This window comes from Halomonas faecis, assembly GCF_010993975.1.
GTDB lineage: Bacteria > Pseudomonadota > Gammaproteobacteria > Pseudomonadales > Halomonadaceae > Halomonas > Halomonas faecis.
In genome coordinates this window covers 1-49,860 of the sequence record NZ_JAACZO010000014.1, presented here as the reverse complement: position 1 = coordinate 49,860, position 49,860 = coordinate 1, and the positions used below count along the sequence as shown (strand labels likewise).

General features: G+C 57.0%; 49 protein-coding genes and 1 pseudogene. 24 read left to right on the top strand and 26 right to left on the bottom strand.

The window, feature by feature from the left end; translation table 11 throughout:
• On the top strand, positions 1-741 hold a 741-nt coding region (locus tag GFD32_RS09070), incomplete at its 5' end, for a LysR substrate-binding domain-containing protein (RefSeq protein ID WP_240455591.1).
• 212 nt (positions 742-953) lie between these two features.
• On the opposite strand, the gene GFD32_RS09065 is transcribed toward GFD32_RS09070, so the two are convergent.
• The 5 genes from GFD32_RS09065 to GFD32_RS09045 form a co-directional block, all read right to left on the bottom strand.
• Complete coding sequence (locus GFD32_RS09065) at positions 954-1,640, bottom strand: hypothetical protein (RefSeq protein WP_163576232.1); 687 nt, start codon at positions 1,638-1,640, stop codon at positions 954-956.
• Between the two features lie 65 nt (positions 1,641-1,705).
• Entirely contained in the window at positions 1,706-2,713 is a 1,008-nt protein-coding gene (locus GFD32_RS09060; RefSeq protein WP_163576231.1) for a PIN domain-containing protein, read from the bottom strand.
• Positions 2,714-2,838: 125 nt separating this feature from the next.
• Positions 2,839-3,174 carry a hypothetical protein gene (locus GFD32_RS09055; protein WP_163576230.1) on the bottom strand — a complete coding sequence of 112 codons (336 nt, stop codon included), beginning with the start codon at positions 3,172-3,174 and terminating at the stop codon, positions 2,839-2,841.
• A 110-nt stretch (positions 3,175-3,284) separates the two neighbouring features.
• Positions 3,285-4,493, bottom strand: coding sequence for a hypothetical protein (locus GFD32_RS09050; protein ID WP_163576229.1), 1,209 nt, complete (start codon positions 4,491-4,493; stop codon positions 3,285-3,287).
• 599 nt (positions 4,494-5,092) lie between these two features.
• A complete protein-coding gene (locus GFD32_RS09045) occupies positions 5,093-5,425 on the bottom strand; it encodes a DUF427 domain-containing protein (protein WP_163576228.1) in 333 nt (110 codons plus the stop codon).
• Between the two features lie 216 nt (positions 5,426-5,641).
• Between GFD32_RS09045 and GFD32_RS09040 the strand changes: the two genes are divergently transcribed.
• On the top strand, positions 5,642-6,286 hold the full coding sequence (locus GFD32_RS09040) for a DsbA family oxidoreductase (RefSeq protein WP_163576227.1): 645 nt from the start codon (positions 5,642-5,644) through the stop codon (positions 6,284-6,286).
• Between the two features lie 52 nt (positions 6,287-6,338).
• On the opposite strand, the gene GFD32_RS09035 is transcribed toward GFD32_RS09040, so the two are convergent.
• Entirely contained in the window at positions 6,339-6,743 is a 405-nt protein-coding gene (locus tag GFD32_RS09035; protein ID WP_163576226.1) for a GFA family protein, read from the bottom strand.
• Between the two features lie 174 nt (positions 6,744-6,917).
• Here GFD32_RS09035 and GFD32_RS09030 point away from each other — a divergent pair, with 174 nt between their 5' ends.
• The gene (locus tag GFD32_RS09030; RefSeq protein ID WP_163576225.1) at positions 6,918-8,543 is read left to right on the top strand and encodes an ABC-F family ATP-binding cassette domain-containing protein; all 1,626 of its coding nucleotides are present in this window, start codon (positions 6,918-6,920) and stop codon (positions 8,541-8,543) included.
• Here the strand turns inward: GFD32_RS09030 and GFD32_RS09025 are convergent.
• Both GFD32_RS09025 and GFD32_RS09020 read right to left on the bottom strand, forming a co-directional pair.
• The gene (locus tag GFD32_RS09025) at positions 8,479-9,114 is read right to left on the bottom strand and encodes a virulence RhuM family protein (RefSeq protein ID WP_205599078.1); all 636 of its coding nucleotides are present in this window, start codon (positions 9,112-9,114) and stop codon (positions 8,479-8,481) included. The two genes, GFD32_RS09030 and GFD32_RS09025, sit on opposite strands and share 65 nt — an antisense overlap.
• 227 nt (positions 9,115-9,341) lie before the next feature.
• The gene (locus GFD32_RS09020) at positions 9,342-9,968 is read right to left on the bottom strand and encodes a TetR/AcrR family transcriptional regulator (protein ID WP_205599077.1); all 627 of its coding nucleotides are present in this window, start codon (positions 9,966-9,968) and stop codon (positions 9,342-9,344) included.
• A 108-nt stretch (positions 9,969-10,076) separates the two neighbouring features.
• Between GFD32_RS09020 and GFD32_RS09015 the strand changes: the two genes are divergently transcribed.
• The gene (locus GFD32_RS09015) at positions 10,077-11,093 is read left to right on the top strand and encodes a Rossmann-fold NAD(P)-binding domain-containing protein (RefSeq protein WP_163576224.1); all 1,017 of its coding nucleotides are present in this window, start codon (positions 10,077-10,079) and stop codon (positions 11,091-11,093) included.
• A gap of 155 nt (positions 11,094-11,248) precedes the next feature.
• On the opposite strand, the gene GFD32_RS09010 is transcribed toward GFD32_RS09015, so the two are convergent.
• Entirely contained in the window at positions 11,249-12,223 is a 975-nt protein-coding gene (locus tag GFD32_RS09010) for a quinone oxidoreductase family protein (protein WP_240455590.1), read from the bottom strand.
• 338 nt (positions 12,224-12,561) lie between these two features.
• Entirely contained in the window at positions 12,562-14,001 is a 1,440-nt protein-coding gene (locus GFD32_RS09000) for an aminotransferase-like domain-containing protein (RefSeq protein WP_163576223.1), read from the bottom strand.
• A 244-nt stretch (positions 14,002-14,245) separates the two neighbouring features.
• Here GFD32_RS09000 and GFD32_RS08995 point away from each other — a divergent pair, with 244 nt between their 5' ends.
• Genes GFD32_RS08995 through GFD32_RS08970 form a run of 6 tightly spaced genes read left to right on the top strand, consistent with a single transcriptional unit; the run spans position 14,246 to position 21,383 of the window.
• Positions 14,246-16,855 (top strand): ATP-grasp domain-containing protein, encoded by a 2,610-nt coding sequence (locus tag GFD32_RS08995; RefSeq protein WP_163576222.1) that lies wholly within the window; start codon positions 14,246-14,248, stop codon positions 16,853-16,855.
• A 38-nt stretch (positions 16,856-16,893) separates the two neighbouring features.
• Positions 16,894-18,081 (top strand): hypothetical protein, encoded by a 1,188-nt coding sequence (locus tag GFD32_RS08990; RefSeq protein ID WP_163576221.1) that lies wholly within the window; start codon positions 16,894-16,896, stop codon positions 18,079-18,081.
• Positions 18,078-18,992, top strand: coding sequence for an EamA family transporter (locus GFD32_RS08985; RefSeq protein ID WP_163576220.1), 915 nt, complete (start codon positions 18,078-18,080; stop codon positions 18,990-18,992). The genes GFD32_RS08990 and GFD32_RS08985 overlap by 4 nt, the downstream gene beginning before the upstream one ends.
• Before the next feature lie 30 nt (positions 18,993-19,022).
• On the top strand, positions 19,023-19,331 hold the full coding sequence (locus GFD32_RS20120) for a 2Fe-2S iron-sulfur cluster-binding protein (protein WP_163576219.1): 309 nt from the start codon (positions 19,023-19,025) through the stop codon (positions 19,329-19,331).
• 53 nt (positions 19,332-19,384) lie between these two features.
• Entirely contained in the window at positions 19,385-20,188 is an 804-nt protein-coding gene (locus GFD32_RS08975) for a heme oxygenase-like domain-containing protein (protein WP_205599076.1), read from the top strand.
• Complete coding sequence (locus GFD32_RS08970; RefSeq protein WP_163576218.1) at positions 20,142-21,383, top strand: ATP-grasp domain-containing protein; 1,242 nt, start codon at positions 20,142-20,144, stop codon at positions 21,381-21,383. Before GFD32_RS08975 ends, GFD32_RS08970 begins: the two co-directional genes overlap by 47 nt.
• A 175-nt stretch (positions 21,384-21,558) precedes the next feature.
• On the opposite strand, the gene GFD32_RS08965 is transcribed toward GFD32_RS08970, so the two are convergent.
• The gene (locus tag GFD32_RS08965; RefSeq protein WP_163576217.1) at positions 21,559-22,788 is read right to left on the bottom strand and encodes an O-succinylhomoserine sulfhydrylase; all 1,230 of its coding nucleotides are present in this window, start codon (positions 22,786-22,788) and stop codon (positions 21,559-21,561) included.
• A gap of 371 nt (positions 22,789-23,159) precedes the next feature.
• Between GFD32_RS08965 and GFD32_RS08960 the strand changes: the two are divergent.
• Positions 23,160-23,889, top strand: a pseudogene (locus GFD32_RS08960) (transposase).
• Between the two features lie 417 nt (positions 23,890-24,306).
• On the opposite strand, the gene GFD32_RS19810 reads toward GFD32_RS08960, so the two are convergent.
• The 3 genes from GFD32_RS19810 to GFD32_RS08945 form a co-directional block, all read right to left on the bottom strand.
• Positions 24,307-24,936 (bottom strand): LysR substrate-binding domain-containing protein, encoded by a 630-nt coding sequence (locus GFD32_RS19810; RefSeq protein ID WP_205599075.1) that lies wholly within the window; start codon positions 24,934-24,936, stop codon positions 24,307-24,309.
• Between the two features lie 321 nt (positions 24,937-25,257).
• Positions 25,258-25,638, bottom strand: coding sequence for a hypothetical protein (locus GFD32_RS08950; RefSeq protein ID WP_163576216.1), 381 nt, complete (start codon positions 25,636-25,638; stop codon positions 25,258-25,260).
• A 239-nt stretch (positions 25,639-25,877) separates the two neighbouring features.
• Positions 25,878-26,369 carry an Lrp/AsnC family transcriptional regulator gene (locus tag GFD32_RS08945; protein WP_163576215.1) on the bottom strand — a complete coding sequence of 164 codons (492 nt, stop codon included), beginning with the start codon at positions 26,367-26,369 and terminating at the stop codon, positions 25,878-25,880.
• A gap of 145 nt (positions 26,370-26,514) precedes the next feature.
• Between GFD32_RS08945 and GFD32_RS08940 the strand changes: the two genes are divergently transcribed.
• From GFD32_RS08940 to GFD32_RS08930, 3 genes are all read left to right on the top strand, one after another.
• Positions 26,515-27,132: a LysE family translocator gene (locus GFD32_RS08940; RefSeq protein ID WP_163576214.1), complete on the top strand. Its 618-nt coding sequence runs from the start codon at positions 26,515-26,517 to the stop codon at positions 27,130-27,132.
• Positions 27,133-27,378: 246 nt separating this feature from the next.
• Complete coding sequence (locus GFD32_RS08935; protein ID WP_240455589.1) at positions 27,379-27,987, top strand: 5'-methylthioadenosine/S-adenosylhomocysteine nucleosidase; 609 nt, start codon at positions 27,379-27,381, stop codon at positions 27,985-27,987.
• A 121-nt stretch (positions 27,988-28,108) separates the two neighbouring features.
• The gene (locus tag GFD32_RS08930; protein WP_240455588.1) at positions 28,109-29,242 is read left to right on the top strand and encodes a GGDEF domain-containing protein; all 1,134 of its coding nucleotides are present in this window, start codon (positions 28,109-28,111) and stop codon (positions 29,240-29,242) included.
• A gap of 168 nt (positions 29,243-29,410) precedes the next feature.
• Here GFD32_RS08930 and GFD32_RS08925 read toward each other — a convergent pair whose 3' ends face one another.
• The 3 genes from GFD32_RS08925 to GFD32_RS08915 all read right to left on the bottom strand — a co-directional run bounded on the left by GFD32_RS08925 (position 29,411) and on the right by GFD32_RS08915 (position 31,322).
• On the bottom strand, positions 29,411-29,719 hold the full coding sequence (locus GFD32_RS08925) for an AzlD family protein (protein ID WP_163576211.1): 309 nt from the start codon (positions 29,717-29,719) through the stop codon (positions 29,411-29,413).
• Positions 29,709-30,425, bottom strand: a complete 717-nt coding sequence (locus GFD32_RS08920) for an AzlC family ABC transporter permease (protein ID WP_163576210.1) — start codon at positions 30,423-30,425, stop codon at positions 29,709-29,711. The genes GFD32_RS08925 and GFD32_RS08920 overlap by 11 nt, the downstream gene beginning before the upstream one ends.
• A 192-nt stretch (positions 30,426-30,617) precedes the next feature.
• Positions 30,618-31,322: an FMN-dependent NADH-azoreductase gene (locus GFD32_RS08915; RefSeq protein ID WP_163576209.1), complete on the bottom strand. Its 705-nt coding sequence runs from the start codon at positions 31,320-31,322 to the stop codon at positions 30,618-30,620.
• A 122-nt stretch (positions 31,323-31,444) separates the two neighbouring features.
• On the opposite strand from GFD32_RS08915, the gene GFD32_RS08910 reads away from it, so the two are divergent.
• Positions 31,445-32,356 (top strand): LysR substrate-binding domain-containing protein, encoded by a 912-nt coding sequence (locus tag GFD32_RS08910; RefSeq protein WP_163576208.1) that lies wholly within the window; start codon positions 31,445-31,447, stop codon positions 32,354-32,356.
• Positions 32,357-32,434: 78 nt separating this feature from the next.
• Here the strand turns inward: GFD32_RS08910 and GFD32_RS08905 are convergent, their stop codons facing one another.
• Positions 32,435-33,328, bottom strand: coding sequence for a LysR family transcriptional regulator (locus GFD32_RS08905; protein ID WP_163559867.1), 894 nt, complete (start codon positions 33,326-33,328; stop codon positions 32,435-32,437).
• Positions 33,329-33,441: 113 nt separating this feature from the next.
• Between GFD32_RS08905 and GFD32_RS08900 the strand changes: the two genes are divergently transcribed.
• The 7 genes from GFD32_RS08900 to GFD32_RS08870 all read left to right on the top strand — a co-directional run bounded on the left by GFD32_RS08900 (position 33,442) and on the right by GFD32_RS08870 (position 41,633).
• Positions 33,442-34,224, top strand: coding sequence for an HAD-IIA family hydrolase (locus tag GFD32_RS08900; RefSeq protein ID WP_205599073.1), 783 nt, complete (start codon positions 33,442-33,444; stop codon positions 34,222-34,224).
• Positions 34,218-35,150 carry an ABC transporter permease gene (locus GFD32_RS08895; RefSeq protein WP_163576207.1) on the top strand — a complete coding sequence of 311 codons (933 nt, stop codon included), beginning with the start codon at positions 34,218-34,220 and terminating at the stop codon, positions 35,148-35,150. Before GFD32_RS08900 ends, GFD32_RS08895 begins: the two co-directional genes overlap by 7 nt.
• Entirely contained in the window at positions 35,147-36,022 is an 876-nt protein-coding gene (locus GFD32_RS08890) for an ABC transporter permease (protein WP_163576206.1), read from the top strand. Before GFD32_RS08895 ends, GFD32_RS08890 begins: the two co-directional genes overlap by 4 nt.
• Positions 36,023-36,097: 75 nt before the next feature.
• The gene (locus GFD32_RS08885; protein WP_163576205.1) at positions 36,098-37,648 is read left to right on the top strand and encodes an ABC transporter substrate-binding protein; all 1,551 of its coding nucleotides are present in this window, start codon (positions 36,098-36,100) and stop codon (positions 37,646-37,648) included.
• A gap of 54 nt (positions 37,649-37,702) precedes the next feature.
• Positions 37,703-38,557 (top strand): metallophosphoesterase family protein, encoded by an 855-nt coding sequence (locus GFD32_RS08880; RefSeq protein WP_163576204.1) that lies wholly within the window; start codon positions 37,703-37,705, stop codon positions 38,555-38,557.
• The gene (locus GFD32_RS08875) at positions 38,554-40,215 is read left to right on the top strand and encodes an ABC transporter ATP-binding protein (RefSeq protein WP_163576203.1); all 1,662 of its coding nucleotides are present in this window, start codon (positions 38,554-38,556) and stop codon (positions 40,213-40,215) included. Before GFD32_RS08880 ends, GFD32_RS08875 begins: the two co-directional genes overlap by 4 nt.
• An 89-nt stretch (positions 40,216-40,304) precedes the next feature.
• A complete protein-coding gene (locus GFD32_RS08870) occupies positions 40,305-41,633 on the top strand; it encodes a glycosyltransferase (RefSeq protein ID WP_163576202.1) in 1,329 nt (442 codons plus the stop codon).
• A 40-nt stretch (positions 41,634-41,673) separates the two neighbouring features.
• On the opposite strand, the gene GFD32_RS08865 is transcribed toward GFD32_RS08870, so the two are convergent.
• The 3 genes from GFD32_RS08865 to GFD32_RS08855 all read right to left on the bottom strand — a co-directional run bounded on the left by GFD32_RS08865 (position 41,674) and on the right by GFD32_RS08855 (position 43,307).
• Entirely contained in the window at positions 41,674-41,961 is a 288-nt protein-coding gene (locus GFD32_RS08865) for a HigA family addiction module antitoxin (protein ID WP_036148342.1), read from the bottom strand.
• 9 nt (positions 41,962-41,970) lie between these two features.
• A complete protein-coding gene (locus tag GFD32_RS08860) occupies positions 41,971-42,249 on the bottom strand; it encodes a type II toxin-antitoxin system RelE/ParE family toxin (protein ID WP_163576201.1) in 279 nt (92 codons plus the stop codon).
• Between the two features lie 260 nt (positions 42,250-42,509).
• Positions 42,510-43,307, bottom strand: a complete 798-nt coding sequence (locus GFD32_RS08855; protein WP_163576200.1) for an inositol monophosphatase family protein — start codon at positions 43,305-43,307, stop codon at positions 42,510-42,512.
• Between the two features lie 688 nt (positions 43,308-43,995).
• On the opposite strand from GFD32_RS08855, the gene GFD32_RS08850 reads away from it, so the two are divergent.
• The gene (locus tag GFD32_RS08850; RefSeq protein WP_163576199.1) at positions 43,996-44,604 is read left to right on the top strand and encodes a LysE family translocator; all 609 of its coding nucleotides are present in this window, start codon (positions 43,996-43,998) and stop codon (positions 44,602-44,604) included.
• A gap of 25 nt (positions 44,605-44,629) precedes the next feature.
• Positions 44,630-45,598, top strand: coding sequence for a TauD/TfdA family dioxygenase (locus tag GFD32_RS08845; RefSeq protein ID WP_163576198.1), 969 nt, complete (start codon positions 44,630-44,632; stop codon positions 45,596-45,598).
• Positions 45,599-45,802: 204 nt separating this feature from the next.
• Here the strand turns inward: GFD32_RS08845 and GFD32_RS08840 are convergent, their stop codons facing one another.
• From GFD32_RS08840 to GFD32_RS08820, 5 genes are all read right to left on the bottom strand, one after another.
• Positions 45,803-46,261, bottom strand: a complete 459-nt coding sequence (locus GFD32_RS08840; RefSeq protein ID WP_163576197.1) for a hypothetical protein — start codon at positions 46,259-46,261, stop codon at positions 45,803-45,805.
• A 409-nt stretch (positions 46,262-46,670) separates the two neighbouring features.
• Positions 46,671-47,312, bottom strand: coding sequence for a hypothetical protein (locus tag GFD32_RS08835; protein ID WP_240455587.1), 642 nt, complete (start codon positions 47,310-47,312; stop codon positions 46,671-46,673).
• 373 nt (positions 47,313-47,685) lie between these two features.
• Positions 47,686-47,970: a hypothetical protein gene (locus GFD32_RS08830; RefSeq protein WP_163576196.1), complete on the bottom strand. Its 285-nt coding sequence runs from the start codon at positions 47,968-47,970 to the stop codon at positions 47,686-47,688.
• A gap of 243 nt (positions 47,971-48,213) precedes the next feature.
• On the bottom strand, positions 48,214-48,972 hold the full coding sequence (locus GFD32_RS08825) for a hypothetical protein (RefSeq protein WP_163576195.1): 759 nt from the start codon (positions 48,970-48,972) through the stop codon (positions 48,214-48,216).
• 195 nt (positions 48,973-49,167) lie between these two features.
• A partial coding sequence (locus GFD32_RS08820; protein WP_163576194.1) for a transposase occupies positions 49,168-49,860 on the bottom strand: 693 nt, incomplete at its 5' end.

Below are 49,860 nucleotides of genomic sequence, written 5' to 3'. Positions count from 1 at the left end.
CAGATGGCCAAGCCAGAAGGCCTGCGTCGAGGTCAGTTCGTTCATGGTGTCCTCCCGTCTATCAGAGGTCACCAGTGTGATCAGTGGCGATCAACTGCGGTAGATGTGGTTGCTGGAGCGTTTACGTTGTTCGATACCGCCGAGGCCTCGGCAGGCCCCCTGCGTATCGGCCTTCCCGAGGAGTATTCCGGCAGCGAGTTGCCCGACCTGCTGAGCCGCTTCCAGCGCAGCCAGCCAGACGTCGAGTTGTTCGTGCAGTGTGCCAGCAGCGAGCGACTCGAAGCGTCACTGGAGGACGGTACGCTGGATCTAGGCATCCTGGTGGCCGATCAGGAACATCGACGTGGCGAACTGCTGGGTTACGACCCCACCTGGTGGGTGATGTCGGAAACGCTCGACCTAGACATGCCCTCGTCAGGCCCGCTGCCCTTGGTGCTCTTCGATCAGGCCTGCTGGTGGCGGCAATGGGCACTCGATCAGTTGAATGTCGCCGGGCGCGAATGGCGCATCGCCTACACCAGTGACAGCATTGCCGGCGTGGCAGCGGCGATACGGGTCGGCCTTGGCATCGGTGTACTGGGTCGCAGCACGCTACCAACGGGGGTGAAGCGCGTCCCGGACCGGCTGGGATTGCCGGACTTGCCGGGCTCACACCTCATGTTGCGGCAAGTGAATGCCGATGCGCCCGGTGCAGATGCGATGGTGAGACTGATTCAGAGACACTTCCGGATCGAGGAATGAAGTGTCATTTCAGGATAGGGTAATGAACAGCAAGTTTCGGCCAGAAGCGGCCAGAAGCGGTCGTTCAGCAAGGCCTGATGTGACATTGAACTCACCGGTGGCAATGGAGCGTGAGCGGAATTGGCATCCGGTGCAGTGAATGGTTATGAGCTAGCCTAGCACACACGCCTTGAATAATCCCTTTCGGTCAAATGCCTGCCCCGAATCACTCGCTATATTTTTTTTAAAATATTTTCAAACGTATCGCTATCACTGTAACCGTCGACCGTATAGCCAGACAACATTTCCCATAAAAGCCTTAAAAAACCATTGCAACCTAGATAGTCACCTTCTCGCACACCCTTTAAGGTAATCGACATTGTCTTTAACCTATGTAGAAACGAAACTACCTCAGCGTCTTTAATATCAATATTTACCAGCAACAAAATCACTGATTCTTTTAGGGATTCAAATTCTAGCAATATTTCTTCTAGCGCCTTACCATCTAAGTTATTTGAAAAAACATACCATCTGTTCTTGTTATCGCCGACTTTAGTATGAAAATACCTTTTAAACGCTCTGACATCTGCAAGCTCATCTATAAGCCCTGCCGAATATGGCTCTGAACTATTGTGCAAAATATGCCGTACAATTTGTTTTCTGAATTCTCTATACTCAGAAATGAAGTTTTCCTTAATTCTTTTCTTCTTGAAATATTCTGGCAGAAAAACCACTAAGAAGTAAAACCAAATACTAACCAGCATTCCAGATGAAAGGTTGAATACAATATCATTTCCGACGACAAACCGGCCAAAAAAAGTACCATATCCATTTGACAAAAGCACGTCATTACTAGATTTAACTACAAGAAAAACACTTAACCCGCCAACAACTAGCAATAGGTGATTAATGTACTTCACTTAACCTCCATTTGAGAGCATAACACCGTATTCAACGGCTTGTCCGTTGTAATGCCTTGTTAACTTTAGGTGTCTAACATATCCCATTCGTCACCTAATACCCAACGCAGTGCCGATAACTTACCATTGATCATCCCCCACTCAAAGTCACTCCATGGACCTGTGTCTTCATATTTTCCTTCCACGCGTTCGGCTGACTTGATAGCACCTTCGAGGATATGCTCATGAATTACATCTGAGCCATAGCGCTCGGTCCCTTCCGGTATGACTTCAATTTCACCATGTTCGATACCCCACATACGATTTTGGTGGCGGTTGTACCAGACTTTATCAACCAGCTCATCCATAGCATCCAACATTTCTCTCAAACCCCGAGTTTCTTCTGTAAAATCATGCTCAAACTCGAATTCAGCGAGCGAGCCTGGATCAATATGACCGATAGCTGAGGCTAGATTATTGAAGTATAAAGAGTTCGATATTGAGAATATCTCGTCAAAATCTGCATGCGGATTTCGATGATCTTTCGAGGAAAAGTCGTTGTGATTATGGGTAACAAAAATGCAAGTATCATGGTTACTGTTGAGGCTGCTCACAAATTCAAAAAACTGCTCAATGATGACAGCATCCGCGACAGAGTTTTTGCTGATATGAAACGGAGCTCTTTTTTCAAGCCCACGGTGAACGGCGGCGATTTTAGAACGGTCACTAATTGGAATGATCTTTGCGGATTCAATTAACCTTTCAACTCTATGGATAGTTGCGTAGTTCGCCTCAGTCAAAAGCGGCAACCTTGCATTGATATCATTTAGAACCTCCATGGTCTCGGCTTGCTTTTCACCAGCAAACTCATTTACCACAGCTTTGACCTGTTTAAACTCTTGAGACAATCGTTGAGCAGTTTTCTTCGCCACACTCTCTTTATTTCGCTCATACTCTTCAATAACCAGATCGGCTAAGACCAGCTTCACACTGTTTGAGCGCACCAGTTCCTCTAGTGCAGATACGAGGGGGAGATCACTCCTCTTCGTGGAAACATCCAGCAAGACACATGTATCGAGGAAGATGTAGTTCATATAGCCCTTATTCTGGTTTATCTCTCGTCACTACAGCCGACTCAAGTTAACGCCAAGCACAGCGGTGCGAGCTTGCGAGCGTCCGGCGGCCCAGGCCGCGAACTGCCGCGATTGGTTAGGCGGGCTCAAAGTACACCCGTTAACAGTGCCACTACCACACCGCCAACAATAGTAATAAATAGTCCAATACCAATCATACCTACAGGCCGCTGATACCATGGATGCAAACCGGTATTAGGTTTAGGAGATTCAGGCTCCCCATTATCAGAGATATTTGCGTCTCTTGCTGTAACCATGCTTTCCTTGGAATGGATTGCCCCTTCAGTGTTGCCTCGCAAATCAGCGCCATCGACGTCTATAAAACTGCCACTATCCGCGCTAGCACCGTAACCTTTGTTCCCGGTGATTTTTGCACCAGTAGCAATGATAGTAGAGTTTCCCTCAGCTTTGATTCCGCCCATTTAACTCTCCCAATTTATACGCCTAACATTCAGCGCAACCGGCCGGTTTTGGAGCGCCAGCAGAAAAACCGGTCCGCGTTTACGCTGTTGTTAGCACATCTCATACCGACTCACCGTGACTTCTCACTTTCGTGCTTCTTCTTTACTTCGTCAAGAAAACTCCCGCCTTGAAGATCTTCTCTCGCAAACAAACGATCTGCTACTGCTGCTTTTATTTTATTTTTTTCGTCATCTGGAAGTTCGGCAAGAAAAGGGTCAATGGACGCGAGCTCAAGCTCAACGCGTCTATTCCTTCTCTCCACTTTGTGATGCTTATCTGCCTGTCTTGCTCCATAACCAGCAAGCGCAGCAAATGTTAAAACAACACCAAACCGCGCCAAAAACGCCCCTAGATTAAAGTCATCGAATGTTCCATGAAATGCATAAATTGCAAATCCAACCATTCCGGCTAACGAGAGTAAGGAAACGCCATCCCAAAAACGCCCAACTCTACGCTCCTCATTAGCAACGCGTTGGTAACCGCCGACCATTCCTGTGTTTGCGATTACGTGTACCAGACGCTCTGCTTTTTCCTTTAAATTTTCAAGCCCTGATATAACGCCATCCGCCTTGACACTTAATTCCCCTGAGACACTATTGAGTTTTGTTTTGGAGCCTTCTATCGACGCGTCAAAATTTTCCTCATAACTGGAGCGAAGCTGCTCCATTTTTTCCTCCTCAGCCTTAAGTACGCTAGCAGCTTCACTGCGTCGAGCCTCTTCCGCTTTAGAAAACTGTGATTGAAATTCATTCACAACTGAATCTAAGCGTGACTTTTGCTCCTTGATCGAGACTTTTAGAGCATTAGCTTCCTCTCGCAGGCTCTCTATAGCTTTACGAGTCTCTCCCAGTTCTTGTTCTGCGTATCTGGCATTCTGACCCACGGATTTTCGAAACGAGCTTATTGCGTCTCGCACTTGGTCAAGGTCAAGGTCAATAGCGGGGACCCACAATGCTTTCGCAGAGGAAAGAATGCTATCGGCTGCGGTAGACGCATTAGTTATATGGTTGACATTTTTATTTGACTTATACTGCGCCAGCTCCTGCTTGATTTTCGAAAACTGCTGATCTGCACTCTTAAGTGCTTGGAAGGAAGTGAGTTCTGGGTCCGCGGATGATACTTGACTTAGAAAGAGGTCAATGACGCGTCTCAACCGATGCAATGACTCCCTAACTTCTGTGCTCAGACCCAACTCATCAAGCACATCAATAAGCGAACGTACTTCCTCAGCCCTGGAAAGGGACGGGTGTTCATTGATTTTTTCTTCTATATAGGACAACACACCCTCCATTTTTTAGTGATAACGCCGCCAGCACGCGCGGCTTTGTAGTGTAGGCGAAGTCGCAACGAATAATCCGTCGCTGCACCTGGCCTTGTTAAGTATTACTGGCCTACCTCTTGAAATGATCTAAATGACCTGAAAGGTTCGTATTAAAGACCCTCAAAAATTCTTTCTTATCGTTGAAATTGTAAATGTGACCTCGAAAGCTATAGAGCTCCATAAGGGCTTCCTTGTGGGAAAATTGATCTAAGTCTAAACCAAACGTCACGACGTACCTATTGCCAAGGTAGGTGTCAGTTCCAAGATCATAGCCATACAGCCATACAGCCATACACCATCTTCTTTCGAATAAACCTTTTTAACGAAGAGAGGCACTTTTATTTCCCCCTAGGAAGTCTTGGTTCTTAACTGTTAAGCATCTATTCGGCGCGCTCTATGATTGGGTGAACGTGCCGGCACGTTTGTCCGGAAAATGCAGCCTGCCAAGGCTCCTGAAAGCCTTTGATTCTTAAGGATATTGATCAACATTAGGCCATATATCCAAGGTTCGCACGCCTGCCGCATTTTCCTGAACGGCCGCTTTGGGTCGATAGCCGTCATTCCACTATCTCCTTATAAAATGCCAACCTTCCTTCGATCACTTCAATCCCCTCCTTCGGCAACTCATAACTCCACGCCACATCCTTGTGCTGGCCAAACGAGAAATACGCGGCATCGCCCTTGAATGGGCAGTGGGTCACCGTCTTGGAGGGCGTCAGCAGCTCCATGCGTACGTCGTCGCGGGGAATGTACTGGCGTGGCGGATAGCCGCGTTCACGGAGCTCGATGGCGCGGGTGGTATCGGCAAGCGGGGTGCCGTCGATGACGACACGCACCCGGCGGTCGTGCGGGTGCAGGGTGATGCGGGGCTCGGAGGAAGCCGGTGCCATGGTGCCATCCCTTGCGTACGGGTTGTGTCGTTATCGTGTCATTGGATTCAGCCTAGCACCGAAGGATGTTTTGCCCCATGCGCTGGATCAACGGAATGGCCGGGGCAGTACACTCAACGCGGTGGCCCATGGCCAGGCAAGCCGCGTCGATGCACCACACCACGGCTCCTGGAGATGCTAGGGTTCGAGAGAATCCTACCCAATGGCTCAGCGACCATGTCCCACGTCGACATCACCGTGATCTCCGATGCCATCTGCCCATGGTGCTTCATCGGCAAGCGCCACCTCGATCTCGCCCTGGCCGAGCTGCCCGAGGAAGTCGGCGTATCGGTGGCCTGGCACCCTTTCGAGCTCAACCCCGACATGCCCGCCGAGGGGTTATCGCGGCGCGACTATCGCACCGCCAAGTTCGGCTCGTGGGAGCGCTCCCAGGCGCTCGACGCCCAGGTAGAGGCCGCTGCCGCCCAGGCCGGTCTCGAGATTCACCATGAACGCATGACACGAACGCCCAACACCTTCGATGCCCACCGGCTGATCTGGCTCGCCGGGAAACATGGCGTCCAGTCGGCCGTGGTCGACGCGCTCTTCCGGTGCTACTTCGTCGAGGGGCAGGACATCGGCGACAGCGCAGTACTGGCCAACGCTGCCCGAGACGGCGGGCTGGCGGATATCGACCTCCCCGCCTTCCTGGCGGGCGACCAGGGCCGGCGCGAGGTAAGAGCCGCCCTCGACGAGGCGCGGCGCCTGGGTGTGAGCGGTGTACCCACCTTCATCATCGACGATACCGTCGGTCTGGCGGGCGCCCAACCACCCGAGACACTGCGCCAGGCGATTCTCGAGCGTTGTGGAGGAACCGTCTGAGCGTTCCAATCCCTCCGGTGACCGATAGCCGACGCTAGGCTAGCGCCGGGAATCAGCGCTTCGGCGCGGCTTCTGGGTACCTGGGCAGCTCGTCATCGAACTCGAACCATTCGGCCTGGGACGAGACCCAGGCGTGGTAGCGCTTGCTGGGCGCTATCGGCGTATCCAGGGTGCCCAGCCGCAGCCGTTTGGCTTCGGGCAGGTCGTCGCGGGCGCTGTAGAGCGGGCTGCCGCATTCGGCGCAGAACACCCGCGCCTTGCCCGGCGTGGCGCGGTACTCCTTGAGGTATTCCGCGCCCTGGGTGATGCGAAAATCGGCCGAACGTATGGGCGCCACGGCAACGAAGGCCGAGCCCTGGGCCTTCCGGCACTGCTGGCAGTGACATAGCGAGACTTCATCGATCTCACCGCTGATTTCGTAGCGAACCTTGCCACACAGACAGCTTCCCTTGTGCATCGGCATTTCTCCCGGTCGGGTTTTCGGGCAGATGGCCGGTGCAGTATAGTCGGCAGTCAATCCCTTCCCTAAGAGGTGTTCGTCCAATGCGCCATTGATGCCGCCGTCGTTATGACGGCCAGTCTCCACCGGCCCCTGCCGCAGGGGGAGTGCTTGGCATCGCAGGAATGACGCATGACGAACATCCATCTCGTACTTCAAGACGTGTCCCTCGTTCTGCCGGATGGCAGAGTGCTTTTCTCCGGCCTTCAAGAGCGGTTCGACAGGCGCTCGACGGGGCTGGTGGGACGCAATGGCGTGGGCAAGACTTTGCTGGCACGCATCCTGGCCGGCTCGTTGCAGCCCACCACCGGGCACTGTCGGCGTGCCGGCAGCGTGCATTACCTCGCCCAGCAAGTGGTGCAGGCCGATGACGCCACAGTGGCAGACCTGGCGGGAGTCAAGCATACGCTGGATGCGCTGGCGCGCATCGAGTCGGGCAGTACGGCACCGCAGGATTTCGATGCCGTAGGCGATGACTGGGACATTCCCACGCGCCTCCGCCTGGAGCTGGAGCACAATGGGTTGGGTCACCTTGACGCCGAGACGCCTGCGAGCGTGCTTAGCGGCGGCGAGGCGATGCGAATCTCCCTGATTGGCGCCATGCTCTCGGGGGCGGACTTCCTGATTCTCGATGAGCCGAGCAACCATCTCGACCGGCCGAACCGGCAGGCGTTGATCGAACAACTGCGACGCTGGCCGCGTGGGCTGATAGTGGTCAGTCATGACCGGCAATTGCTGGAATCCATGGAGCGTATCGTGGAGTTGTCTTCCCTGGGGCTGCGCGGCTACGGGGGCAATTACTCGTTCTATGCCGCGGCCAAGGCACACGAGCGACAGAGCGCCCTGGAGACGCTGGCTGAGCGCAAACTCGAACGTCAGCGCCAGGCACGAGCGATGCGCAAGCAGATGGAACGCCAGGAGCGGCGTCAGGCGCGCGGCAATCGACAAGGCAAGGAGGCCAATCAAGCCAAGGTGTTGCTGGATAGGCAGAAAGAGCGCAGCGAAGTCTCATCGGGCGCGCTGCGCAAGAACCAGGCTGCTAGCTTGGCACAACTCAACGAGCGCGTGAGAGACGCCGCGCAGCATGTCGAAGATGAGGCGCCAATCGCCCTACATGACATCCCCATCGCGCAGGCAGCGAAGCGTCGTGTGGCCGAGTTGGATGACGTGGAACTGCCTTACGTATCGGGAGCCACCCGCCGCATCAGCCTGATCGTCAGCGGGCAGCCGCGCATCGGGGTCGTCGGCCCCAACGGCTGTGGAAAATCCACGTTGCTGCGCGTGATGGCCGGCAGGGTCGAGCCCTTGGCCGGGGCCTGCCAGGTGACTCCCGAAAGGGCCTATCTGGACCAGAAACTGGAGAGCCTGGATCCGGAAAAGACCGTGCTCGACCAGTTACGCTCGACCAATCGCACGGCGACCGAGGCGGAACAGCGCATGCGCCTGGCGCAGTTGGGGCTCGATGCGCAGAAAATCGCAACACCCAGTGGCGCGCTGAGCGGAGGTGAACGGTTGAAGGCAGCCCTCGCTTGTCTACTCTACGCCGATACGCCCCCGCAGTTGCTGTTGCTCGACGAGCCGAACAACCACCTGGATTTGCCCTCGGCTCAGGCGCTGGAAACCCTTTTGCGTAGCTACCGGGGTACATTGATCGTGGTGTCGCATGATGACGCCTTCCTGGATAACCTCGAACTCACGGATCGCCTGCTTGCCACTGAGCAAGGCTGGCGGTTGGAGCCACTCCGATCATCCGACTGATTCTCACGGCAAGGAAAGCAGCCGCCGGAGGCACGCCCAGCGCGTTCTCGTCGTAATCCTGCAGCAGCCGCCAAGTGCGGGCGTAACCCAGGATCAGGCTCACCACCTCCTGGCCCAGGTCCGATACCAGCTCTTGCCGGGTGAGCGTCTGGCCGAGCAGCTCCACAGCCTGCTCCAGCTCGGTGAGGCCCTGCTGGGCCAGGCGGTGCTCGTTGAGGCTGTAGCCCTGAGTCAGGTGCTCGCGGAGGACGCGGGTAGCCCACTGGCGGAAGCGGGTGGCGCGCCGGGAACTGACCCGGTAGCCCACGGAGATCACCGCATCGAGGTTGTAGTGCTTGAGCCGGCGGCGGACCTGGCGGTTGCCTTCCTGTCGAACTACCGAGGATTCCTCGGTAGTTGCCGACTCATCCAGCTCCCCCTCTGAATAGATGTTCTTGAGGTGCAGCCCGATATTATCCGTCGAAGTGTCGAAAAGATCGGCCATCTGGCCCTGGGTCGCCCACAGCGTTTCGCCTTCCAGTCGGACCTCCACCGGCTGGCGGGCATCCTCGAAAATCACGATCTCACTCATACAGCCCCCTGCGGTTCATGCCGGCGCAACCGCCTCGTGCTTTCACGCCCAGGTTGCGGGTATCCACCGGGAACGGCATGCACTTGGCCCCGGCGTGCTTGAGCAGGCGGTAGATGCTGGTGAGAGCGGTGAAGGTCTTGCCCGCGCCGATTGAACGTCAGCCTAGCACCGAAGCATGACTTGGCCCATAGCCGGCTCGGTCGAGGCGCCAGCGCCGAGATGAGTCGTTAGACGGGCTCTCGAGTCGTCGCCTGAACCCCAGCACGTATCAGCGAGGCAAAGGTTGCCGCCGCTTCGGCCTCGCTGCAGTTGCCCCGCACCATCGCGGCCGAAATCGCATCCCCCGCGCCGATCAAGGCGACGCAGCGACGTTCGAGCTCCGCGTCGGTCAGTGAGGAATAGGGCTTCAGCGCCGCCGCGAACAGCTGGACATAGTTGTCGAGCAGTTCCTGATAGACCGTTTCTTTCTCTTCACTCCCCGTCAGCGCGGCCCCGATGGCATGCCACTCACCGCTGGTATCGGCATGGCAGTGCACGTGGGCTGCTGCCAGCAGCGAGGCGGTTTCCTCGAGGCTTCGCTTCTCGCTCGTCAACGTCTCGCGCAGCGCGTCCGATTGCCGACGGTCGATCAGCCTGTACAGCTCGATCAACAGCGTCGAGCGCGTGCCGAAATGATCGTAGGCGACCGGCTTGGATACCCCGGCACGTGCCGCCAGGTGACCCAGCGTGAGCCGGTCCGCCCCTTCTTCCCGCACGATGTGCTGTGCCGTATCCAGCAGCTGGCGCCGCCGTTCGGGTCCGGAAAGCCGCCGGGCCCGCGTTGCCTCTCTTGTCTCGGGTGTCGTGCGCTTCACAGCCGCCCTTTCCTTCGTGTTTTGGCATGTTGAAAACCTACCATGAGTAGGTTAGCGTTACCAAACCTACTTTTGGTAGGTTTTGTTCATTCGACACGGAGACTCCCCATGTCAGCCGCACCCATACTGCTCATCGGCGGTGCCGGCATCGTCGGCCGCCACACCGCTCGCTTGCTGCGCGATGCCCATCCGGATATCCCCTTGCTGATCGGCGGTCGCGATCTCGCCAAGGCGCAACGCGCGGCCGCCGACATCGGCAACGCCGAGGGCACGACGGTCGATCTCGCTGCCGAGGATCTCGGACTCGGCGGACGCCCCATCGGGGCCATCGCGATCTTCTTCACGGACACGACCACCGCCGCGCTACGCTTCGCCCAACGACACGGGGTGCCCTTCATCAGCATCTCCCCCGCCATGTACGAAACCGGCCCCGAGGTCGCGGCCTACATGCATCGCCCGAACGCTGCACCGGTGATCCTGGGGACCGAATGGCTGGTCGGGGCGACGACGATTCCCACGCTCGAGTTCGCCAAGACGTTTCGTCATGTCGACGCGATTCGCCTCGGCGCCGTGCTGGATGAGCAGGACGAAGGTGGCCCCGCCTCCTTCGACGACCTGGAGCGTCAGACGCAGGCCATTCCCGCCGTGCAGGTGCGCCGGCAGGGTGCCTGGGTATGGCGCCGCGGCGACGACCTCGCGGCCACTTTCCGCGCCGCTGACGGCACGGCGATGGACGCCACGGCCCTATCGCCCCATGACGTGTTTAGCCTCGCCACCGCTATCGACGCGCCGAACGTCGAGTTCGACCTGGCCATTGGGGTCAGTTCCAGCCGCCGTCGCGGCGAGCCGATGTCCACCGAGATCCTGATCGAACTCGCCGGGGAGGACCACGCCGGGCAACCGCGGCGCTCGCGCCATGCGGTGATTCATCCCGATGGACAGATGCCGCTGACGGGGCTGGGTGTCGCGCTGGTGCTCGAACGCCTCCTCGGGCTCGACGGTAAGCCGCCCACACCGGCCGGGCTCTACTTTCCGTACCAGTTGCTCGAGCCGGCGGGCTACCTGGAACGGTTTCGGCAGGCCGGTGGGCAGATAGTGGCACTCGAGGCGCGACACTATTCATGACGCCATTACCGACACCCTTGCCGAACCGTCATCGACGGTAGCAAACAGCCAGGCGTGGCCAGCGCCAGATCAAGGTTGCCGTTCCCATCTACGGCAACGATCCCCAATGCAGCAACCCGGGCACATGCCTTCGCGGCGGTCCCGGGTCTTGCCGATCAAGGGACAAGGACGACCCGGCCCAGAATGGCATTTCCCTCGGCATAGGCATGTGCCGCGGCGACCTCGCAAAGCGAAAACCGTCGATCGATGGGAACCTCCAGCTCACCGGTGGCGGCCAGGCGCAACATGTCGTCGACCGTCCTGTGGACGTCGGGCTTTTCGAGCTGGCTGCCCATGAACACGCCCAGAAGCGTCTGGTTGGCCTGCAGGGCGGGCCAGAGGTCCAGGTCCAGCGACGCGCGCCCTGCATTGCCGACGAAAACCAGACGGCCCTCGGGCCGGAGTGCGGCAAGCGATCCCGCGAGCGTGGAGCCGACGGGATCGACGACCAGATCCACGCCGCGGCCGTCGGTCAGACGCATGACGGCTGCGGTCACATCCTCAGAGCGGTGGTCGATCGCGGCGTCCAGCCCATAAGCCCGCAGTCGCGCAGCGCGATCCGCGCCCGAGACGGTTGCCAATACCTTCGAACCGGCGCGATGGGCCAGTTGGATCGCCGCGAGCCCGACGCTGCCCGCTCCGCCCTGCACGAGCAGGGTCTCGCCCTCGACCAGGTTGCCGCGCGCGAACAGGCTGTGATGGGCGGTTCCGAACGAGATGGGCAGGGCGGCCGCAGCCGCCATCTGCAACCCGTCCGGCACGATCCATGTCCGCGAGGCCTTCACGGCGCGCATTTCGGCATGGGACCCGCCCATGTCGAATGACGTCACCTTTTGCCCGATGAAGCGGTCGCGAACCTTCGCGCCAACCTCGACGATCTCGCCCGCGGCCGCATAGCCAGGAACGTGGCCTGCTGCCTGAGGCGCCGCCGTTGCCCGATTGATGAGATCGCCCCCCTCGATCGAGATTGCCTCCACCCGGAGGAGGACTCCATCCTCGGGACAAACCGGAGTCTCGACTTCAGTGTAGCTCAGGACCTCCGGTCCGCCTGGGACCTCATAATATGCAGCCTTCATGGTCTTTCCTTCCATTGGCCTTCTTCCTCCGATTCTGACGGCGCCGCAGCGCCTGAACGCGTACTTCACTTGAGCCCGGCTCATTCATGAGGGCAGCCTGAAAACGAAGATAGCGGATGGTATCCTCCTTAAAAATCAGTGCGTTCCGGCAAGAACCTGATTCCAGAGGACCATCCGCTATGGGTGAAAGCGTATCTCCCTGGATTCCGTCCTGCAACGGGTCCATCCGCGTTGAGCTCGACGGCCAGCGACAGCGGTGCTCTGCTGCGTAAAGCCCTCGACAACAGCGGCGTGATCGAGGCGCTGGAGAGGATCCTGGCGCTCTACCGCAAGCGCGATGCCCCCAGTGAGCGTCACGACATGGACTGCAAGGCCCGATCTTCGGCTAGCATCGCCGTTAGTGTCTCACCCACGGTGCGCACTGCCCTGGCGACTTCCGGCGTGAGGCCGGCAGCGTAGTTAAGCCGCAGACAGTCGCGATACTTGCCGGACGCAGAGAACAACGAGCCCGGGGCAATACGGATGCGCGCCCCAGACAGCCGTGTGTTGAGATCCACGCAGTCAATGCCGGCAGGCATCTCTAGCCACAGCAGGAAACCACCCTCTGGGTAACTGACCGCAGTACCGGCAGGAAACCAACGCTTGATCCAGCCCAGCATGGTGTTGCGATGGTTCTGATATTGGCGAGTCACCTCACGCAGGTGGCGTTCGTAATGGCCACGTTCGACGAAGGCTGCCACTGCCAGTTGCGGTAGGGTCGCCGAGGCACCGGTGGAGACATACTTCATGTGGGTGACCCGGTCGCGATAGCGCCCGGGAGCGATCCAGCCCACCCGCAGACCCGGCGAAAGTGTCTTCGAAAACGAACTGCACAGCAGCACTCGACCGTCGTCGTCGAAGGCCTTGAGAGTCCTCGGCCGCGGCAGCCGATAGGCTAGATCACCGTAGATATCATCTTCGATGATCGCCACATCGAAACGCTGGGCCAGGCGCACCAAGTCACGCTTCTTGGCCTCTGGCATTGTGTAGCCAAGCGGATTGTTGCAGGTCGGGGTGACCTGAATCGCGCAGATCGGCCACTGCTCGAGCGCTAATTCCAGCGCCTCAAGGCTGATGCCAGTTTGCGGGTCGGTGGGAATTTCCAGCGCTTTCAGGCCATTGGCCTTGAGAATCTGCAGGGTGCCGTAGAAGCTCGGCGAGTCCACTGCCACCACATCGCCGGGCTTCCCCAAGCCGCGGATGGCGATTGCCAGTGCCTCCTGGCAACCGGTAGTGATCAGGATATCGTCAGGAGGCATCAGGCAGCCCGATGCAGTGGCCAGTCGGGCGACCTGTCGACGCAGCTCGAGACTGCCGGCTAGTCGATCGTAGTTGTGGCCATAGACGTCGCCGCGCCGGTGCAGGCCGGTCAGAAGACGCTGCAGTGGCTTGAGCGTGGGCGCCTCCAGGTCAGGGATACCACGCCCCAGCATCAGCCTGTCATCGTCGCCGGGCACACCGACCAGTTCCAGTACCTGATCCCACTGCGACACGTCAAGCGGACGCTGGGCCGGCCGCGTCGGTGCAGGCAACTGCGCCAGCGTCTGGCGGGGCAATACAAAGAAGCCCGAGCGGGGGCGCGACTCGACCAGCGCCGTATCTTCCAGCCGCCGATAAGCCTCCTGGACGGTGGAGATGCTGACCCCGAACTCCCGGCACAGGGCACGTACTGAAGGTAGGCGGTCGCCGACCCGATACACCCCCTGCTCGATGCGCCTGCGCAGCTCGTCGGCTACCTGCTCGTAGCGCTTCATGACCCATCATCCTTGACGTCGAAAAAGGATACAGCGTGAGAGCGAAACAGCGATACAGCCTACCTTCTCACCGCCTCTGTATCTAAAAATACATCACGACTGAATCTGTATCGATACCTCTGCACGCCATACCCTGATCCGGGCGATACCATCAGGAGGGACACACCGTGCACCACGCAATCACTCGTCTCCTGTCATTATTAGCAAACGTGTTTCTTAAATAAGTTCAAGGACGAGAGATCTCATGAAGTATATTATTATACTTAGCCACCAAGGCGGCTCCTTTGTCGGAAAGTTATCTCAAGCAGCTGAAAAGCTCTGCTTGAAGTCTATTGTACTGTCCTCGAGGTCTGATGCCGACAAGTGGGAAAAACTATTAGCAATCACCCCGTATGCCTACCAAGCCGCAGAAAGCAATCTAACATTTGAGACTGTAGTCAGCCTTATCAATGAGAACGACATAGACACAGATAATATAAAAGGGTTTATTTCTGTATGGGAAGGATACCGCCCTTTAATGGCCTCCCTGAATGAGCATTACGGCTTCAAAGACATCTCCAGAGATACAGCCAAAACTTTGCGAGACAAACTAAAAGTCCGGTCTCGCTTAAAGGAAAGGGGGCTTAGCAGTGTCAGCATTGATCTCGCCGACGAAAAAACCATATCTAAACGTTTGGGCCAAGCAGAAAGGTCATTTATTAAACCCCGCTTTGGGCTTGGGTCTGTGGGGGCCAAAGAGCTAAAAGGCCAAAATGACCTTTATTATATGTCATATATAAAAAGCGAACTAGAGTCTGATAAACTTCTCGGCGAAGCAGTAAGTGGAAATGAGTTTATCATTGAGGACTTTGTAGAAGGTCCCGAACTAAGTGCTGAAGTGGTAATTGAGGGTGGTGATTTACAAATCCTTGCCTTACATGAAAAGACTGAAACCCATCACGGCTTGTTCACTACTACAGAACCATTTTGTGTTTCACCTCCTATCACTGAGCTTGATGAGAACTGCTTCAGAAGGTGGCTGAACGCAGTTTTTAGCTCTTTCAACCTAACGTACGGCTGCTATCATGTTGAGCTTAAGATTAAAACCAAAAACGACTTTGAAATAATTGAAATAAACCCACGCGCCGGGGGTGCTCTTATTGTAGAGAGCACCAACCATGTGGCTAATACTGACATTCTAGCCAGATGGATTGCATCACTAAGTGACACTAAAGACCCATACAACATACCAATCAACAAAAAAAGTAATGCTTTATCCAAAGACTTGGCGAGCGATCAAGAGCACATCCTTTGCTCAGCGTTCAGAGTTTATTTTTCACAGATGAAAGGTAGAGTCGAAAGTCTCAAATTGAGTTCATGCTCTCCCCCTCCATCGTCATATGACATACTTGTCAAGCTAGGTCAAGAGTTATCTATGGAGGGAGCCGAACAGTATTTAGGACAAGCCCTTTGGACATCACCAGCTAATAGCGCTCAACAAGCGCATAATTTCTTTGACAAGGTCCAAAAGGTATCAAAAAGCCTTCTTCATGTTGAGATTCGACCTAAAGAAGTCAAAGAGAGTGTATTCTTAGTTATCGACTATAACTTAAGCCGTTCCGATGAAGTTATGAGCATCGCTGAGAAATGCCACTCTATTCTAGGTGTACGAACAGTACTTTTGACTACAAAGGGCAAGTCCATAAACCATGATTTTATCATAAATTCAGAGTTTGAAGACCTCAGATCCAAGTCGTTTATTTTTGAGGGCGTGGAATTTTTAAAACGAAACAAGCTTCACTGTACTGGTGGTGTCGTGTTTTCAGATGACGCGATCATTACTGGCTCATATATTTTGGATCATTTCGGAGTATGGACAGATGACCCAGAACTATCTCTGAATTCTCATGACAAATGGGAATACAGAGAATCAGAGTCCAAAGAAAAGCTACCTGAAGGGGTGAGTAGACCTGTATATTTAAATGCACATGAGCTTAATGATAGCTCATTTAAAGAACAAGAAACCTGGGTTATAAAGCCACGCTGTGAAGGCAATAATCGCGGAGTAGTAAAAGCTAATAAAATTGATCATCTAGGTTTGGCCTTATCACTTAACAAAAGCCATATGGGGCAAGGCCTAATTGCTGAGCAATGTATCAAAGCATCTGAAGAGTTTTCAGTCGATGGAGTTGGCGAGTTGAGTTTTATAACAAAAAAGCTGTCAACAGGAGGTCTTTACCCACTGGAGATTGGCCAAGTACTGCCTGCGTACCTAACAGAAGAAAAGCTCAGAAAAGTAACCGAAGCGAGTTCTTTGGCGAATAAGCTAACAGGACAATACATTGGTGCTTTCCATAATGAAATAATGATCTGCAGTGAGACAGGTAACGCTTATGTGGTTGAGCCAAATCGTCGCCCAGGAGGCATGAAAATATGGGAGCTAATCAAGAACAGCTATGATGTTGACCTATATGACAAATGGATATATTCAGCCACAACGGGTGAAGTGGCTAGTTTATATTCTCCTCCTCCCAAAAGGCGATCTGGGTTATTGATGTTACCGGGGCCCATTGGGAAGCATCTTGGTCACACTGTCGTATTATCCGCGCTTGATAAGCTCGTCGGTGCTGTTTGGGACGAGCTAGAAGTTCCAGTTAATTCAAGGCCTAAGCATAGTCGGCCTAATTTCTTGGTCAACGATGGCCATGCTTTCAGCCATCAGCCAATTGATGGACATGGCTTTATGATGACCATCAGCTTCCAATGCGAGTTAGAAATACATCTAGAAAGCCTACTTAAAGACTTTTACGAAATGTGGTGTCGCGAGACTCTAGACTCCTGGGATGACCTTGTCTCCAATAAAATTCTTGGATAAGCCTGAGCCAACAGCTTTGCTGACGAGGTATAAAAGTGATGGATAATTTTACGTCTAAGACCGGGCTTAATGTAGACATATACAATTTTGAAATATGCGGCAAAAAAGGTTATGAACTAATTAGCAGCTCTGCTCCTAGTGATAAGTACATGCTATATCTGCATGGGGGGCCAAACCTTAGCTGTGACCCATACATTCTTGACACTATTTACGGGGGATTTCGTTCACTAGAAAACCTCCTTAGGTACACTAACATCATTTTAATAGACCAAAAAGAAGAACTAACCCTTACGCGCTTCAAAGAAATGAGCAAAGAAGAGGGGGGCGAGAAAAAAAGCATTAGAAAAATAATTGATAGCCATAGCCCAGCTGCCTACTCTAAGGTATACAAAGAGGTCATAGAACAGTATTTGTATAAGTATGACTATGGCGTTTTTGCGCAAAGCTTTGGTACTCAGGCTCTTCTATGCTTACTCGACGATCAGCTAGCGGAATACTTTACCCCAAAGTACTTAGCTTTAGGAAGTCCTTTTCTTGGCATAGACGACCCCGGATCATTTGTGCTCCACAGAAGACAAAAGCTCTTCCACAGGACAAAACTACTAAGAAAAACACTTGCAGATTCACCAACGCTTAAGAAAGTAGTGGATAGGGGTGATGCCCTTGGGGTGGGCGACTTGCTTAAGCACCAATTGTCAAAACTTATTTCACATCCATCGCACCCTATAGGGGTGATAGAAAAGACTATTGAAAAACATATTGCCGATTTGAATGGCTTTGATGACTCAAGGCTTGAAAAATATTGCCAAACTGGCTCTCAGGATTTGATCAACTTTGTAGTCGGATCACAATATTTTTGCCCCGGGGGAAACATTTATAAAGCAACATTGGAATCTATGAAGCAAGTTAACTATTCAGTATGGATGCCCGATGAAGCCGTTATAATGAAGTACGCAATGGAGGATTGCCTTCAATCCACAACCCTCCTTGATATAGATTTCAATTTTTCTTTGCCTGTCCTAGATACGGAACGGCTAACTAAATTGATGGAGGTTGTGCCAACATTAATTTATGTCGACCCTCAAGATTTCATGGTTCCAGTTGACAGGTATATGAAGATGGAGTTGATGGCGCTTGAAGAGAAGGGAAGGCTTGAGGTTAGAGAGGGATATGGCCACTGGATAGGCCATGCCACATTTGGAAGATTGTTGGGAGCGCTTCGATGAATTTTACGTCACGATTATTAGTGGTTCTTGTCGCTTTGCTATGGGGTTTTAACTTTGTTGTGATCCGATGGGGGATAGAAGATATTGATCCAGCCACAATGACAGCGCTTCGTTTTTTCTTCACAGCATTTCCCTTGATCTTCTTTGTTAAGAGACCAAATGTGAAATTAGGGGTCTTAGCCCTATACGGTATTTTATTTGGGGCTGGGGTGTGGGGGCTTGTTAACTTGTCCGTCGCTCTTGGCACGCCAGCTGGCCATGCCTCCCTTCTATTACAACTAAGTGCTTTCCTAACCGTAATTGCAGGTTTATTGAAATATGCGGAGCCATTCACTCTGGTAAAAAAAGTAGGAATCGGGATTGCTTTTCTTGGTTTTGCAACGGTCGTCTTTAACAAAGGAAATGCCGTCTCTTCATTTGGAGTGGCTTTAGTATTTCTCTCTGCTGGCTTTTGGACCATATGCAATATGATCATCAAATCCTACAAGCCCGATAATGTGGTTGGCTTTATTGTCTGGTCCAGCCTTTTTGTTCCAATCCCTTTTGGGGCTGTCATGCTTCTAAGTCAATCCGGCGAAGGCACAACCACATATATTGGTTACATTTCAGGCTTCTCACTCCCAACAATGAAAGGATGGGCTTCAATATTTTTCCAAGCATTCGCAACAACTTTGCTCGGATATGGGATATGGTCATACTCAATCTCACGGTATGGGTTATCAAATGTGGCTCCATATTCCTTGTTAGTTCCGATCTCTGGGTTGTTTTTTGGTTGGTTACTTTACCAAGAGGTTCTTTCATCAGGAGAGATTGTTGGTTCGGCGTTAGTTATCATTGGGTTAGCGCTTCTTTCTGTCAACAATCTCAAATATTTCACAAGGGGGAAATATAGAGACATAAAATCGCAGTAAGGAGGTGTTAACGAAAACAAGGAGGCACTTATGGATAATTTTATTGGTGTTGATGTCGATGGTGAAAGGCTAGAACTCCCGAATGGCAGTAGCTTTCTCAGGCTTGCCGTGGACAACCCTGGGGCAATTCCTTTTAGATGTAAGCAAGGAATTTGTGGGAGCTGTCGGATACAAATAATCGAGGGGGGAGAGAATGCTTCTTCCCCAAGCAAAGAGGAATCAGATTTTTTGATGCGATTAGGCCATGATACTGACAACACTCGACTAGCGTGCCAAACGCATGCTTATGGGTCGCTGAGAGTGAGAACATGCAATCAATATAAAGGGGGGAAAAGGTAGATTGCTAGTAGTTGCGGATATTTTAAAACCATTACTTGGAGACCTTAGTGGCTATGTCTTATACAACCAAGTCCAAACTTGAAAGTGCTGATAAAATTAGTCCTGTACGTTGTAAGGGGTTTGGGATTCAGCGGGATAATGGATGTCTTTCAATGCGAGAAGCTGAAGATTTCCGCGCTGAGTGCGATGCTTATATTGATGAGCAAATAAAAGAGTGGCAGCGAGATGTAGCTTCGGCACACCTCCCTGAGAAACTCGAAGACTTTGATTGGGATGTATACCGCCGTGGGTTGCTCGAAACTGCGTACCGCATCCGTTTATTAAGAGTTATAGAAAGTAAGGCTATTTCTCAGATAGCTAAAACGAGCCCCGATGCTGCAAAAATTTGGGCTGAATATGAAGCAGACGAGATGACTCACGACGAGATGTTCTTAGATGACTTGGTGAATTCCGGTGTAGACATCTCAGTTATCAATCAGTATGAACCTTCCCTTGAAACAAAATTATTAGTAGGATATTTCGCGTACCTTCTAGAACATGAAGGGCCATTAGGCGTTGTCTCTTACTCATACTTGGTTGAATATGTTAATGTGAAGATGGAAATGAATAGAGTTGATATTCTCTCTAAACTATTATCAGAGCCGATGGTCATCGGCCAAAGAGCTCACGCTTATACAGACATCAATCATGATCACCCTACGATGGTGTGGGAATGTCTTTCGAAATTAATTAAAACCGAAAATGACAAAAGAGCTGTTTTTGTTTATTTCGACAATTTCAAGAAACTACTTATGATGTTTATGAATGGTGATGATATCAAAGAAGGTATTAAGGATAGTGGAAATGCCATCGCCTGAATTGAGAACGATGTCAATCATAATACTCCACCGGATACCGTACCAAAAGGTACGGTATCATGAAGTCATAGACCATGATCTACATGATGTGCATTATGTAATAACAAACCAAGGTAACGACATCCCTACTAACTTAAGGCATAAAAAAATATATGTCCCCTGCAAGGATTACACTGAAGAAGTTATAGGGGAGGTTATAAGAAACAAGATCAACCCAGACAAAGTAATAGCCCTATCTGAATATAACTTGATAGCCGCAGAAATCATAAGGTCATCGCTATCAATGGAGGCTAAGAGGGGAAACGAGCGCTTGCAATCTGTTTATCGTTGTCGTGACAAAAGGCAAATGAAAAGAAGCGTGGAAAAAGCTAACATCCCTATAGCCAAAAGCATTGCAATCTCATCTCGAGAAGATCTGAATGAGAATAACTTTGACTTCCACAAGTTTATAATAAAGCCAGCCAAAGGGGCCTCTAGTGAAAACACGAGAATGCTGAAAACGAGAGAGGAGTTATTTTTAGATGATGAGCTAATCTCATCTATTGGCAATAACGAGCCCTATATTGCGGAAGAGTTTGTGGATGGTGATATCTATCACTTTGATGGATTGGTTGTTGGCGGGGTGATTAAATTCTTCTTAGGCAGCCATTATGTGGGAAACTGCCTGGATTTTGCTAACGGGCACCCTTTGGGTTCAGTTCAATTAGCTGATGATCACGAGTATTTTGACTGGGTCGAACGCTGCATTAAGGCCGTGGGAATAAACAATGGTGCCTTTCATTTAGAGGGGGTGCAAGGAGAACATGGGATGGTCTTTTTAGAGGTTGGTAATCGCGCGGGCGGCGCTGGAGTTGTTGAATGCACAGAAAGAGCGCTAGGTATTAACTTGATGCAAGAAGAAGTACGATTATCCATTCTGGGTGATAAATACAGACCGCCAAATATCCGGAAGGAAAGAAAGTGCTATGGTTGGTTTGTAGTTCCATCAGCTTCTTTCAACACCTCAACGAAGAGCCTTCAGATATTGAAAGACAAGTTCCCTGAAATTGTTTCCCTAAACATCAACATCCATCCTGACAGGCCGGGTTCGATTAGTTATGCGGAGGAGCATAACCCCTGTACTGGAAGCATATCTTCTGACTCTCATCTGAGAGGCGTTAAGGTAATTGAAGAGCTGTTTCAAGAAGTATCATAGTGTTTTCCGTGAGTTTGAAGGTTGCGCAGGGCGGATTGGCCCTGCGCTCTATTTAATCTTAGCCGCCGATGAGAAATAGTAAAGGAAGAGTTCGGTAAGTGTACAACTAGCCTTCTTCCTCGATACTCCCCGACACAAAGTCCACGAACGGTTTCCGCTTAATATTCCATTCACTCTAAGTAAAGCTATCCAACCCCCGGCTGATGTCTTCTTTTATATCTTCTAAATACTCCAACCCCACAGACACTCGTATTAACCCTTGCGTTATACCAGCCATTTGCCGCTGCTCTTCAGTTAGTCGTCCGTGTGATGTGCTTGCTGGGTGAGATAAAAGAGTCTTCGTATCCCCAAGGTTTGTACACAATGATAAAGTTGTTAGCATGTCTAACACATAAAACGCCCGCGCTCTTGCTTGCGTCGCACATTCGGCCCGCACTTCAAATGACAATATTGCACCGCCAGAACCATTTTGCTGTGCCATAGCCAGCTCGTGCTGTGGATGGCTAGATAACCCAGGGTAATATACTCTCTTCACTGCCGGATGCTCTTCTAACCACTTTGCCAGAGATAGAGCCCTGCTTGCCTGGGCTGTCATTCTGATGTCGAGAGTCTCCAGCCCCTTTAAAACCACCCATGCGTTGAAGGGTGCTAATGTCATGCCTGAACTTTTTAGCGTGGGAGTAAGAGAGTTTCTAATGATTTCTTCTTTAGTGCATAGCGCTCCAGCCATAACACGCCCTTGGCCATCAAGATACTTAGTCCCGGAGTGCATCACAATGTCAGCACCTAAGGATAGAGGGCGCTGTAGAACAGGAGTCGCAAAGCAATTATCGACGCAAAGTAATGCTCCAGCGTCTCTTGCAAGGCTTGCTAGTTGCTGGATATCACATAGTGTGGTGAGCGGATTCGTTGGCGTTTCAGCAAATAATAGTTTGCTATTTGGCTTAACTGCATTTCTCCATGCGTCAGTGTCAGCTTGTGGAACAAAGGTTGACTCCACCCCGAATTTTGCCAAATCAGTTCCTATCAATTTGATAGTGGAGCCGAACATTGATTGTGAGCAAACAATATGATCTCCAGACTTCAGAAGCCCTAAACACATCATTAAAATCGCAGACATCCCTGAGGCAGTTGAGATGCATGCTTCTGCACCTTCAAGGTCAGCTAGCCGCTTTTCAAAGCTTGCTACTGTTGGGTTGCCATAACGTCCATATGTAAACCCTTCTTCATCCCCGGAAAAACGCCGAGCTGAAGTTTCAGCTGTTGGCTGCACATAGCCGCTAGTGAGGAACAAGGCTTCTGAATTTTCTCCAAATTGACTCCGCTCAACTGAGCTTCTGACTGCCAAGGTGTTATGATGTAACGTCTTGGCTGACTTTTTATCTCCCTTTTTATCATCATCCATATGGCATATTACTCCTGTTTTTCAATTTCTCAGATCAAACTATCACGAAGCCCCATCACTCATGCAGAAGCGGCATTGTGCTCAGAAACTGCATTCAACCCATATAATGGACGGTTTCAATGATGAAGTGCAACTCCTGATCCATCCGGTATGGTATTGCTATGCCTCACTGCTATCGCCTCCTATCTTCTGAAGACCGAGCCACCATCATACTGATGCGAGCCACTCACTCGACAATGTTCTCGTCAAGTCAGAGCGGACACATTTTGAATCTGCAACTGCCAATTTAATATCTCTGATCTTATCCCGGCTTATTCATGAGGGCAGCCTGAAAACGAAGATAGCGGATGGTATTCTCTAGAGAAATCAGTGTGTTCCGCCAAGAACCTGATTCCAGAGGACCATCCGCTATGGGTGAAAGCGTATCTCCCTGGATTCCGTCCTGCAACGGGTCTATCCGCGTTGAGCTCGACGGCCATCGCACCACCAGCGACAGCGGTGCTCTGCTGCTGCGTGACGCCCTCGACAACAGCGGAGTGATCGAGGCGCTGGAGGACAACCTGGTCGACCCGCGCCACCCGCTGCGTATCCGCCACTCTCTGGCCAGTCAGCTGCACACCGTGTGTTGCAACGTGCCATGAGCTGGATCGATCTCAGCGATACCACCACGCTGCGCCGCGACGCGTGGTGCTGGTGGTGCAGGAACACCCCGATGATCTGCTGCTGCATGCCTTCTCCCTGGTCACCAACCTCGGCAAGTTCGACTGGCCGCCGGAGAGGATCCTGGCGCTCTACCGCAAGCGCGGCAGCGCCGAAGCGCACATGGGTGAGGTGAAGTCGGCGTTGGACGTGCATCTCTCGTCGACCGATCGTGGCGCCTCCACCGTCCAGGACGTTATGGCCCGCAACGAGGTGAGCCTGCTGCTGAGCCTCTACGCCTACCAGGTTCTGCATGAACTGAGGCGCCTGCTGGAGAGCCAGGCGCTCCAGGGGTGGAGCCTGAAGCGGATGCGCGAACAGGTGCTCAAGGTCGCGGCCACGCTGACGGTACACGCCCGGCGCATCACCGTGCACCTCGGCGATGCCGCCGACAAATGGTAGCCCACCTTGCTGAAGGGACTACCTCGGCTGACGGCTCTGGTCTGATCTTCGGCATCACCACGTCCCACCACGCAGCAGGCAAGGCGACCACCATGGAGGTCGACGGCCACGGCTGTGCCGGTGATCGACATTGATTCCTAAAAGCTATAAAAAGGCCGGCCAAAAGCCAAGTCGGGTATAGGTCAACCGACTACCCAGCGGCCGCACGACGTTGAAGTGGGTCGATACCGGCACCCCCTTGGTTCAACCCCCTCATACGGCACCCTGATGAATGAGGCGGGATGAACCTGCTCCCGGATGAAGTGCTGTAGAAGCTCCCTGGCTGCTATCAGAGGATAACTTCTATAGGCGATCCGATCATCCGGGACCCTGCAGCCTAAGAAAAGAAACCTGCCGGAAACATGCACCATTTGCCTATCATCGGCCCTCTCTGGTCTCCTGCCGCAGGCTCTCGAGAAACAAGGTGAAGGCGCGGGCCGGCTGGCGCCGGCTTGAATAAAAGGCGTGATAGCCCGGAAACCGGGGGCACCAGTCGGCCAGGACTTCAATAAGACGACCGTCGCCCAAGAAGGGCGCGGCAAGGTCCTCAAGCATGTAGGCCAGGCCCATCCCCGCAAGGGCCGCCTGCACGAGCGCGTCACCGTCGTTGACGACGACGGACGGCGACACCTTCACCGTCTCCGCGTGCCCGTCCTTCTCGAACGACCACGGCGACAGGGTATCGCCGGCATTCCTGAAGCCGATGCAGCGATGCGCGGACAGCTCGCGCGGTGTGCGCGGCGGCTGTTGTTCGGGGCCGATGCGCACGAATGGGCAAGCGCCAAGTGCAGGCAGCTCGCAGCAGAAATCGACGCCTCGAGCGCGCGTGCCTGAGCCAAAGTGATGCCCGCTTCGTCCCGCATCGGCTGCGCTGCGAATGGTGGGTTTAGATTCTTCGAGCGGGCGAAGCTTGAATGACCGCTTCGGCCATTCTGCCACTGCCGCTGCGTTTTCCCGGGATTCGCGAGGCGACACTTTGCCGTGCTGAGGCGCCACCGTCGAGACCATGGCCGCGGCACTGATCGGCGGTCTTACGTGCAAAGGCTTCCGGCCATTACGCCTCACGGCGTGCTCATCAGCTCCATCAACCCCGCCCAACCTTTGAGCCTCCGCGAAGTTCGATCGGTCGGCGCAGAAGGTCTTCTCTTGCCCGAAAAGCCCTCAACCAGCAAGGAAATCGCCCACATGAACGAGGTGTTCGAATGGCACTTCACGCCCTTGTAGCGCCGCGACAATGGTGTCGAGCGTTGCTCGCTTCGGCCAGCGTGGCAGACGACTTGGCGGGCAGGCCTGCCGATTTTGCACACAGGTGTTGTAACCAGTGCGGACTTACGAGGAAGGCTCGGGACAGGCGGCTTCGAACTGTTCCTCATAGGCATTCATGAGGCGTTCGGACTCGCCATTGTTGAGAGGATGGTCAGAATCGAGCATGTCCTTCGGATTGTCAGCCAATGCTTCATTGGCGGCGATGAAGTCATCCAGCGTCGCTTGAAGCTCGGACGGCATATCAGGGCGCACCTCGAGAAGTTGTTGTTTGGCAGTAGCGACTTCCTTCTCATTCACACTCGACCCCAGCAGTGGCGCGGAATAGTTCGCCCAGGCGATGGCGATCTGAAAGCAAACAGGTGCCGCCATCTGTTGCGCGGGTGACATCGTCGAGATTGAGAAAAAAGCTGCTCCAACCAGCCAACTCACTGAACGCTGCATCATTCCATGACTCCAGTTTTCTCGTTTGCAAATACCGCGCTGCGGGGACATAACCGTGACCGCAACCGGGAGGTTATGTGAATTGCGTATGCCTTCCCGGAGGTGAACTCGCCACCTATCAAGGTTTTGAGCCTCCGGGAATCCCGGTACGGCTCAAGTCCCGGGTGAGTACCCTACCGAGAGATCACAGCTAGGCTCACCGGCCAGGGCAGACCTCCGGAACGTCGACCGACGGGCAGCGGCTACCGGCCCTCGCCCTCGGGCCGTGTGAGCGGCAGTGGGCCATACTCCTTAACGGTCTGGATGGCGAAGTTGCTGCGGATGTCGCTGACGCCCGGCAGGCGCAGCAGGGTCCCGGTCAGGAAGCGCTCGTAGTCCGCCAGGTCCGCCACCACCACCTGCAGCAGGAAGTCCGACTCCCCCGACACCAGGTGAGCGGAGACCACCTCCGGCAACGCCACGACCGCCTCGCGGAAGGCGTTGGCCTCGGCCTCGTGGTGGCGCTCCACCTTGATGCCGACGAAGACGGTGAGGCCGAGGCCCACCCCGCCGCGGTCCAGCTCGGCGTGATAGCCGCGGATCAGCCCCGCCGCCTCCAGCTGGCGTACCCGTCGCAGGCAAGGCGAGGGCGAGAGGCTCACCTCCTCGGCCAGCTGCACGTTGCTCAACCGGGCGTCGCGCTGCAGCGCCTCCAGGATGCGCCGGTCGATTGTATCCAGTCGATGCATTGGCATTAATATTCAACTCCCTCTTATTCATTGGCATCTTGTGCCAATTTTATCCATTTCCTAGGCCGACTTCGCAAGGACCTGCCGGCGCCTCCGGGGCTAGACTGGCAGCGTTCCAGGCAGAGGTGTCACTACGGCGGGAGGCGAGGCTATGGAGCTGTGGATGTTCATCGGGGGCCTAGCGGCGGTCTACCTGCTGCCCGGGCCCGACATGCTCTTGGTGCTGCAAACCGGCAGCCAGCAGGGTCACACCCGGGCGCTGGCCACCGCGGCCGGCCTCGCCGTGGCGCGCGGCCTGCACGTGGTCCTGGCGGCTTTGGGGCTGGCCACGCTCTTCGCCACCGCGCCCTGGACCTTCGATGTGGTGCGCTATGCGGGTGGCGCTTACCTGGCCTGGATCGGCCTGCAACTGCTGCGTTCGCCCGACACCACGGCGAACATCGACGCGGCCAACGTGGGGATGTTCGACGACGGTCACCGCCGCGCCTGGCGCCGTGGCCTGCTGACGAACCTGCTCAATCCCAAGTCGCTGCTGTTCTGCTCGGTGCTGCTGCCCCAGTTCGTTTCTCCTGGGGAGGGGCCCGTGCTGCTGCAGTTCACCCTGCTGGGCAGTCTGCTGGTGGGCATCGGCCTGTTGTTCGATGCCGGCTACGCCACCCTGGGGGCCGCGCTGCAGCGCTGGTTCGCCGGCAGCCCCCTACGGACGCGGCTGCAGCGTTGGACCTTCGGCTCGCTAATGATCGCCTTCGCCCTGCGCCTGGCCGCCTGAGGGGCCGGCGGCCTTGTCCTGCGCCAAGCGCCAACGTTGCGTCCCGGCGGCCCTTTCCCAAAACCAGCACCGAAACATGACTTGGCCCATAGGCGGTTCGGTCGAAGCGCCAGCGACGGCTTGCCATCGCACATCAGTATCCCCAGCCAGTAAACTGAGCCCAAGAGCCACCTGACAAGGCAATCCGCGTCGATGAAGCACTCCCGTACCCGTGACTCTCAGGCAACTGCAACCGAGGCGCCCCAATTGACGACACTCGGCGGCCGCCACGTGCTTTTCGTGATGGCGGCCGAGGCTGAGTACGGCCCGCATCTCAGGCAGCGTTTCACCCCGCTCATGACCGGCGTCGGCCCCGTGGAGGCGGCGGTGGAGCTCACCGCGGCGCTGGCTACTCTGGCCCAGCAGGAGTGCCTGCCGGACCTGGTGGTGTCGCTGGGCTCGGCGGGCAGCCGGGTGCTGGAGCAGACCGAGGTCTATCAGGCGACCTCCGTCGCTTACCGCGACATGGACGCCACGCCGCTGGGTTTCGAAAAGGGCGTCACGCCCTTTCTCGATCTGCCGGCGACGCTGCCGCTGCCCCTGCGCATACCCGGCATTCGCGAGGCGACGCTCTCCACCGGCGCCGATATCGTCTCGGGCGCGGCCTATGACGCCATCGCCGCCGAGATGGTGGACATGGAGAGCTACGCCTGCCTGCGCGCCTGCACCCGCTTCGGCGTGCCGCTGGTGGTGCTGCGCGGCATCTCGGACGGCAAGGCGGAGCTACACCACGTGGATGACTGGACGGAGACCCTGCACATCATCGACGAGAAGCTCGCCGCCGCCGTGGATCGCCTTGACGACGCCAAGTCATGACCAAAGACACGGCATTTTTCACTGAATGCAGGACAGGGAGAGTCGGCCTTTGTCGTCGCCAATAACGAGAGACTCGCTCAACTGGCTGACCGGTCAGTTTCACCAGCCAAGCCGAGAAGCGATGTATCGCCGTGACATCGATTCCAGAGTTCGCCTCGAAACCTGCCTGGCCCTCAGCGTGGCTGCCCTGGTCTTTGGCATGTTCGCCATTTCGGACTACTACTATACCGGCGTGAGCACCGAGCTTTACCTGCTGCTCGCCATGCGAATCCTGGTGGTCGTCTCATGCCTGGCCCTGGCATTCGTGATCGGGCGCTGGGGAAACTATTCACGCAAGGGCTGGCTGCATGCCTTGCCACTCTGGATACTGGCAACGGGCATCATCCTGATCGTTCCCTTGCGCCCCGAAAGCCTCTCGACACAGGTCACCGCCGTGGTGGTGGCCACCATGGCCTTCTACCTGCTGATTCCCAACCTGCTCCCCGTGGTGGCATGCGCCAGCCTCTATTTGAGCCTGGGCTTCCTGACCTCAGCGATGATGGTGGCCGATATTCCGGCCGTGGTCGCACTGCGCATATTGCTGTTGCTCATCATGACCAACGCCGTGGGGTTCTTCGCCTTGCTGCGTCTTGAAAAACTGCAACGAAAGCAGTTCGCGCTGCTGCAGGAAGAGCGCGTTCAGAACCGCCAACTGGTCGAGGAAATCGCTCACCGAAAGTCGCTGGAAACGCAGCTGCGCATGGTCGCCGAGCGGGATGCCTTGACGGGCCTGGACAGCCGAAGCCATTTCATGAAGCGCGCCGAGGCGCTGCTGCTACGCTCACAGCTCGAGAAGACGCCCTTCAGCCTGTTCATGATCGACGTGGACCACTTCAAGGCCATCAACGACACCTGGGGGCACAGCCAGGGGGACCGGGTGCTGACCGCGATCGCAGGAACCTGCAAGCGATCCCTCAGGCCCCATGACGTGATCGGGCGCTTCGGCGGCGAGGAGTTCATCGTGGCCCTGCCGAATACTCACCTGAAAGACGCCCGTATGGTGGCGGAACGCGTGCAGAAGACGGTCGCCGAACTGCCGGCGATGGAGGAAATGCCCGACCACCGTCTGACCGTCACCATCGGCATCGCCGGGGTATTCGGTGAGGAGACCGACTTGCCCGCCCTGATCCAGCAGGCCGACCGGGCCCTGTACGCCGGCAAGCACGGCGGAAGGAACCGGGTCGTGATGAGCCACGAAGGCACGCACGAGGCTTGAAGGAAGGAGCGGGTATACACCGGCATCACCCGCGCACGGAACTGCCTCACTGTGGTGAACAGCGGCCACGAAATGCTGAATGAAGCGGTGACGGGGGTAGCGAGGACGAGCGTCCACCGCCACCGGATGCCGGCGCCATTGCGACTGCCAAGGCCGGTGGAAGCGTGGCTACAGCTGCCGGAACAGCGCCGCTGCGAGGATGCCGCCAGCAATGGCCGGTAGCGGCTTCTTCACCACCAGCATGATCGCGGCGGTGGTCAGCAGGGCCAGTCGGGCGCCGTGATCGCCGCTTACCGCCAGGGGCGCGAGTAGGGCCACCAGCACCGAGCCGGACATGGCGTGGATGAACTGCTTGACGCGGTAGCCGATGGGCACGAAGGACATGACGAAGACGCCGCCCCAGCGGGTCGCCAGGGTCACCACCGCCATGGCCAGGATGACGGCCAACGCGCTCATGCCGCCCGTTTCAATGTTCATGGCTACGCCTCCCCCAGGCGAGCCCGGCCAGGCCGCCGGCGAGTGCGCCCACCACCACATGGCTGTTCTCGGGCAGGTAGCGCCAGGCCAGCAGAGAGGCGCCCGCCGCTACCGTCCAGATCAGCAGCATGCGCAAGTTCTTCTCGCCGCCCACCACCATGGCGAGCAGAAAGCAGCCCATCACCATGTCCAGCCCCAGGCTGGCGGGGTCTTGCACGGCACTGCCGAAGTGCAGGCCCAGCCAGGTGCCGAGAACCCAGAACGACCACAGCGCAATCCCGCCGCCCAGAACCAGCCCGAGCCCCGGCCGGCCGCGGCCGAACGCCTGCATGGCCATGGCCCAGTTGGCGTCGGAGGCGACGAACATCACGCCGTAGCGTTTTGCCGGCGAGTGATGACTCAGCCAGGGATAGAGAGTGGCGCCCATCAGCAGGTGGCGGGCATTGATGGCGAAGACGGTCGCCATCAGGGTAAAGAACGGGACCTGCGGTCCCCACAGCTCCAGGGCGGCGAACTGAGAAGCGCCGGCGAACACCATGGCGCTCATGGCGATGATGGACGCATCGTTCAGCCCGGCCTGGGTCGCGGCCAGACCGAAGGCGGCACCGAAGACGATGACGAACAGCGAGATGGGCAGCAGCTCCTTGAAGCCTTCCCACACCAGCGCGCCATCCAGGCGATGCAGCGCCGCTTCCTGCTTTGCCATGCCGAGCTCCTTTTGCGTGTCGTGCGGAGAGTGCCAGTGTGCCGCGGGTCGTTCCCCTCGGAACCGCGCTGGCAACCGCAACGAGGATGCCACTGCCAGCGCTCGACAGCCACTGCACCGCACGCCAGCTACCCGCCCCGACAGCGGCGGACCGTCGGCGCGGGCATCAGGGAGGAAGCCGGGAGGCGCCGTTCAGCTCGTTAACGCCGGTTCGTGGCTGGCCTGTCGCCGCGCCTGCAACCGGCCGATCAGCGCATCCACCTGGCGCTCTGCCGCCGCGATGGAGGCGGCCAACGACTCCCCGCCCTCTTCCTGGTGCTCGATGGCCACCCGGTGGATTCGGGTGATGCCGATGAATTCCAGCACCGTGGCCAGGCCGGGCTCCAGGTGGTTCATATGGGCCAGCTCGCCGCCGGGGTCGAAGCCGGCTCCGCCTCGCGACGACAGAACGACCGCGTGGCGCGGCCGGTCGGCCAGCAGGGGCGTGAAGGGGTCGTCCGGGCGGCTCGGGTCGTAGTCCACCGTGCGCCCCATGCGCACCACCAGGTCCACCCAGGCCTTCAGCGCCGCTGGCATGCCGAAGTTGTACAGCGGGGCGCCGATCACCAAGACATCGGCGGCCGTCAGTTCGTCGATCAGCCGATCGCTCTCGGAGAGCACCTCCGCCATCCAGGGTTCCTGGCGCTCCGGGGGCGTGAAGGCAGCCTGGATCCAGCGCCGGTCGATGAAGGAGGGCGGGCTGCCGCCCACGTCGCGATGGGTCACGATGGCTTCCGGGTGGCGGGCCTGCCAGCCAGTGACGAATCGGTGCGTCAGGCGACGGCTGAGTGAACCGTGCTCGTCGGTGCCGGCGAGGCCGGGGCGGGCGCTAGCGTCCAGTTGCAGGATATGGGTCATGTCAGGCTCCTTGTCTTGTGAGCTGAACTCACTCACTGTTGATAGGCGACTTGAGCCTATGACCCAGTGCCTGGCGTCACAAACGATGAATATTTGCCGATATAGATGAAATGAACTCAACCATGAACCCTCGCCGACTCCCTTCGCTGTCTGCCCTGCGGGCGTTCGAGGCCGCCGCCCGCCACGAGAGCGCCAAGCGGGCGGCCAATGAGCTGTCCGTCACGGCCACGGCCATCAGTCATCACATCCGCGGGTTGGAGGATGCCCTGGAGATGCCACTCTTCGTGCGCAAGCCCCGACAGCTAGTGCTCACGCCGCAGGGGCGGGAGCTCTTCGAAACCCTGGAAGCGGCGTTCGACAGCATCGGGGAGACCGTGGCGCGCTTGAAGACACCGCCCCTCCGCCAGGCGGCCACGCTCTCCACTACCCCGGCGGTGGCCGTGCGCTGGCTGCTGCCCTGGGTGTGCCTGTTGAGGGATTCGCATCCGGACATCGACCTGCGAATCCATGCCTCCCACGAACCGGTGGCACTGGACGGCGTGACCGCGGATCTGGCGATTCGCTATGGCGACGGCCAGTGGCCAGGGCTGGTAGCGGAAAAGCTGTTCGATAACACCTTCATCCCGGCCTGCAGCCCCCACCTGAACCTGAACGATCTCTCCGAGCTGCCCGACCATCCGCTGATTCACTTTCGACCCCAGGAGGCTTCGGTCACGCCCGCGGACTGGGCCGGCTGGCAGAAGCGAGCCAAGGTGGCAGGTCTGGATGTCGGCGCCGGGCTGGTCTTTTCCGACGAGACCCACGCCATCTCCGCCGCCATCGGCGGTCAGGGCGTGGCCCTGATGAGCCGCCCGCTGATCGCCGACGAACTGGCGGAGGGGCGCCTGGTCCAGCCTTTCGGGCCGGAGCTGGAAGGCAAGCCGTTCTATCTGGTCTATCCGGAAAGCCGGCGCGATGCGCCAACGATACGCGCGATCCGCGACTGGGTGATGCGGGTGCCGGGAGGGTTGTGCCAGCTATCGGACAGCGCCTGAGGGAATGCAGACGATGCTGTCCCCTCGTGGGCAAGGCATGGCATGCCCTCGGCGAGAAGCCGGTCTCGGCCTGCCGGATCACCCTGCCTTCAACACCTCGGCATGCCGGCGGAAATTTTTCGCGGTGACGAAGAAGGCTCTGACGATGGGGTCCTGGGTTTCGGAGAGGCGAAAGACCGATTCGGGGCAGGGCGCTCCCATGCCGGTGACGGTGATGCGGTGGATGGTATCGGTGCGCCCCGTGCCGTGTCGCCACATGAACCCCACGCCCAGGCGGTTGGCCACCGCCTCGCACACCCCATCGCGCGTATCCAGCACCAGCCTGGCGCGTGGCTCGAGCCCCGCCTGACGGAAGGCGGCGTCGACCATTGCCTGGGTCGACGAACCGCGGCTACGAAAGATCAAAGGGCTCTGCATCAGCTGTTCGCAGTCGATGCGGTCGAAACGCGAGATGGGGTCGTCGGGGTGAGCGATGGCCACCACGTCCTGGTCGATCAGGCTCTCCCGGACGAAGCGTCTGTCCTGCGGCACGTTGGGCAGCACGCCGACATCCAGTTCTCCTTCCACCACGCCCCGGATGATGTTGGCGAAGTCGCTGAGCACCACCGACAGCGTCACGGCGGGGTATTCGCGCTGAAAGGCCGCGATCAGCGCCATGCCGGGCATCGAGTTGCCCAGGCCGATGCGCAGATGGCCCGACTGGATCGATTGGCGGCGTTCCAGCAGCCGGGCCGCCTGCGCTTCCAGAACGTCGATGCCCTCGGTAATGCCGGTCAGTTCCTCGCAGAAGGCGGTCGGCACCAGGTGGCCGTCGCGGCGTTCGAAGAGCGGGGTGCCGCAGTGGCGCTCCAGCGCCTTGATCTGTTGAGCGATGGCGGGCTGGCTCACCCCGGCATGGCGTGCCGCCGCGGCGTAGGAGCCGGTGGTCAGCACGGCATGCAGCGCGCGTCTCGCCGAAGCGGAAAAGGTCATGGTCGATTCCTAGTGAAAGTTCAGTCACTAAAAGATCAGCTTTCGATTGCAACAATATTGTCAAAGCGTGACTTCACTCTGCTCCCGTGAGCCCATTCACCGGAGCCCGACCCTTGCCGCAACGTGCCCCCACCCTGGCCGCCGACGGCCGGCCTTTCCAATCACCCGATGTCATGGCCCCCCACTGGCAGGCGATTCTCTGCGACCTGGATGGCTGCTTGATCAGCGGCGAGGTGGCATTGCCGGGTGTCCAGGCGTTCTGCCGCTCCATTGGCGAACGGCTCTGGATCGTCTCCAACAACTCGACGGATTCGCCCGCGAGCCTCGGGGCCCGGCTTCGCGATCTGGGGCTGCCGATCGCCGACGAGCGGTTGATCCTGGCAGGGGCCGAAGCGGTGAGGGCCTTGTCGCAGCGAGCGCCCGCAGCGCCGGTCGCTCTTTTCGCCAGCCCGACCCTGATCGCCTATGCCGAGCGGCTGGGTCTCGAGGTCTCGGAGCAGGAGCCCGACACCGTACTGCTGTGCCGTGACGTCGGCTTCGACTACGCCGCATTGCGACGCATCCTTGGCCTTCTCGAGGCCGGCGCGGAACTCGTCGTGGCGAATCCGGACGTCAGCCATCCCAGCCTGGCGGGCACGCCGGTACCGGAAACCGGCGCGCTGCTGGCGGCGATCCGCAGCATTCGTCCCCGGCAGCGCTTCCACGTGATCGGCAAGCCGGAACCCCACCTGTTCGCCATCGCCATGGCGCGTGCCGGCACGACCGCCGACCGAGCGCTCATGATCGGGGACAACGAGGCGACCGACGGCGCCGGTGCCGACGCGCTGGGCATGGCGTTCCTTCGGGTGGTGCCGAACCTGGGTCTCGGGCATCTGCTGGGAGACGCAACATGCTGAGCTTTCTGTCGATGCGCCTGGTCAAGCTGGTCGTCACCCTGTTCGTGGTGATCACGCTGGTCTTCTTCGCCACTCGCCTGTCGGGCAATGCCATCGACTTCATTGCCGGCGAGGGGCTGGACGCCCAGAGCCGCAGCGAGCTGATCGCCTACTACGGCCTGCGCGAGGATATCCTGACCCAGTACTGGCGCTACCTGCGCGGTATCGTCGAGGGGGAGTTCGGGCTTTCCTTCACCGAACGGCGCCCGGTCACCCAGGTATTCTGGGAGCGCGTCGGCCCCACCCTGCAGCTGATCGGCGGTGCCATCCTGCTGACCCTGGTCGTAGCCGTGCCCGCTGGCATCTTCGCCGCGGTGAGGCGGCGCGACGCCTCCGCCCAGGGGGTCATGACGCTGGCCTTCCTCGGCTATGCGACCCCCAACTTCGTGCTGGCCACCCTGCTGCTGCTGATCTTCTCCTACTGGCTGCAGATTCTGCCGAGTGCCGGCAATGGCACCTGGGCCCACTACCTGATGCCGGTCACGGCACTGTCGCTGACCTACATCGCGGCGCTCATTCGCTACACCCGCAATGCCACCCTGGACGTGCTGGGTCAGGATTACCTGCGCACGGCACGCGCCAAGGGACTCTCCGAGCGCGAGGTCGTGATTCGGCATGTGCTGCGCAACACCCTGATCACGGTGCTGTCGGTGTTCGGCCTGATGGTCACCGCACTCGTCTCCTCCGGTGCGGTGGTGATCGAGAGCATCTTCTCCTGGCGGGGTATCGGCGATCTGCTGGTTCGCGCCGCGATACGTCGCGACTACCCGGTGCTGCAGTTCGGCGTCCTGGCGGTCGCGGTTGCCGTGGTCACGATCAACACCCTGATCGACATCGCCTATGCATGGGTCGATCCCCGCGTGCGCTTGGGGGCGCGTCTCACATGACAGTCATTGCTGCTCACGCTTCCCGCGCGACCGCCGCCTGGCGCGCTAGCGACCTGTCGTTCCGCCTGGTAGTCGTCGCCGGCCTGGTGCTGCTGACGGTGGCGGCCCTGGCGCCCTGGCTGGCGCCGTTCGATCCCGACCAGCAAACGCTGCTGGCCCGGCTGAGCCCGCCCGTCGGTTTCGAGGGGGCCAAGGCGGGACACTGGCTGGGCACCGATGAGCTGGGGCGCGACATCCTCTCGCGCGGGCTGCATGCGCTGCGCATCACCTTGGGTATCGGCATGGCCGGCGCCTCGCTCGGGATGCTGCTGGGCCTGACGCTGGGGCTCATCGCGGGGCTCAAGGGCGGGCTCGTCGACGACCTCGTCGCCGGGGCCATCGACATCCAGATCGCCCTGCCCTTCACGCTGCTGGCACTGCTTGCCGTGGCGATCTTCGGCGGCGACCTGACGGTGCTGATCGTCGTGCTGGGCATCGCCGGCTGGGAGACCTTTGCCCGGGTGGTGCGTGGCGAGGTCATGAAACTGCGTGGCCAGCCCTTCATCGAGGCGGCGTTGGCGGCCGGAGCGTCGCCCTGGCGGATCGCCACGCGGCATCTCCTGCCCAATCTGGTCTCGCCGCTGGTGGTGATGTTCGCCCTCAGCTTCTCGCAGATCGTGCTTCTCGAATCGACCCTGTCGTTCCTGGGGCTCGGGGTGCGTCCACCCACCGCCACGCTCGGCAGCATGGTGGGACAGGGCCGCGACTACATGCCCAGTGCGCCCTGGCTGGTCGTCGTTCCGTCGCTGCTCGTCCTGCTCGTCACCCTGGTCGTGCAGCTGCTTGGCGACTCCCTGCGCGACCGCACCGACATCCGGTTGCGGCAGCGCTGAACCCTATCGCAAGTGCCAACGCAAGAACCATCGCAAGTGCCATCAGTCGCGGCCAAGGCCGCTCAAGGGGGAAACATGAAACGTGTCTTGTTAGGTGCCATTGCCGCCGTGCTGGCGGTGCAGTCCGCCAGCGCCCAGGAGCTGCGCGTCGGCGTTCAGAACATGAACAACTACCTCGACCCGGGCAGCGACCATTCCAATGCCGGCTCGCAGTACTACTACAACAGCTTCGATACTCTGATCGATCGCGATCACGGCGGCTCGGGCGATTTCGTGCCGGGGCTCGCCACGGAGTGGGAGATCGTCTCTCCGCAGATGATCGAGTTCACCCTGCGTGAAGGAGTGCGGTTTCACGACGGTTCGGAAATGACCGCCGAGGACGTGGTCTTCTCGCTGAATCGCATGTTCTCGCCGACCTACCCGCCCTATCTGGTGCGCAAGCGCGACCGCCTGGGCAACTTCACCCGCGCCGAGGCCACTGAAGACGGCAAGGTGCGCGTCTACACGGCGCGCCCGGAGCCGATCTTCGAGACGCTGCTGTCGATGCAGCAGACCATGATCGTGCCCAAGGGCTACCTCATGGGCCTCTCGGGTCACCCCGAGGTCGATGAGGTGGGCGACTACGAGGCCTTCGGCCTGGCCCCGGTGGGCACCGGCCCGTACCGGATCGCCGAGTTCGTGCCGGGGGAGCGCATCGTCTACGAGCGCTTCGACGACTTCTGGGGCGAGCCGGCGCCCTACGAGCGTGTCGTCGCCACGCGCATTCCCGAGACGGTCAGCCGGGTCACCGCGCTGCGCTCCGGGGAAGTGGACCTGATCACCAACCTGGCGCCCGACCAGCTCGACCTCGTCGACGGCGACCCCAACCTGAAGACGGCCGGCTCGGTCACGCCGCTCTTCCACGTGATGATCATGAACGTCAATCACCCCGAGCTGGAAGATCCGCGTATCCGCCGCGCGCTGAGCCTGGCCATCGACCGCGACCTGCTCAACGAATCGCTGTGGAAAGGCATGGCCGAGGTGCCCTCGACGCACACCATGGAAGAGTTCGGTGAGCTCTACATGCCGGAGCTCGAGACCTTCCGTTACGACCCCGAGGAGGCACGCCGCCTGCTGGAAGAGGCCGGCTACGACGGCGCCACCATCACCTACGACACCCACTCCGCCTACTACACCAACGGCCTGCTGGCCGCCCAGGCGATCATGGAGATGTGGGATGCGGTGGGCGTGAATGGCGAGATCAACGTGACCGAATCCTGGACCGGCTGCGATCCGCAAATGATGACCCGCAACTGGTCGAACCCCATGTATTTCGCCGACCCCTTCGGCTCCTTCGGGGTGATGTGGGGCCCTGGCGGTCCGTCGGAGAGCTGCGATCGCTTCAACACCGACGAGGCCTATCAGGAGACGTGGGAGCGCTTCCGCTTCTCGGAGACGGTCGAGGAACGTCGCGCCGCCTACGCCGAGCTGATGGAGTTCATCGAGCAGGATCCCCCCGTCCTGCCGCTCTACCGCCCTTATGAGGCCTGGGGCATGCAGGCGGATATCGATTGGGAACCGCTGCCCAGCCATATCCCCTACGTGCTGGACTTCCGCGCCGGCCGGATCGCACCGGCAGCCAACTGATCCACTGCGACGGCGCGCCGTCCCTCGGGCGGCGCGCTCGACAGGAGACCGACCATGACCCTGCGATTGGCCGTCATCACCGATATTCACCATGGGCCGAACACCCGCACCAAGTGCGGGCAAACCGCCCTCGAACTGACCCGCAAATTCGTGGCGGACGTCAATGCCCGTCAGCCGGATGCGGTCATCGAACTGGGCGACCGCATCTCCGACGTCGATCCCGCCACCGACCGGCGCCTGGCACGCGAGGTGGCCGAGGTTCTTGCCGATATCCGCTGTCCCCGTTTCCACGTCAACGGCAACCATGACCTCGAGCACCTCTCGGTCGCCGAGAACGCCGAGATCCTTGGCCAGCCCCTGGCGCACGAGGTCGTGTCACTGGGAGGGTGGGACCTGGTGCTGTGGCGAGCCGATCCGCGGCTGCATCCAGGCGATACGCGGCGACTGAGCCTGCCGGATGCCGATCTGGAATGGCTCGAAGGCACCCTGAGCCGGGCGCAACGGCCGCAACTCGTCGTCAGCCACATTCCGGTTTCGCCCAACGCTCCGTCGGGCAACTACTATTTCGAGCGCGCACCGCACCTGAGCGCCTACCCGGAGTCGCCCCGGGTGCGCGATGTCCTATCGCGGGCGGCAGTGCCGGTGGTTCACCTCTCCGGGCACGTCCACTGGAATGCCTTCACCCAACTGGGCGGCATCTTCTATCTTGCCCAGCAGTCGCTCACCGAGAGCTTCACCACGGAGGGTCAACCGGCCGGGGCCTGGGGAAGCCTCGAACTCGGCGACACCGTGCGCTGGCAGGTCGTCGGCAAGGATCCGCTCAGCGTGGGATTCACCCCTCGCGCCGGCCGCTGGATGGCGCCGCTGCCGACCGAGTCGCGCCCGCTGGCAAGGGAGGTGGCCTCATGAGCGACCCACTGCTCGAGGTCTCCGACCTGCATATCCGCTTCGGTGACAACGAGGCGGTGAAGGGGCTCGACTTCACCTTGCACCGCAACGAGACCCTGGCCCTCGTCGGTGAATCGGGGTCGGGCAAGTCGGCCACGGCGTTGGCCATACTGCGCTTGATCGAGCGGGAGGGAGGCACCATCACCCGCGGGTGCATCCGCCTCTTCGACGGCGAGCCCCACGATCTGACCCGGCTCTCCGACCGGCAGATGCAGGCGATTCGGGGTCGCCTGGTGTCGATGATCTTCCAGGAGCCCATGACCGCGCTCAATCCGACCATGACCGTTGGCCGGCAGCTGACCGAGGTGCTGGAACGGCACTCCACCATGACGCGCCGCGAGCTGCGCCGTCAGGCGGTGGCGGCACTCGAGCGCGTGCAGGTACCGCGAGCCGCCGAACGCCTGGGCCAGTACCCTCACGAACTCTCCGGAGGGCAGCGCCAGCGGGTCATGATCGCCATGGCGCTGGCCACCGGGCCGCGTCTGCTCATCGCCGATGAACCCTCGACGGCGCTGGACGTCACGACCCAGGCAGAGATCCTGGCACTGTTGCGCCGGTTGCAGGCCGAAACCGAGATGGGGGTGTTGTTCATCACCCACGATCTAGGCGTCGTGGCGGAAATGGCAGATCGCATCCTGGTACTCAAGGCCGGCGAACAGGTCGAGTCGGCGAGTGCCCAGGCCCTGTTCTCCGCTCCGCAAGCCCCCTATACCCGTCGACTGCTGGATGCCGCCCCGCGCCTGGGCGGCGGTTCGCCGACGCCCCCCGCGACGTCGCCGCTACTGGAAGTCAGCGATCTGGTCACCGCTTATCCGGGCCGACGAGCTCACCCCTTCGCGGCGCGTCAGCCGGTGCGCGCCGTGGATGGCGTCAGCCTGCAGATCGGCCGCGGCGAGACGCTGGGGCTGGTCGGCGAGTCGGGGTGCGGCAAGTCGAGCCTGGCGCGCTCGATCCTGCGCTTGGCCCCGATCCAGTCCGGCTCGATACGCCTGGAGGGGAGCGACGTCTCGCAGCTGCAGGGGCGGCAACTGCTGCCGATGCGCCGCATGGCACAGATGGTCTTTCAAGACCCCTTCGCCTCGCTGAATCCCCGCCTGCCGGCCTGGAAGCTGGTGACCGAGCCCGCGCTGATCCATGGGCTGGTCAGCGAACGCGAGCGGCGCGACCTGGCCGCCTCGCTGCTGTCGGAGGTGACGCTCGACAGCGCGCACCTCGACCGCTACCCCCATCAGTTCTCGGGCGGCCAGCGCCAGCGGTTGTGCATTGCCCGGGCGCTCTCGGTGCGGCCCCGCTTGATCGTCGCCGACGAGCCGGTATCGGCGCTGGATGTGTCGATCGCCCGGCAAGTCATCGAGCTCTTGCAGGACCTGCAGCAGCGCCACGGTCTGTCACTGCTCTTCATCACCCACGACATGGCCGTGGTGGAGCGCATCAGCCATCGCCTGGCCGTGATGCTCGACGGGCGCATCGTCGAAACCGGGCCGACCGCCGAGATGCTGACGTCGCCCCAGCACGACTACACGCGCAAGCTGATCGATGCGGTGCCGCACGCGGAAATTCCCCGACGCGTGGCGACGGCGGTGTCGCAGCCCGAGCGATATACCGCCGCGTCGGCGTGATCCCCACGCCCGCAGTGACGGCCCGTTGACACACGGCTGTCACACTCGCCCGCCAAGCTCGTGGTGAAGTGCCACGGGAGTCCGCCTGCATGCCACTGCGTCAACCGCTCAGCCCGGCAGAGCTGAAAAGCCTCACGCGACTGGCCCAGGGCAATGCCTTGGCCTTGCAGCGCCGGGCCGAGCAGGAAGCGCAGCAGGCCCGGGTCACTGACACCTTGCAGGCCGCCGGACCCTCGACAGCAGACGCTTGCGGCCTGAATATCCTGATGATCACGGATGTCTACCTGCCGCGAGTCAATGGCGTCTCCACGTCCATCGCCAGCTTCAGCGCCGCCCTGAAACGCTTGGGCCACTCGGTCACGCTGGTCTCGCCCGCCTATCCGGTAGGGCAGACGGATGCCCCCGGAATACTGCGCGTCTCCTCCCGCGGCGTGCCCGGCGATCCGGAGGATCGCATGATGCACTACCGCCAGGCATTGGCGCTGTCATCCGCGTTGGCCGCCCAGGCTTTCGACCTGATCCATGTGCATACGCCCTTCGTCGCGCACCATGCGGGCATCGCCCTGGGCAAGCGACTGGGCATTCCCGTGGTGGCGACCTACCACACCCTCTTCGAGGAGTACCTGCACCACTATGTGCGCTGGCTGCCGCGAAGCGGGCTGCGTTTTGTCGCCAGACGACTCTCGGTTCGCCAGTGCCATCAGATGAGTGCCGTGGTCGCTCCCTCCCGCGCCATGCGCGAGACCCTGGAGCGCTATGGCGTGACGACGCCCATCGACGTGATTCCCACCGGCCTGGACCTGGAGGCCTTTACCCACCCCCACGAAGAGAGCGACTTTCGCGCCAGTTATGGCCTGCCACCGACGGCACGGCTGCTGCTCTATGTGGGACGCGCCGCCCATGAGAAGAACATCGAGTTTCTGATCGATATGCTGCCGCAAGTGCTGGCCGAGCACCCCGAAGCCCGGTTGATCGTTACCGGCGAGGGCCCGGCGCAGGCATCGCTGGCCCGGCGAGCACGGGAGGCTGGGCTAGGCCAGGCGGTCCTCTTTCTGAGCTACCTGGACCGCGACGGCCCCCTGCAGGCCGCCTACCGCGCCGCCGATGCCTTCGTCTTCGCCTCGCGCACCGAAACCCAAGGGCTGGTGCTGCTGGAAGCCCTGGCCTTGGGCACGCCGGTGATCGCCACCGCAGCAATGGGCACCCGTGACGTTCTGGAAGAGGGCCAGGGCTGCCTGATCGCTGAAGAGACGCACGACGACTTCGCGGCCAAGGTCAACCGCGTACTCGGCGACTCGACGCTACGCGAAGCACTCGCCCGCCGCGGCCCGCTTCACGCCGCGCAGTGGCACGAAGATACCCAGGCGGCAAAGCTGGCAAGATTGTATCGGCGATGCGTCACGGCGACGGTGGGATGAGGCGATGGCATCCATCTGCACGGCCCGGTCATGTGCCGTTTCAAGCGGCAACGAGTTTCTTGACGTTGAGTTCTTTACGGTGTTGCTCGGCATGCCAGAGCTCATACTGGGACTGCTGATTCAGCCAGCTTTCTGCCGACGTATCGAAAGCGATAGAGAGCCGGATAGCCATTTCGGGACTGATACCAGCCTTGCCATTCAAAACAGCACTCAGAGTCTTGCGGCTAACGCCCAATGCCTCTGCAGCCGCCGTGACAGAAAGGCCAAGGGGCTCAAGACAAAGCTCTCGCAATACTTCACCGGGATGAGGAGGGTTGTGCATCAACATTGCGGTACCTCAGTGATAATCTTCGTAATTCACAATTTCGGCATCGCCGTCCTCGAATCGGAAAGTCACTCGCCAGTTACCGCTGACCGTTACTGACCAAATGCCAGTACGATTGCCAGAAAGCTCGTGCAAACGAAGACCAGGCAAGTCCATATCCTTGACATCCGACGCTGCATTCAATCTACCGAGAATGAGCCGAAGCCTCTTTGCATGAGCGGCCTGAATCCCTGCGGTGCTGCCGGACTTGAAAAATCTTGCCAAGCCCTTGTGTTTGAAGCTTCGAATCATTCTTCGAATGTAACCTGTAACGTGCCAGGTGTCAATCCGCATGACAGCGTACTATCGCTTCATGTAACGCCAGCCATCCGGCAATCTCCACCGCCCCCTCTATCGGCCGCTCATCGCTCCACGCCACCTCTGGATGCTCGCCAACTGGAGGCATGGGGTGATGCCTATGCTCGCAACCACGACGACACTCTGCGCTACGTGCGCGGGCTGGTCAGCCGTACCCTGGCGGAGAGAGCCTGTAGATTCAGCGGCTCGGCCGCCTACCGCGGGGCAACCAGCATCTCGAGCAACTCGTCGTGCCGTTCGGGATGTGCCACCAGCAGACTGGCCCACTCGTCGGGCGTCGGGTCGCCAGCCAGATCGGTGACCGTGCAGCCGGCCTCGCGGGCGATGACGATGCCGGCGGCGACATCCCACAATTCGAGCCGAGCGCCCTGAGACCAGAAGGCATCGAAGCGGCCGAGGCCGGCATAAGCGACCTCGAGAGCCGCCGAGCCAGGCACGCGGATGCCAGCGACTCGAGGCATCAGCGTCGTCAGATGGGCCAGGCTGGTCGAGCAGTCGCCCTTGTCGTGATAAGGCAGACAGGTGGCGACCAGCATCTCGTGAAGGCCTCGGGCCGGCGGCACGACGATGCGTCGCTCGTTGCGGTACGCACCTTCCCCCGCCACCGCCCACATCATCTCGTCCAGCAGCGGCTGATAGACCACACCGTGGGTCAATGATCGGCCCTGGTGCACGGCGATGGAGACCGAGAAGTGAGGCACCCGATGCAGGAAGTTGTTGGTGCCATCCAAGGGATCGATGATCACCGTGGTATCACCGGACGCGGACGGCGTCGCGCCGCTTTCCTCGCCGAGGAAGGCCAGTCCGGAGTGAGCGCGCTGGAGGCTGTCGATGATGATCCGCTCCGCCGCGCGGTCGTAGTGGGTCACGAAATCGGAGGCCCCCTTGGCTTCGAAGTCGATGGCACCGGCGGCATGATAGCCCTCGAGAAGGCATGCACCGGCAACGCGGGCGGCGTGTTGCAATGACGCGATCAGAGACGACTCGTGCATGGATCCTCCCGGGGCAACGTGGAGCGCGCGACGCGACGATGCGCCGCCGATGTCAGGACGATAGCAGGACAAGATGTCCACGGGATGGCAGCGAGGCTGCCATCATGTGTTGTCACCGCGAGAAACTCCTTCTTCTTGTTCTGTAATCCCCCCTGGTTTCAGCACACCCTATGCACCTAGATCAGGGGGTGATGAAACCAAGGGGTCACTTCACGAGGAGCTTATCAGCCAAGTCCAGTGTAAGCCATGGACTACATGTAAAATATCTAATATACCTCACTGCACATATCATCAAACTTCTAACCACTGCATAGAACGACTTACTTACAACGCAATGACGCACAACGTAAAAAATGATAGATTAAAAAAACTCGAAATAATTCACCTGACATCCATCAGCCCAAAAATAAATACCAGCTTACATCACTCCTTTCCATTCAAGGTAATATCAAGCAGACAATTTCTTAAATTTTAAACATTACCGTAACCAAGGTGACACACGGCGACGTCATGAATCAAGGATAGAGAAAGCTAGGCTCAAAACCTCAAATATTCGAATGATGAACTAAAGAATCACCCCAAAAAATCTCTTGACCATATTCAGGCTGAGGCAGCCGACTCCCAGCTAGCCACACCCGTTCTCATAGGCTGCTTGCTAGGGAAAACGCCCCTCTGAAAAGGAATAATAGTGAATCTATTCGCACTCTACTTGGGAACGATCTTCTTGATCATTGCAACTCCTGGACCCTCAGCATTACTAATGATCCAAGACTCATCGTCGTACGGTCTAAAGCGAAGCCTTTTTAACGCGTTTGGCAGCGTCATGGCGGCCATGATTTTGATTGCTTTGTCGCTCGGGGGCGTCGCCTTTCTGATTCGCGGCATATGGATTGATGTGATGGCTATTGCTGGAGCGGTTTTATTGATATGGGTTGGAATAAATAGCCTCAGACCGATTAACCTTACCTCAGGCCAGGCCAAGGCAGCCTCCCCAAAAGCCATCTTTAAACGGGCCTTTTATACCGGGGTCAGCAACCCGAAAGATCTTATATTTTTCACCACCCTCCTTCCCCAGTTTATTTTAGAGGGGGCTCCTTATTGGCATTCAGCCCTCTACCTTGCAACCGGCTGGGCCGTGATCGACTTTTCCATAATGATGCTCTATGCACTTTCTTCCCACATAGCGACCAAAAAAATAACCCAAAGTTCAGTAAACAAGGCACGGGCTGTGACCGGAGCTCTAATAACTGTGATCGGCTTAACCTTGTTCACAAAATCAGTCAACCATTTACTCTAGGGTTATAAACCAAGGAGTTGCCAAAATGTTAGACCTAAGGACATATTTCTCTAAAAATGAAGTATCTAATCTATTCTCACCACCTGGAGAATTAAACCCCTACCAAGAACCGAAAAAATTCATACGCCATGCAAGAGCTGCATCCTTCAAACTTCCCACCAAAATTAAAAACGAAATATTAGAATTTAGATCTTATGGTAACCAACCGGGATTCATTCTTTTAAAAGGGTTACCCTTCGAAACCGATCTATGCGAAACACCGATTGACAACAAAGAAGCCGCAGAGCGTGGCTGTTATATATCAGAGTTCTGCATATCGATGTTTGGCTCCCTCCTTGGTGATATGTATGCTTTTGCACAGGAAAGCGAAGGATTGCTATTCAACAATATCAGACCTACATTCAAAAACACATCAAAACAAAGCTCTGAAAGCAGCGGCGTTTATTTGGAGCTCCACACAGAAGTCGCTTTTCATGAATTCCGCCCCGACTTCCTCATCTTGAACTGTTTGAGAAAAGATCCAGAAAGGCAAGCCAAAACTGGAGTCTCCTCAATCAGGCTCGCATTGCCACTCTTGTCAAAAGAAACGAAGGAATGTCTTTTTCAGCCCTTGTACTCTTTTGCTTATGACCTGTCATTTGGAAACGAACACGGAAAGAAAAATTCTATAAAACGCGCCTCTGTTCTACAGGGTCCAAAAGACGACCCATACTTGACTTATGACTCAGATCTAATCACTCCGCACGGAGAAAAGGCGAGCCTAGCAATTGATGAACTCGAAAAGGCATTAAGAAGCACTATGCAGACATTTAGACTACAGGAAGGGGAGCTTCTGTTAGTCGATAACCGCCGAACTGCTCACTCAAGAACATCCTTCAAAGCCAGGTTTGATGGAAAAGATCGCTGGCTACAAAGATCTTTCGTACGCCAAGACTTCGATTCTGTTAGAAAGCGCCTACCACATCAAGGATACGTTATCCGCGACATAATATAATAGATACCATTTTCCCCAATGTCGCTCCAATCACAGACTCAGCTCCCTTCGCTGCATAGGGAGCTATTGACGATAACAGTGTATTTGCCTGCGCAAGAAGCCACGATGTCTGCTATCGGCCAGAAGCGGACAATCAAGCATTTCTGATATGACGCACGCGTAAGTAAGCGAGACGTCAAGAGTGTATTTTTAAACTTGTTAACCTCACCTCCCAAATTTGATCTCTAGTTCGAGATTTGAAAGTCCTAGCACACCTCCCCCGATGCTACCCTTTAAGACCCAGCCTGTAGGCGTCAGCAAACTAGCAAGTATTGTTAAAACTTTTCCTGATATCCCTTTTAGATTTGGTATCAAAGTGCTTTGTATCCAGTTTGAAACTGTACTCGCTGTTTGAGACAATGCAGCACTTGGCGTGTAGCCAAGTAGCGCAGAGGTAGCTGCCTCGGCCGACTGGATTTGTAAAGATAAAAACAAGCCATCATTTTGATCAAATTGTCTTGTTTTAGAATCCCGGCATCGCTTGACTATACTGATAAGCGAATCTTCAAGGAGTTTTACTTGGTCATCAAACCAGTTGTCAGAATGCCGTAAGGTTCCTATATCTGGATGACTGTCGACCATAGCTACAGTCTTATTCGCGAAGCTCTCTAAGTCATCTAGCATGGCACCTTCCCTTTATTAAATCCTACATTGATGCTTGCTAGAAGTTAAACAGAATGATTACATGTCAACCTCGTACAAGCTCGTCCAAGTATTTTATACAGAACGCCTGCTGCCACCTAGCCAAATGGCGCATTAAAGCATCATAGCCTGGCCGCCCAACACTAATAACCGCGGATGCTGAATAATACTGGGGCGTGTGCGCTGGAATGGGGGAACTCCAGTAACGACCACCTCGGGTTGTCAGGTGCCTCACAAGCTTCATTCAGCATAGCCTGAAGTTCAGCATTCGGCCAGAAGCAGACATTGAGAATATCCTGATGTATAACACTCCAGCTGTGGGGCGCGAGCCGCATCGCGGCGCGGCGCGGCGCGGCGCGGCGTCCCACATGAGAACCTTGTTAGCGCATTTTTACAAATGATCGGCAACATGCTTTGCATGCCCCATTACTTTAGATGCGATCTCAAATACATCTTTTGCAGAAATTTTATACTTTTCAGACAATGAAAAGATCTCTTCTGCGTGGTTTATTCTCTTTGAGCCAGGATCCGGACACCTCCCTGCCCATGTTACAAAGTGGTGTAGAACCATCAAAATAGCTTTTTCTTTTTTCGATAAATTGGGCACGAAGCCTGCCAACTCGTGAATCTTGTGATGAAAATGGTCTTTTTCATTTTTTAAATATTCCTCCACTCCATCTCGCATTATAATCATCGCCTTTAGGCATACCTCAAGGCTGTAACCAACCAGCATTAGTCCAACCGCGCAATATTGACTGTCGCATGCCCCGCGCATAAGTACTGGCATTACACGTAAGTTCGGCTCATTTCTTAAAACAACCAACGCTGCTTCTGAAAGCGCATGTGCCTGAGTAAGCCATAGAACTGGATTTTTTAAATCTTCAACGCTTGCTGACTTTGATATATCAACATCAAACCCTGCCATCGTGCATGCCATGCCCCATTTATGCCTAGCCAATGCACTGTACCCAAATAGGTCTTGTGAAAACCCACTTCTATCAGGTTCAGTTATTCCTTTTGGATGAAACATCATTCCGGCTCGTTTTCGTTAATGCGGAGCGAAGCGGCGACCCGTCAGGGGCGTCCGCCTTACACGAGTTGTTAGTGGTCTTCACCAAGGTTCTCCAAGAGTCGGCACCGAATCCGCATCTACCCCCTCGTCACCAATACCCGTTCGGTCAATCTCAATATCTTTCCGCTCACAAATTATTCTGAGTGCTTCGAAAAGAGATGGATTCATTCGATGCCCAACTATGTTGACAGACTCCGCTGAGCAGACAGAGGTCTAAAAGAGCCTGCGACGGCACAAAGGCTATGCCGTCGCTATCGGCCAAGAGCAAACATGCAAAGCACCCAGCCTATAAAGCATCAGCGGAGCAACAGATTATCTGAGTCGCCAGTATTGGTCACGAAGAATTTTTTGGCATCACTGAAGCATCACATTTGATTGTTGCTGAACCTGCCTGAATATTGCTAGACATATTTATCTTCATCCCTTGGATATTACCCTCGTGGTCACGAGAGAACTCAGCCATTCCAGCTTCCTCCATACCTCGTAGCATAAGCGTGTTTAGCTTCTTTAGCTCAGCAGCCTCCATAGACAAGTCATGACTTGCTTTTTCATAGTAACTTCGAGCAACCCACCACGTAATAGTGGCACCCACAAGCATGCTGATTAACGACAATAACATCCCCATATTTCTTTTGCCTCAAGTCAACCAGAAACCAATCCTAATGATAGGGTACAGTAAGTGGTAGAATTCTGCATTGGCCAACACAATTACTCCTTCATGTTAGCATAGCCTAAAGTTCGGCATCCGGCCAAAAGCGGACTTTAGTCAGAGTTGCGCAAAGCTGATCGGCAGGCTTGGAGCGGCGCGGAAAGCCCGTCCGGCGGAGGCCCGACCAGGGCCGGAGCATACTCAAGCGACTTGTTAAACTCGCATATCATTTTCTTCAAAGAACTCAATGAGATAGTAGATTCGTTCGACATACACAATAAACTGACCAATATTGGCCAGAATAACCCCTTCATCTAGGTCCGGAATAATCTGTGGATGGCCGACTTGGTTTCTTGTGGAGCGGTAGAAATTGAAGGCCCCGTCAAGCATTTGTTCCAAATCCTGAGCCCAGGCAGCATCGGGCTTTGGAGCCGAACCACGATATGACCGCTTGAATTCGTCAAACTTCACGGAAAGCATCCGGTTCCCTACGCGACTTGCGAAACGCTCTCGATTCCTCTCGTCTGAGATATTCGATTTATACCCTTCAATTAGCAGGAGTATGGCCTTTTCGCTGGCGGCACCGAGCATGAATGCAGCGCCAGCAGGGCTTCCGGCCTTATAACACCGCAAGGCCTCTTGGTAGAACCAAATCACAACCCCATCGCAAGCGGGGACTCTATCTTGTAGGCGCTGAGGCAAGGTTTCAATTTCTTCCGGTAAAAGCACACCCGGGGCTTTCGTCCCGTCTTCTATGCTCTTCTTTACATCGAGACACCAGTTCTTTAGGTCCGAATCTGCCCCCTCAACATGGATCTTGCCTGAGTTATAAACGAGGATGCCGGCGCGGTGAGCCCCGGATTTCACTTTAAATTTTGTAGCGTGCTGAATTTCAGTCTCTTGATCCAAGATATCGCTATTCTGGATGTAACCCCTCACCACTTCGCAGATTTTCTCGTCCCCGTTACTCACTGACTAACCTCCGTTCTGTTTAACGAGGCTGTAGAAAAACCCTTTTCCGGCCATCCTACACCCTTCCTATTGGTTCAAATCTTCCGGCATAGCGGCGTCCGGCCCATCATTCATGAATCACGCCACTGATGCCGATGTTGATCTCTATCACTCCCTCTAGCGGTAGCGCCCTGACAGACACCCTCCTCCTCACCATCACGCTGCCAACCTGCCGTAATTCGCCAGCTTCTCAATATTATGTACCAGGCAGTACAGCTGCCATTGACCCTGCACCTTCCGCTTGCCTCTCAAACTGAAGCGGTTCAATCTTTTGTTGGTGCCGATATTGCCGAATACGGGTTCTACCACCGACATGCGGTGACTGTAGATTGCCTTGCCTTCAGCGCTATCGACGCGCTGCTTCATCCAATCGGTGTAGGACGGTGCGCGTCGATGTGCCAGAGCAAAGCAGACCTGGCGCCCCGCTCCGTGGCGATGATCTGCCGCGCTGGGGTTATGCATGCACTGGTGCTTCTTCGCGCAGTGCCGACACTGCAGCAACCGGCCCTCGAAATACGCGCGGAGCGTCCCACGATTGTCTTCTCGGGTGCCCCGATAACTGATCTGATGCCCTGCCGGACACTGGCAGGTCAAGTTGATGGGATCGAACTGGAACTCGCTGGCCGGAATGATCGACTTTCGAGTTGCGGACGGGCTGTCCTGATGACGCTTGCCGTATTTGGCTTTCTGGGCGTTGAACTTGGGGTCGCGGCGCCGGAACCGGTTGTCGGGAATGTAGCCATTGATCTGCCGTTCGTGCAGGTAGCGCATGTTGGCTTCGTTGGCGAAGCCAGTATCGGCCGTCACCACGGTGCCGTCCTGATAGATATTCGGACTGATGCCCAGTCG

Excerpts from the sequence above, each read along its gene's own strand:
- GFD32_RS09060 (WP_163576231.1), bottom strand. The coding sequence starts at position 2,713 with ATGAACTACATCTTCCTCGATACATGTGTCTTGCTGGATGTTTCCACG.
- GFD32_RS09055 (WP_163576230.1), bottom strand. The coding sequence starts at position 3,174 with ATGGGCGGAATCAAAGCTGAGGGAAACTCTACTATCATTGCTACTGGT.
- GFD32_RS09045 (WP_163576228.1), bottom strand. The coding sequence starts at position 5,425 with ATGGCACCGGCTTCCTCCGAGCCCCGCATCACCCTGCACCCGCACGAC.
- GFD32_RS09040 (WP_163576227.1), top strand. The coding sequence starts at position 5,642 with ATGTCCCACGTCGACATCACCGTGATCTCCGATGCCATCTGCCCATGG.
- GFD32_RS09035 (WP_163576226.1), bottom strand. The coding sequence starts at position 6,743 with ATGCACAAGGGAAGCTGTCTGTGTGGCAAGGTTCGCTACGAAATCAGC.
- GFD32_RS09030 (WP_163576225.1), top strand. The coding sequence starts at position 6,918 with ATGACGAACATCCATCTCGTACTTCAAGACGTGTCCCTCGTTCTGCCG.
- GFD32_RS09025 (WP_205599078.1), bottom strand. The coding sequence starts at position 9,114 with ATGAGTGAGATCGTGATTTTCGAGGATGCCCGCCAGCCGGTGGAGGTC.
- GFD32_RS09015 (WP_163576224.1), top strand. The coding sequence starts at position 10,077 with ATGTCAGCCGCACCCATACTGCTCATCGGCGGTGCCGGCATCGTCGGC.
- GFD32_RS09010 (WP_240455590.1), bottom strand. The coding sequence starts at position 12,223 with ATGGAAGGAAAGACCATGAAGGCTGCATATTATGAGGTCCCAGGCGGA.
- GFD32_RS09000 (WP_163576223.1), bottom strand. The coding sequence starts at position 14,001 with ATGAAGCGCTACGAGCAGGTAGCCGACGAGCTGCGCAGGCGCATCGAG.
- GFD32_RS08995 (WP_163576222.1), top strand. The coding sequence starts at position 14,246 with ATGAAGTATATTATTATACTTAGCCACCAAGGCGGCTCCTTTGTCGGA.
- GFD32_RS08990 (WP_163576221.1), top strand. The coding sequence starts at position 16,894 with ATGGATAATTTTACGTCTAAGACCGGGCTTAATGTAGACATATACAAT.
- GFD32_RS08985 (WP_163576220.1), top strand. The coding sequence starts at position 18,078 with ATGAATTTTACGTCACGATTATTAGTGGTTCTTGTCGCTTTGCTATGG.
- GFD32_RS20120 (WP_163576219.1), top strand. The coding sequence starts at position 19,023 with ATGGATAATTTTATTGGTGTTGATGTCGATGGTGAAAGGCTAGAACTC.
- GFD32_RS08975 (WP_205599076.1), top strand. The coding sequence starts at position 19,385 with ATGTCTTATACAACCAAGTCCAAACTTGAAAGTGCTGATAAAATTAGT.
- GFD32_RS08970 (WP_163576218.1), top strand. The coding sequence starts at position 20,142 with ATGATATCAAAGAAGGTATTAAGGATAGTGGAAATGCCATCGCCTGAA.
- GFD32_RS08965 (WP_163576217.1), bottom strand. The coding sequence starts at position 22,788 with ATGGATGATGATAAAAAGGGAGATAAAAAGTCAGCCAAGACGTTACAT.
- GFD32_RS19810 (WP_205599075.1), bottom strand. The coding sequence starts at position 24,936 with ATGGTCTCGACGGTGGCGCCTCAGCACGGCAAAGTGTCGCCTCGCGAA.
- GFD32_RS08950 (WP_163576216.1), bottom strand. The coding sequence starts at position 25,638 with ATGATGCAGCGTTCAGTGAGTTGGCTGGTTGGAGCAGCTTTTTTCTCA.
- GFD32_RS08945 (WP_163576215.1), bottom strand. The coding sequence starts at position 26,369 with ATGCCAATGCATCGACTGGATACAATCGACCGGCGCATCCTGGAGGCG.
- GFD32_RS08940 (WP_163576214.1), top strand. The coding sequence starts at position 26,515 with ATGGAGCTGTGGATGTTCATCGGGGGCCTAGCGGCGGTCTACCTGCTG.
- GFD32_RS08930 (WP_240455588.1), top strand. The coding sequence starts at position 28,109 with ATGTATCGCCGTGACATCGATTCCAGAGTTCGCCTCGAAACCTGCCTG.
- GFD32_RS08925 (WP_163576211.1), bottom strand. The coding sequence starts at position 29,719 with ATGAACATTGAAACGGGCGGCATGAGCGCGTTGGCCGTCATCCTGGCC.
- GFD32_RS08920 (WP_163576210.1), bottom strand. The coding sequence starts at position 30,425 with ATGGCAAAGCAGGAAGCGGCGCTGCATCGCCTGGATGGCGCGCTGGTG.
- GFD32_RS08915 (WP_163576209.1), bottom strand. The coding sequence starts at position 31,322 with ATGACCCATATCCTGCAACTGGACGCTAGCGCCCGCCCCGGCCTCGCC.
- GFD32_RS08910 (WP_163576208.1), top strand. The coding sequence starts at position 31,445 with ATGAACCCTCGCCGACTCCCTTCGCTGTCTGCCCTGCGGGCGTTCGAG.
- GFD32_RS08905 (WP_163559867.1), bottom strand. The coding sequence starts at position 33,328 with ATGACCTTTTCCGCTTCGGCGAGACGCGCGCTGCATGCCGTGCTGACC.
- GFD32_RS08895 (WP_163576207.1), top strand. The coding sequence starts at position 34,218 with ATGCTGAGCTTTCTGTCGATGCGCCTGGTCAAGCTGGTCGTCACCCTG.
- GFD32_RS08890 (WP_163576206.1), top strand. The coding sequence starts at position 35,147 with ATGACAGTCATTGCTGCTCACGCTTCCCGCGCGACCGCCGCCTGGCGC.
- GFD32_RS08885 (WP_163576205.1), top strand. The coding sequence starts at position 36,098 with ATGAAACGTGTCTTGTTAGGTGCCATTGCCGCCGTGCTGGCGGTGCAG.
- GFD32_RS08880 (WP_163576204.1), top strand. The coding sequence starts at position 37,703 with ATGACCCTGCGATTGGCCGTCATCACCGATATTCACCATGGGCCGAAC.
- GFD32_RS08875 (WP_163576203.1), top strand. The coding sequence starts at position 38,554 with ATGAGCGACCCACTGCTCGAGGTCTCCGACCTGCATATCCGCTTCGGT.
- GFD32_RS08870 (WP_163576202.1), top strand. The coding sequence starts at position 40,305 with ATGCCACTGCGTCAACCGCTCAGCCCGGCAGAGCTGAAAAGCCTCACG.
- GFD32_RS08865 (WP_036148342.1), bottom strand. The coding sequence starts at position 41,961 with ATGTTGATGCACAACCCTCCTCATCCCGGTGAAGTATTGCGAGAGCTT.
- GFD32_RS08860 (WP_163576201.1), bottom strand. The coding sequence starts at position 42,249 with ATGATTCGAAGCTTCAAACACAAGGGCTTGGCAAGATTTTTCAAGTCC.
- GFD32_RS08855 (WP_163576200.1), bottom strand. The coding sequence starts at position 43,307 with ATGCACGAGTCGTCTCTGATCGCGTCATTGCAACACGCCGCCCGCGTT.
- GFD32_RS08845 (WP_163576198.1), top strand. The coding sequence starts at position 44,630 with ATGTTAGACCTAAGGACATATTTCTCTAAAAATGAAGTATCTAATCTA.
- GFD32_RS08840 (WP_163576197.1), bottom strand. The coding sequence starts at position 46,261 with ATGCTAGATGACTTAGAGAGCTTCGCGAATAAGACTGTAGCTATGGTC.
- GFD32_RS08835 (WP_240455587.1), bottom strand. The coding sequence starts at position 47,312 with ATGATGTTTCATCCAAAAGGAATAACTGAACCTGATAGAAGTGGGTTT.
- GFD32_RS08830 (WP_163576196.1), bottom strand. The coding sequence starts at position 47,970 with ATGTTATTGTCGTTAATCAGCATGCTTGTGGGTGCCACTATTACGTGG.